This is a genomic window from Variovorax sp. DXTD-1 (assembly GCF_003984625.1).
Classification (GTDB): domain Bacteria; phylum Pseudomonadota; class Gammaproteobacteria; order Burkholderiales; family Burkholderiaceae_C; genus Variovorax.
On sequence record NZ_RWKH01000013.1, the window covers coordinates 1 to 54448 of the forward strand.

The 54448-nt window shown below is 65.1% G+C and carries 59 protein-coding genes and 2 pseudogenes (1 of these 61 cut by a window edge); 33 read left to right on the top strand and 28 right to left on the bottom strand.

What is annotated here, in order from left to right; all coding sequences use genetic code 11:
• Window positions 1-3 precede the first annotated feature (3 nt).
• The 12 genes from ppk2 to EJI00_RS13740 all read left to right on the top strand — a co-directional run bounded on the left by ppk2 (window position 4) and on the right by EJI00_RS13740 (window position 13773).
• A complete protein-coding gene (ppk2, locus tag EJI00_RS13685; protein WP_409514024.1) occupies window positions 4-921 on the top strand; it encodes a polyphosphate kinase 2 in 918 nt (305 codons plus the stop codon).
• A gap of 70 nt (window positions 922-991) precedes the next feature.
• The gene (locus EJI00_RS13690; protein ID WP_126748060.1) at window positions 992-2059 is read left to right on the top strand and encodes an alpha/beta hydrolase family esterase; all 1068 of its coding nucleotides are present in this window, start codon (window positions 992-994) and stop codon (window positions 2057-2059) included.
• Window positions 2060-2198: 139 nt separating this feature from the next.
• The gene (gene urtA, locus EJI00_RS13695) at window positions 2199-3476 is read left to right on the top strand and encodes an urea ABC transporter substrate-binding protein (RefSeq protein ID WP_126748061.1); all 1278 of its coding nucleotides are present in this window, start codon (window positions 2199-2201) and stop codon (window positions 3474-3476) included.
• A 195-nt stretch (window positions 3477-3671) separates the two neighbouring features.
• Window positions 3672-5219, top strand: coding sequence for an urea ABC transporter permease subunit UrtB (gene urtB, locus EJI00_RS13700; RefSeq protein WP_126748062.1), 1548 nt, complete (start codon window positions 3672-3674; stop codon window positions 5217-5219).
• A complete protein-coding gene (gene urtC, locus EJI00_RS13705; protein WP_126748063.1) occupies window positions 5216-6445 on the top strand; it encodes an urea ABC transporter permease subunit UrtC in 1230 nt (409 codons plus the stop codon). Before urtB ends, urtC begins: the two co-directional genes overlap by 4 nt.
• A gap of 55 nt (window positions 6446-6500) precedes the next feature.
• The gene (gene urtD / locus EJI00_RS13710) at window positions 6501-7379 is read left to right on the top strand and encodes an urea ABC transporter ATP-binding protein UrtD (RefSeq protein WP_126748064.1); all 879 of its coding nucleotides are present in this window, start codon (window positions 6501-6503) and stop codon (window positions 7377-7379) included.
• 219 nt (window positions 7380-7598) lie between these two features.
• A complete protein-coding gene (urtE, locus tag EJI00_RS13715) occupies window positions 7599-8291 on the top strand; it encodes an urea ABC transporter ATP-binding subunit UrtE (RefSeq protein ID WP_126748065.1) in 693 nt (230 codons plus the stop codon).
• An 80-nt stretch (window positions 8292-8371) separates the two neighbouring features.
• Window positions 8372-9619: an MFS transporter gene (locus EJI00_RS13720; protein ID WP_126748066.1), complete on the top strand. Its 1248-nt coding sequence runs from the start codon at window positions 8372-8374 to the stop codon at window positions 9617-9619.
• An 88-nt stretch (window positions 9620-9707) separates the two neighbouring features.
• Window positions 9708-10718 carry an aldo/keto reductase gene (locus EJI00_RS13725; protein WP_126748067.1) on the top strand — a complete coding sequence of 337 codons (1011 nt, stop codon included), beginning with the start codon at window positions 9708-9710 and terminating at the stop codon, window positions 10716-10718.
• A 37-nt stretch (window positions 10719-10755) separates the two neighbouring features.
• Complete coding sequence (locus tag EJI00_RS13730) at window positions 10756-11694, top strand: VTT domain-containing protein (protein WP_126748068.1); 939 nt, start codon at window positions 10756-10758, stop codon at window positions 11692-11694.
• Window positions 11695-11754: 60 nt separating this feature from the next.
• On the top strand, window positions 11755-13119 hold the full coding sequence (locus EJI00_RS13735) for a cache domain-containing protein (protein WP_126748069.1): 1365 nt from the start codon (window positions 11755-11757) through the stop codon (window positions 13117-13119).
• A 12-nt stretch (window positions 13120-13131) separates the two neighbouring features.
• Entirely contained in the window at window positions 13132-13773 is a 642-nt protein-coding gene (locus tag EJI00_RS13740) for a response regulator transcription factor (protein WP_126748070.1), read from the top strand.
• Between the two features lie 14 nt (window positions 13774-13787).
• On the opposite strand, the gene EJI00_RS13745 is transcribed toward EJI00_RS13740, so the two are convergent.
• The 3 genes from EJI00_RS13745 to EJI00_RS13755 all read right to left on the bottom strand — a co-directional run bounded on the left by EJI00_RS13745 (window position 13788) and on the right by EJI00_RS13755 (window position 17488).
• On the bottom strand, window positions 13788-16172 hold the full coding sequence (locus tag EJI00_RS13745; protein ID WP_126748071.1) for a DNA polymerase II: 2385 nt from the start codon (window positions 16170-16172) through the stop codon (window positions 13788-13790).
• Window positions 16173-16313: 141 nt separating this feature from the next.
• Entirely contained in the window at window positions 16314-16544 is a 231-nt protein-coding gene (locus tag EJI00_RS13750) for a hypothetical protein (protein ID WP_126748072.1), read from the bottom strand.
• Between the two features lie 47 nt (window positions 16545-16591).
• Window positions 16592-17488, bottom strand: a complete 897-nt coding sequence (locus EJI00_RS13755) for a LysR family transcriptional regulator (protein ID WP_126748194.1) — start codon at window positions 17486-17488, stop codon at window positions 16592-16594.
• Window positions 17489-17591: 103 nt separating this feature from the next.
• On the opposite strand from EJI00_RS13755, the gene EJI00_RS13760 reads away from it, so the two are divergent.
• The 3 genes from EJI00_RS13760 to EJI00_RS13770 are packed head-to-tail and all read left to right on the top strand — an operon-like array spanning window position 17592 to window position 19968.
• Window positions 17592-18758, top strand: coding sequence for a mandelate racemase/muconate lactonizing enzyme family protein (locus tag EJI00_RS13760; protein ID WP_126748073.1), 1167 nt, complete (start codon window positions 17592-17594; stop codon window positions 18756-18758).
• 30 nt (window positions 18759-18788) lie between these two features.
• The gene (locus EJI00_RS13765; RefSeq protein ID WP_126748074.1) at window positions 18789-19766 is read left to right on the top strand and encodes a tripartite tricarboxylate transporter substrate-binding protein; all 978 of its coding nucleotides are present in this window, start codon (window positions 18789-18791) and stop codon (window positions 19764-19766) included.
• Between the two features lie 19 nt (window positions 19767-19785).
• Window positions 19786-19968, top strand: coding sequence for an NAD(P)-binding domain-containing protein (locus tag EJI00_RS13770; RefSeq protein ID WP_221885040.1), 183 nt, complete (start codon window positions 19786-19788; stop codon window positions 19966-19968).
• Here the strand turns inward: EJI00_RS13770 and EJI00_RS13775 are convergent.
• The 3 genes from EJI00_RS13775 to EJI00_RS13790 are packed head-to-tail and all read right to left on the bottom strand — an operon-like array spanning window position 19965 to window position 21732.
• Window positions 19965-20462, bottom strand: coding sequence for a GFA family protein (locus EJI00_RS13775; protein ID WP_126748075.1), 498 nt, complete (start codon window positions 20460-20462; stop codon window positions 19965-19967). The genes EJI00_RS13770 and EJI00_RS13775 overlap by 4 nt on opposite strands.
• 20 nt (window positions 20463-20482) lie before the next feature.
• Window positions 20483-21361: a helix-turn-helix transcriptional regulator gene (locus EJI00_RS25090; RefSeq protein ID WP_185868132.1), complete on the bottom strand. Its 879-nt coding sequence runs from the start codon at window positions 21359-21361 to the stop codon at window positions 20483-20485.
• Entirely contained in the window at window positions 21334-21732 is a 399-nt protein-coding gene (locus tag EJI00_RS13790) for a VOC family protein (protein WP_126748078.1), read from the bottom strand. Before EJI00_RS13790 ends, EJI00_RS25090 begins: the two co-directional genes overlap by 28 nt.
• Window positions 21733-21900: 168 nt before the next feature.
• Between EJI00_RS13790 and EJI00_RS13795 the strand changes: the two genes are divergently transcribed.
• Window positions 21901-22530, top strand: coding sequence for a DUF938 domain-containing protein (locus EJI00_RS13795; protein ID WP_126748079.1), 630 nt, complete (start codon window positions 21901-21903; stop codon window positions 22528-22530).
• 54 nt (window positions 22531-22584) lie between these two features.
• The gene (locus EJI00_RS13800; RefSeq protein WP_126748080.1) at window positions 22585-23370 is read left to right on the top strand and encodes an SDR family NAD(P)-dependent oxidoreductase; all 786 of its coding nucleotides are present in this window, start codon (window positions 22585-22587) and stop codon (window positions 23368-23370) included.
• A gap of 22 nt (window positions 23371-23392) precedes the next feature.
• Here the strand turns inward: EJI00_RS13800 and EJI00_RS13805 are convergent, their stop codons facing one another.
• The 6 genes and pseudogenes from EJI00_RS13805 to EJI00_RS13830 form a co-directional block, all read right to left on the bottom strand.
• Complete coding sequence (locus tag EJI00_RS13805) at window positions 23393-24187, bottom strand: extensin family protein (RefSeq protein WP_126748081.1); 795 nt, start codon at window positions 24185-24187, stop codon at window positions 23393-23395.
• A 15-nt stretch (window positions 24188-24202) separates the two neighbouring features.
• Window positions 24203-25393, bottom strand: a complete 1191-nt coding sequence (locus EJI00_RS13810) for a PrsW family intramembrane metalloprotease (protein ID WP_126748082.1) — start codon at window positions 25391-25393, stop codon at window positions 24203-24205.
• The gene (locus tag EJI00_RS13815) at window positions 25390-25950 is read right to left on the bottom strand and encodes a hypothetical protein (protein ID WP_126748083.1); all 561 of its coding nucleotides are present in this window, start codon (window positions 25948-25950) and stop codon (window positions 25390-25392) included. Before EJI00_RS13815 ends, EJI00_RS13810 begins: the two co-directional genes overlap by 4 nt.
• Before the next feature lie 128 nt (window positions 25951-26078).
• Window positions 26079-26408: pseudogene (locus tag EJI00_RS13820) on the bottom strand (nuclear transport factor 2 family protein); the annotation flags it as partial.
• An 88-nt stretch (window positions 26409-26496) separates the two neighbouring features.
• Window positions 26497-26904: a VOC family protein gene (locus EJI00_RS13825; RefSeq protein WP_126748085.1), complete on the bottom strand. Its 408-nt coding sequence runs from the start codon at window positions 26902-26904 to the stop codon at window positions 26497-26499.
• Window positions 26901-27395, bottom strand: a complete 495-nt coding sequence (locus EJI00_RS13830) for a helix-turn-helix transcriptional regulator (RefSeq protein WP_126748086.1) — start codon at window positions 27393-27395, stop codon at window positions 26901-26903. Before EJI00_RS13830 ends, EJI00_RS13825 begins: the two co-directional genes overlap by 4 nt.
• A 147-nt stretch (window positions 27396-27542) precedes the next feature.
• Here EJI00_RS13830 and map point away from each other — a divergent pair, with 147 nt between their 5' ends.
• On the top strand, window positions 27543-28289 hold the full coding sequence (gene map, locus EJI00_RS13835; RefSeq protein ID WP_126748087.1) for a type I methionyl aminopeptidase: 747 nt from the start codon (window positions 27543-27545) through the stop codon (window positions 28287-28289).
• A 70-nt stretch (window positions 28290-28359) separates the two neighbouring features.
• Complete coding sequence (locus EJI00_RS13840; protein ID WP_126748088.1) at window positions 28360-28731, top strand: VOC family protein; 372 nt, start codon at window positions 28360-28362, stop codon at window positions 28729-28731.
• Window positions 28732-28734: 3 nt separating this feature from the next.
• On the opposite strand, the gene EJI00_RS13845 is transcribed toward EJI00_RS13840, so the two are convergent.
• From EJI00_RS13845 to EJI00_RS13855, 3 genes are read right to left on the bottom strand one after another with little or no spacing between them, the layout of a single operon-like run.
• Entirely contained in the window at window positions 28735-29373 is a 639-nt protein-coding gene (locus tag EJI00_RS13845; RefSeq protein WP_126748089.1) for a dihydrofolate reductase family protein, read from the bottom strand.
• A gap of 36 nt (window positions 29374-29409) precedes the next feature.
• On the bottom strand, window positions 29410-29658 hold the full coding sequence (locus EJI00_RS13850; RefSeq protein WP_260590721.1) for an AraC family transcriptional regulator: 249 nt from the start codon (window positions 29656-29658) through the stop codon (window positions 29410-29412).
• A 46-nt stretch (window positions 29659-29704) separates the two neighbouring features.
• Window positions 29705-30715 carry an AraC family transcriptional regulator gene (locus EJI00_RS13855; RefSeq protein WP_126748090.1) on the bottom strand — a complete coding sequence of 337 codons (1011 nt, stop codon included), beginning with the start codon at window positions 30713-30715 and terminating at the stop codon, window positions 29705-29707.
• A gap of 55 nt (window positions 30716-30770) precedes the next feature.
• Between EJI00_RS13855 and EJI00_RS13860 the strand changes: the two genes are divergently transcribed.
• The 8 genes from EJI00_RS13860 (at window position 30771) to EJI00_RS13895 (ending at window position 37479) form a co-directional block, all read left to right on the top strand.
• A complete protein-coding gene (locus EJI00_RS13860; RefSeq protein ID WP_126748091.1) occupies window positions 30771-31139 on the top strand; it encodes a DsrE family protein in 369 nt (122 codons plus the stop codon).
• A 137-nt stretch (window positions 31140-31276) separates the two neighbouring features.
• Complete coding sequence (locus EJI00_RS13865; RefSeq protein ID WP_260590722.1) at window positions 31277-31765, top strand: C40 family peptidase; 489 nt, start codon at window positions 31277-31279, stop codon at window positions 31763-31765.
• Between the two features lie 133 nt (window positions 31766-31898).
• On the top strand, window positions 31899-33965 hold the full coding sequence (locus tag EJI00_RS13870; protein WP_126748092.1) for a carbon starvation CstA family protein: 2067 nt from the start codon (window positions 31899-31901) through the stop codon (window positions 33963-33965).
• Between the two features lie 8 nt (window positions 33966-33973).
• Window positions 33974-34180 (top strand): YbdD/YjiX family protein, encoded by a 207-nt coding sequence (locus EJI00_RS13875; protein WP_126748093.1) that lies wholly within the window; start codon window positions 33974-33976, stop codon window positions 34178-34180.
• A gap of 125 nt (window positions 34181-34305) precedes the next feature.
• Complete coding sequence (locus tag EJI00_RS13880; RefSeq protein WP_126748094.1) at window positions 34306-35571, top strand: glutamate carboxypeptidase; 1266 nt, start codon at window positions 34306-34308, stop codon at window positions 35569-35571.
• 120 nt (window positions 35572-35691) lie between these two features.
• A complete protein-coding gene (locus EJI00_RS13885; protein WP_126748196.1) occupies window positions 35692-36111 on the top strand; it encodes a sel1 repeat family protein in 420 nt (139 codons plus the stop codon).
• A gap of 153 nt (window positions 36112-36264) precedes the next feature.
• Window positions 36265-36612, top strand: a complete 348-nt coding sequence (locus EJI00_RS13890; protein ID WP_126748095.1) for a DUF1161 domain-containing protein — start codon at window positions 36265-36267, stop codon at window positions 36610-36612.
• A gap of 33 nt (window positions 36613-36645) precedes the next feature.
• Window positions 36646-37479 (top strand): alpha/beta hydrolase, encoded by an 834-nt coding sequence (locus EJI00_RS13895; protein ID WP_126748096.1) that lies wholly within the window; start codon window positions 36646-36648, stop codon window positions 37477-37479.
• A gap of 4 nt (window positions 37480-37483) precedes the next feature.
• Here EJI00_RS13895 and EJI00_RS13900 read toward each other — a convergent pair whose 3' ends face one another.
• The 3 genes from EJI00_RS13900 to EJI00_RS13910 are packed head-to-tail and all read right to left on the bottom strand — an operon-like array spanning window position 37484 to window position 39906.
• On the bottom strand, window positions 37484-38314 hold the full coding sequence (locus EJI00_RS13900; protein ID WP_126748097.1) for an urease accessory protein UreD: 831 nt from the start codon (window positions 38312-38314) through the stop codon (window positions 37484-37486).
• 24 nt (window positions 38315-38338) lie between these two features.
• Complete coding sequence (locus EJI00_RS13905) at window positions 38339-38860, bottom strand: nucleoside deaminase (RefSeq protein WP_126748197.1); 522 nt, start codon at window positions 38858-38860, stop codon at window positions 38339-38341.
• Window positions 38861-38880: 20 nt separating this feature from the next.
• Window positions 38881-39906, bottom strand: a complete 1026-nt coding sequence (locus tag EJI00_RS13910; protein ID WP_126748098.1) for an ABC transporter substrate-binding protein — start codon at window positions 39904-39906, stop codon at window positions 38881-38883.
• Window positions 39907-40253: 347 nt separating this feature from the next.
• Between EJI00_RS13910 and EJI00_RS13915 the strand changes: the two genes are divergently transcribed.
• A complete protein-coding gene (locus tag EJI00_RS13915; protein ID WP_126748099.1) occupies window positions 40254-41336 on the top strand; it encodes an aromatic ring-hydroxylating oxygenase subunit alpha in 1083 nt (360 codons plus the stop codon).
• Window positions 41337-41651: 315 nt separating this feature from the next.
• Here the strand turns inward: EJI00_RS13915 and EJI00_RS13920 are convergent, their stop codons facing one another.
• The gene (locus tag EJI00_RS13920; RefSeq protein WP_126748100.1) at window positions 41652-42953 is read right to left on the bottom strand and encodes a D-amino acid dehydrogenase; all 1302 of its coding nucleotides are present in this window, start codon (window positions 42951-42953) and stop codon (window positions 41652-41654) included.
• A gap of 128 nt (window positions 42954-43081) precedes the next feature.
• Here EJI00_RS13920 and EJI00_RS13925 point away from each other — a divergent pair, with 128 nt between their 5' ends.
• Entirely contained in the window at window positions 43082-43549 is a 468-nt protein-coding gene (locus EJI00_RS13925; RefSeq protein WP_055803119.1) for a winged helix-turn-helix transcriptional regulator, read from the top strand.
• A 13-nt stretch (window positions 43550-43562) separates the two neighbouring features.
• Here the strand turns inward: EJI00_RS13925 and EJI00_RS13930 are convergent, their stop codons facing one another.
• Window positions 43563-43895, bottom strand: a complete 333-nt coding sequence (locus EJI00_RS13930; RefSeq protein WP_126748101.1) for a winged helix-turn-helix transcriptional regulator — start codon at window positions 43893-43895, stop codon at window positions 43563-43565.
• 126 nt (window positions 43896-44021) lie between these two features.
• Between EJI00_RS13930 and EJI00_RS13935 the strand changes: the two genes are divergently transcribed.
• The 4 genes and pseudogenes from EJI00_RS13935 to EJI00_RS13950 all read left to right on the top strand — a co-directional run bounded on the left by EJI00_RS13935 (window position 44022) and on the right by EJI00_RS13950 (window position 47218).
• Window positions 44022-44894, top strand: a complete 873-nt coding sequence (locus tag EJI00_RS13935) for an NAD(P)-dependent oxidoreductase (RefSeq protein WP_126748102.1) — start codon at window positions 44022-44024, stop codon at window positions 44892-44894.
• 94 nt (window positions 44895-44988) lie between these two features.
• Window positions 44989-45885, top strand: coding sequence for a lipid A hydroxylase LpxO (lpxO, locus tag EJI00_RS13940; protein ID WP_126748103.1), 897 nt, complete (start codon window positions 44989-44991; stop codon window positions 45883-45885).
• A gap of 50 nt (window positions 45886-45935) precedes the next feature.
• Window positions 45936-46167: pseudogene (locus EJI00_RS13945) on the top strand (oxidoreductase-like domain-containing protein).
• A 97-nt stretch (window positions 46168-46264) separates the two neighbouring features.
• Window positions 46265-47218 (top strand): DUF3829 domain-containing protein, encoded by a 954-nt coding sequence (locus tag EJI00_RS13950; protein ID WP_185868134.1) that lies wholly within the window; start codon window positions 46265-46267, stop codon window positions 47216-47218.
• Window positions 47219-47254: 36 nt separating this feature from the next.
• Here EJI00_RS13950 and EJI00_RS13955 read toward each other — a convergent pair whose 3' ends face one another.
• From EJI00_RS13955 to EJI00_RS13990, 8 genes are all read right to left on the bottom strand, one after another.
• A complete protein-coding gene (locus EJI00_RS13955; RefSeq protein WP_126748105.1) occupies window positions 47255-47737 on the bottom strand; it encodes a nucleoside deaminase in 483 nt (160 codons plus the stop codon).
• Window positions 47738-47747: 10 nt separating this feature from the next.
• Entirely contained in the window at window positions 47748-48518 is a 771-nt protein-coding gene (locus EJI00_RS13960) for an ABC transporter permease (protein WP_124956406.1), read from the bottom strand.
• A 9-nt stretch (window positions 48519-48527) separates the two neighbouring features.
• A complete protein-coding gene (locus EJI00_RS13965; protein WP_126748198.1) occupies window positions 48528-49388 on the bottom strand; it encodes an ABC transporter ATP-binding protein in 861 nt (286 codons plus the stop codon).
• A complete protein-coding gene (locus EJI00_RS13970; RefSeq protein ID WP_126748106.1) occupies window positions 49388-50422 on the bottom strand; it encodes an ABC transporter substrate-binding protein in 1035 nt (344 codons plus the stop codon). The genes EJI00_RS13965 and EJI00_RS13970 overlap by 1 nt, the downstream gene beginning before the upstream one ends.
• Window positions 50423-50660: 238 nt before the next feature.
• Window positions 50661-51662 (bottom strand): TRAP transporter substrate-binding protein, encoded by a 1002-nt coding sequence (locus EJI00_RS13975; protein ID WP_126748107.1) that lies wholly within the window; start codon window positions 51660-51662, stop codon window positions 50661-50663.
• A gap of 46 nt (window positions 51663-51708) precedes the next feature.
• Window positions 51709-52974, bottom strand: a complete 1266-nt coding sequence (locus EJI00_RS13980; protein WP_126748108.1) for a TRAP transporter large permease — start codon at window positions 52972-52974, stop codon at window positions 51709-51711.
• A 1-nt stretch (window position 52975) separates the two neighbouring features.
• Window positions 52976-53575, bottom strand: coding sequence for a TRAP transporter small permease (locus EJI00_RS13985; protein WP_126748109.1), 600 nt, complete (start codon window positions 53573-53575; stop codon window positions 52976-52978).
• A 240-nt stretch (window positions 53576-53815) separates the two neighbouring features.
• Window positions 53816-54448, bottom strand: the 3' portion of a protein-coding gene (locus EJI00_RS13990; protein ID WP_126748110.1) for an NADP-dependent malic enzyme. Its footprint extends 1671 nt past the window's final position; the window shows 633 of its 2304 coding nt (coding positions 1672-2304); its start codon lies beyond the right edge, outside the window — the gene reads right to left on this strand; it ends in the stop codon at window positions 53816-53818.

Below are 54448 nucleotides of genomic sequence, written 5' to 3' on the forward strand. Positions count from 1 at the left end.
ATGATGCTGACGAGCGCACTTCCAGACCACGAAGACCTGATGCAACGCATCGCCCGTGATTTGATCGACAGCTATGACGAGGAGTTGGAGCTGGAGATCGAAGACCGCAATATCGGCGACCTCGATCCCGCCGCCCGCGCCACCGACAAGGCCGCGCGGCAGGCGTACTTCAAGGAGCTGTTCCGCCTGCAGGGCGAACTGGTGAAGCTGCAGGACTGGGTGCAGCACAGCAAGCAGAAGGTGGTCATTCTTTTCGAAGGCCGCGACGCGGCGGGCAAGGGCGGCGTGATCAAGCGCATTACCCAGCGCCTGAACCCGCGCGTGGCGCGCGTGGCCGCGCTGCCGGCGCCCAACGACCGTGAACGCACCCAGTGGTACTTTCAGCGCTATGCCGCGCACCTGCCGGCAGCCGGCGAAATGGTGCTGTTCGACCGCAGCTGGTACAACCGCGCCGGCGTCGAGCGCGTGATGGGCTTTTGCACCGACGACGAGTACGAAGAGTTCTTCCGCACCGTGCCGGAGTTCGAGAAGATGCTGGTGCGCTCGGGCATCAAGCTCATCAAATACTGGTTCTCCATTACGGACGACGAGCAGCACATGCGCTTTCTCGGCCGCATTCACGATCCGCTCAAGCAATGGAAGCTGAGCCCCATGGACCTCGAAAGCCGCCGCCGCTGGGAGGAATACACCAAGGCGAAGGAAATCATGCTGGAACGCACCCACATTCCCGAGGCGCCCTGGTGGGTGGTGCAGGCGGTCGACAAGAAGAAGGCGCGGCTGAACTGCATCAGCCACCTGCTGGGCCAGCTGCCTTACCAGGAAGTGGCGCATCCGCCAGTTCAACTGCCCGCACGGGAGCGCCACGCCGACTACCTGCGCCAGCCGGTGCCGGCGAGCATGATCGTGCCGGAGATCTACTGAAGCACGGGGCGGGCTCCCGGCCTTCACCGCCCCGTTTGGACGCCCGGCGCTTTGCCTTCACACTGCGCCCATGGTTCGCCGCTCCACCACTGCTTCTCTTTTCGCCCGCGCCTACGAGCGCAACCTGAAAGCCCTCACCAAGCTCACGCTGAGCAACAGCAAGCGCGTGACGGGGCAGGTGCAGCGCGCCACCGCCAAGCGCCTCAAGCCGCCGCCGGGCCGGGGCGATTGGCTCAGCGGCATGGCGCTGGGCCCAGGCGGCGCGCGCGGCTATCACCTGTTTCGCCCGGCCGACCTGAAGCTGAAGCCCGGCGAAAGGCTGCCGCTCATGGTCATGCTGCACGGCTGCGGCCAGACCGGGCGCGACTTTGCGGCCAGCACGCGCATGAACGCGCTCGCGGTGCGGCAACGCTTCCTGGTGCTCTACCTGGAACAAGACAGGCTGGCCCATCCGCAAGGCTGCTGGAACTGGTACGAGCGGCGCTCGGGCAAGGCCGACGCCGAAGCCGCCACGCTGATGGCGGCCATCGACCAGGCCTGCGTGCTGTATCCGGTGGATCGCGAGCGCATCGCGCTGGCCGGTCTCTCGGCCGGGGCCAGCATGGCGGCGCTGCTGGCAACCCGCTACCCGCTGCGCTTTCGCGCCGTGGTCATGCATTCAGGCGTGGCGCCGGGCGCCGCAAAAAGTTCGGCCACCGCGCTGGGCGCGATGCGCGGCCAGCACACGCCGCCGATGCCCTCCACCGCGGTTGGCAAGGCGATGGGCGCCGCCGCCGTCTTCGCGACATTGCCGCCGATGCTGGTGCTGCATGGCGACGCCGATGCCGTGGTGGCGCCGAGCAACGCCGTCAACAGCGCGGCTGTGTGGGCCACGGCGGTGGGCGCAAAGCCGGGCCTCTCGCGCACGCTCCAGCGCGGCAAGCGGCACCCGATGCGGGTGACCCAGTTCCGCCGCAGGGGCCGCACGCTCGTCACGCTGTGCGAGATTGCGGGCCTGGGCCATGCCTGGAGCGGCGGGGCGGCCAGCCTGCTGTTCAGTGACCCGGCCGGGCCGGATGCGACCCGGATGGTCTGGGCTTTTGCGGCGGCGCAGTTCAAGCTGGAGGCGCCGGAGCTTGACCTGACACCCGTACGCTGAGACGGCCGGGTTGGCACCCTGAGTACCTCCGTGTACGCCACCCGGCGTATTTCTCGCGCGCGGTCGAATCCGCAGACTTCCCTCCATCGTCCGGCGAGCCCGGCGAAAAGGTTTCAACCACCCCGGAGCAGGAGTCCACATGCAACGTCGTTTCACCCTCAAGGCGCTTACCGCCGCCGTCGCGCTGGCCAGCATCGCTGCTGCGCCCGTCACATCCGCATTGGCCGCCGACACCATCAAGGTCGGCGTGCTGCACTCGCTGTCGGGCACGATGGCCATTTCTGAAACCGTGTTGAAAGACACGGTGCTGATGGCCATTGACGACATCAACAAGAAGGGCGGCGTGCTGGGCAAGCAGCTCGAGCCCGTGGTGGTCGACCCGGCTTCCAACTGGCCGCTGTTCGCAGAAAAGACCAAGCAGCTGTTGGGCCAGGATAAGGTTTCGGTGATCTTCGGCTGCTGGACCTCGGTGTCGCGCAAGTCGGTGCTGCCCGTCGTTGAAGAAATGAACGGTCTCCTGTTCTACCCCGTGCAGTACGAAGGCGAAGAGCTCTCCAAGAACGTGTTCTACACGGGCGCCGCGCCCAACCAGCAAGCCATTCCGGCCGTCGACTACCTCATGAGCAAGGAAGGCGGCGGCGCCAAGCGCTGGGTGCTGCTGGGCACCGACTACGTCTACCCCCGCACGACCAACAAGATCCTGCGCGCCTACCTGAAAAGCAAGGGCGTGAAGGACACCGACATCGACGAGAAGTACACCCCCTTCGGCCACAGCGACTACCAGACCATCGTCGCCGACATCAAGAAGTTCTCGGCTGGCGGCAAGACGGCCGTGGTGTCGACCATCAACGGCGACTCGAACGTGCCGTTCTACAAGGAACTTGGCAACGCCGGCCTGAAGGCCAAGGACGTGCCGGTGGTGGCCTTCTCGGTGGGCGAGGAAGAACTGCGCGGCGTGGACACCAAGCCGCTGGTCGGCCACCTGGCCGCATGGAATTACTTTATGTCGATCAAGAACCCGACCAACACCGCGTTCATCAAGCAGTGGAGCGACTACGCCAAGGCCAAGAACATCGCCGGCCACAAGGACAAGCCGCTCACCAACGACCCGATGGAAGCCACCTGGATCGGCATCCACATGTGGAAGCAGGCCGTTGAGAAGGCCAAGAGCACGGACACCGACAAGGTGATCGCAGCGATGGCCGGCCAGACCTTCACCGCCCCCTCGGGCATCGTCTCGAAGATGGACGAGAAGAACCACCACCTGCACAAGAGCGTGTTCATCGGCGAGATCAAGGCCGACGGCCAGTTCAGCGTGGTGTGGAAGACGCCGGGCCCGGTCAAGGCCAAGCCTTGGAGCCCGTACATCGAAGGCAACGACAAGAAGCCGGATCAGCCGGCTGGCAAGTCGCTGTAATCAGCATCGGCAAGTCCCTTGCCTTGCTCCCTCTCCCCTCGGGGAGAGGGTGGGGGTGAGGGCAGCGGCGGTCATTTGGCCGCCGTGTCTGTTGAAAGGCCGACGGCCCTCACCCCAACCCTCTCCCCTGGGGGGAGAGGGGGCAACACGAATTTCACAATGCTTCGACGAACCCTTCACTGCGCACTCGCCGCCATGCTCCTCATGGCATCGGCCGCTCACGCGTTGACCGCCGAAGAAGCCAAGGCCATCGCCTCCGGTGAATCCGAATCGCGCATCACCGCGCTCAACAAGGCCGTGCTCACGGCGGACGAAAAAACCGCCGCTTTCATCCAGGCCATGTCGGAAGACGCGGTCAAGTACACCGAAGACAAGGTCTTCGTGATGAAGGATGACAAAGGCTACGACCCCGTGACTGGCGCCGAGCTGAAGGTGCCCGATACGGCCGAGGACGTGGTCAACAACAACCTGATGCGCGGCGCGCTCGATGCCGCGCAGGCCGCGCTCAAGCTCACGAGCAAGGACGACGCGGTGCGCGCCGAAGCCGCGCAGGCGCTCTTCAAGGAGCCCGACGAATCCCGCGTGCCCATGGTCGAGAAGGCGCTGGCCGCCGAGACCAACCCAGGCATCAAGGCGCAGCTCCAGCTGGTGCGCGCTGCCAGCATGCTCAGCAGCGCCGACAAGACCAAGCGCCTGGCCGCGGCCAAGGAACTCGGCGCCAACAGCAGCCCCGACACCAAGCTGCTGCTCAACCAGCGGCTCGCCGATGAAACCGAGGCGGACGTCAAGGCCGCCATCATCGCTTCCATTGCCAGCATCGACGGCTCGCTGGTGTGGGGCGACCGCATCAACGCCGTGTTCAGCGGCATCAGCCTGGGCTCGGTGCTGCTGCTGGCCGCGCTGGGCCTGGCCATTACCTACGGCCTGATGGGCGTCATCAACATGGCGCACGGCGAGCTGATGATGATCGGCGCCTACGCCACCTACGTGATGCAGGGCATCTTCCAGCGCTACATGCCCGAGGCGGCATTCGGTTGGTACCTGGTCGCAGCCATTCCGGTTTCGTTCCTCGCATCGGCGCTGGTGGGCGCGGTGCTCGAACGCGGCGTGATCCGCTTTCTTTACGGCCGCCCGCTCGAAACGCTGCTCGCCACCTGGGGCATCAGCCTGATGCTGCAGCAGCTTGTGCGGTCGCTCTTCGGCGCACAGAACGTCGGCGTGGAAAACCCCGGCTGGATGAGCGGCGGCTTCACCATGCTGAGCAACGTCACGCTGCCGTGGAACCGCATCTGCATCATCATCTTCGCGGCGCTGGTGCTGCTGGCCATGGGCTGGCTCATCGGCCGCACGCGCCTGGGCCTGTTTGTGCGCGGCGTCACGCAGAACCGGCCCATTGCCTCGTGCATGGGCGTGAACACGGCGCGCATCGACACCTACGCCTTTGCGCTTGGCTCCGGCATCGCGGGCCTTGCGGGTTGTGCGCTGAGCCAGATCGGCAACGTGGGGCCCGACCTCGGCCAGAGCTACATCGTCGACAGCTTCATGGTGGTCGTGATGGGCGGCGTCGGCCAGCTCGCGGGCACCGTGTATGCGGCGCTGGGGCTCGGCGTTCTCAACAAGTTCATCGAAGGCTGGGCGGGCGCGGTGCTCGCGAAGATCGCGGTGCTCGTTTTCATCATCATCTTCATTCAGAAGAGACCTCAAGGCATCTTTGCCATGAAGGGCCGGAGCGCAGAAGCATGAGCAGCAAGGTCGTACTTCCAACCAAGGGCCCGCTGTTGAGCGGCAAGGGCTGGACAGCCTTCTTCGTCGCACTCATCGTCGTATGCGCGTTGGCGCCGGTGCTCAACATGTGGGTGCCCGCGGACAGCCCGCTGCACATGAGCGACTACGCGGTGGCGCTCGTCGGCAAGATCATGTGCTACGCCATCTGCGCGCTGGCCATGGACCTGATCTGGGGCTACACCGGCATCCTCTCGCTGGGCCACGGCCTGTTCTTCGCGCTGGGCGGCTACATGATGGGCATGTACCTCATGCGGCAGATCGGCCGCGACGGCAACTACAAGAGCGACCTGCCGGACTTCATGGTGTTTCTCGACTGGAAGACGCTGCCCTGGCACTGGACCTTCAGCGACAGCTTCATCGCCACGCTGGTCCTCATCGTCGCAGTGCCGGGTCTCATTGCCTTCGTGTTCGGCTTCTTCGCCTTCCGCTCGCGCATCAAGGGCGTGTACTTCTCGATCATCACGCAGGCCATGACCTTCGCGGCGATGCTGCTGTTCTTCCGCAACGAGACGGGCTTCGGCGGCAACAACGGATTTACCGACTTCAAGCGCATCCTGGGCATTCCGATTGCCACGCAAGAGATGCGCATGACGCTCTTCGCGCTCACGGGCATCACGCTGCTCGGCTTCTTCCTGTTTGCAAAATGGCTCATCGGCAGCAAGTTCGGCCGCGTGCTCCAGGCCATTCGCGATGCGGAAACGCGCGTGATGTTCTCGGGCTACAACCCGCTGCCTTACAAGCTCACCATCTGGGTCATCTCGGCCGTGATGTGCGGCGTGGCCGGTGCGCTGTACGTGCCGCAGGTCGGCATCATCAACCCTGGCGAAATGAGCGCGGCCAACTCCATCGAGATCGCGATCTGGGCGGCCGTGGGCGGACGCGCGACGCTGATCGGGCCGATCATCGGTGCCTTCATCGTCAACGGTGCGAAGAGCTGGCTCACGGTGGCGTACCCCGAGTACTGGTTGTACTTCCTGGGCGCCTTGTTCATTGCTGTCACGCTGTTCCTGCCGAACGGCATCGTGGGCCTGGTGAAGAAATGGCTGTCGCGCGAGAAGGCGGCGCCCGCTGCACCGAGTGCCGGCCGCGAGGAAGCGCAGCGCGCCATGGCTGCCGCGCAGGGCATGGAGCCCGAGGCGCTGCATGCGCCGCTCGCGCCCGAAGTGAAGGGAGCGCGCGCATGAGCCGCCGGGCCGCTCCCAAGCCGAATACCGCAGCGCGAAGCGCGGAGGTTTCTGAATGACCCCCGACCTGATGGAAGCCGGCGCCGAGCGCGCCGCCCGTGCCAAGGGCATGCACTACGTGAGTGGCAGCACCGAGTCGGGCGGGCGTTCCGCCGACTTCGGCCGCATTGCCACGCCGGGCGAGGTCGACGTGACGCACGGCCGCATCCTGTACCTTGAAGACGTGAGCGTGAGCTTCGACGGCTTCAAAGCCATCAACAAGCTGTCTCTCGACATTGCACCGGGCGAGCTGCGCTGCATCATCGGCCCCAACGGTGCGGGCAAGACGACGATGATGGACATCATCACCGGCAAGACCCGGCCCGACGAAGGCACGGTGTTCTTCGGCAGCACCATCGACCTGCTGCGCCACCGCGAAGCCGACATTGCCCAGCTGGGTATCGGCCGCAAGTTCCAGAAGCCGACGGTGTTCGAGCACCTCACCGTGTTCGAAAATCTCGAGCTCGCGCTCAAGACCAACAAGGGCGTTCGCGCGTCGATGCTGTTCAGGCTCGCCTCGGCGCAGAGCGACCGGCTCGCCGAAGTTCTGCACACCATCCACCTGGCCGAAAGCGTGTCGCGCCTGGCCGGCAACCTGAGCCACGGCCAGAAGCAGTGGCTCGAAATCGGCATGCTGCTGATGCAGGACCCGAAGCTGCTGCTGCTCGACGAACCCGTGGCCGGCATGACCGACGAAGAAACCGCGCGCACCGCCGAGCTGTTTCTCACGCTCAAGGGCAAGCACTCGCTGATGGTGGTGGAGCACGACATGAGCTTCATCCGCACCATTTCCGAGATCGTGACCGTGCTGTGCGATGGATCGGTGCTCGCTCAAGGCACGTTGGACGAAGTGCAGTCCGACGAACGCGTGATCGAGGTTTATCTTGGGCGGTGAACGGGTCGCTGTGGGTGTCCGGGGCACAGCCCCCGTAGCCGCGGTCAGAGCGGTGATGCGCTCCCTGACTTCCTCCCTCTCCCTCTGGGAGAGGGCTGGGGTGAGGGCCGACAGCCTCAGCACAGCGACCAGCGCCCGGCATGCGGTGCGGTGTGGGGCCGACCGCGCCATGGGGCATACCGGGCGCCTCCAACAAAGACAAGGGAAGGCGTCAAAAATATGCTGACAGTAAAAAACATCCACCAGTACTACGGCGGCTCCCACATCCTGCGCGACGTGAGCTTCGAGGCCACGCTGGGCAAGGTCACGGTGCTGCTGGGCCGCAACGGCGTAGGCAAGACAACGTTGCTCAAGTCGCTGATGGGCCTGGTCCCCATCAAGAGCGGCAGCATCGAGCTCGAAGGCAAGCCGATCCACAAGGCCACGCCATACGAGCGGGCAAGAGCCGGCATCGGCTTCGTCCCCCAGGGCCGCGAAATCTTCGCGCGTCTCACCGTCGAAGAAAACCTGCGCATGGGCCTGGCCTACAAGAGCGGCAGCACGCCCATTCCCGCGGAACTGTTCGAGCTGTTCCCCGTGCTCAAGCAGATGATCAACAGAAGAGGCGGCGATCTGTCGGGCGGGCAGCAGCAGCAGCTGGCCATCGCCCGCGCCCTCGCGCCCAAGCCCAAGCTCCTGATCCTCGACGAGCCGACCGAAGGCATCCAGCCCAGCATCATCAAGGACATCGGCCGCGTCATCCGCATGCTCGCCGACCGCGGCGACATGGCCATCGTGCTGTGCGAGCAGTACTACGACTTTGCAGAGGAGTTGGCCGACGACTACCTCGTGATGGAGCGCGGCGAGGTGATCGCGCGCGGCCTGGGCAAGGACATGGAAGCGCAGGGCGTGCGCCAGCTGGTGGCAATCTGAGGCGGCCGGCAGAAATTCAGGGTTTACCCTAGAATTTGGCTTCTGCCCGCACCGCCGGGCACCCTCCCAGGAGCCTGGTCTTGAACGTCTCCCCAGCCGCGCCCGACAGCAGCGCGGACACCGCTGATTCTTCTTCCGCATCGCCGCCCGTCAACTTCTTGCGGGCCGTCCTCGCGCTCGGCGTCGGCGGCTTCGCCATCGGCACCGGCGAGTTCGTGATCATGGGCCTGCTGCCTGAAGTGGCGAGCGACATCGCCGTCAGCATTCCGCAGGCCGGCCATGTCATCAGCGCCTATGCGCTGGGCGTGGTCATCGGCGCGCCCGTGCTCGCGGTGCTTGCCGCGGGTTGGCGCCGGCGCGCGCTGCTGATTGCGCTCATGGCCATTTTTGCCGCCGGCAACTTTGCCAGCGCCATGGCGCCGGGCTACATGTCGCTCAACCTGCTGCGCTTTGCGACCGGCTTGCCGCACGGCACCTACTTCGGCGTTGCCGCTCTGGTGGCGGCCACGCTCGCGCCACCCGGGCGGCGCGCGCGGGCCGTGGGCCTTGTCATGCTGGGGCTCACCGGCGCCACGCTCGTCGGCGTGCCGATTGCCGCCTGGCTCGGCCAGCTGTTCGGCTGGCGCGCGGCCTTCGTGTTCGTCGGCGTCATCGCGCTCATCGCCGTGGCGCTGCTGCGCCGCGACATTCCCGATCTTGCGGCGCCAGCAGGCGCCAGCCCCTGGCGCGAGCTTGGCGCGCTCAAGCGCAAGCAGGTGTGGTTCACGCTCGGCATCGGCGCCATCGGCTTCGGCGGCATGTTCTCGGTGTTCAGCTACATCAAGCCCACGCTCATCGAAGTGGCCGGCCTGCCGCTGGGCGGCGTGCCCTTCGTGCTTGCGCTGTTCGGCCTGGGCATGGTCACGGGGAACCTCGTCGGCTCGCGGCTGGCCGACAAGTCGCTCATGCGCACCATCGGCGGCCTGCTCGTCTATGCGGCGCTGGTGCTCGCGATCTTCACGTTTGCGGCGCACAACGTGTTCACCGCAGCGTTCAACGTCTTTCTCATCGGCACCACCGTCGCCATCGGCCCGGCGTTGCAGATCCGCCTGATGGACGTGGCCGGCGATGCGCAAACGCTTGCCGCCGCGCTCAACCACTCGGCCTTCAACATGGCCAATGCGCTCGGCGCCTGGCTCGGCGGCGTGGCCATTGCGGCGGGCCTGGGCTGGACCTCGACCGGCTGGGTCGGCGCCTTGCTCGCGCTGGCGGGCATGGGCATCTTCGGCTGGGCGGTGATGAGCGCACGTGCCAGTGCAAGGTCGGGCAGGCATCTCGAAGCCACCTGAAATAGCTGGTGGCTGCAGGGTTGCCCGGCCGTGTCTATGATGGCCGGCGCCTTCCCTACCTCTCTCATCGCTTCGGATCGAGACCACCATGAGCATTCCCACCACCCGGCTCGGCCGCACGGGCCTGACCGTGTCGCGCCTTGCACTCGGCACCATGACCTTCGGCCTGCAGACCGACGAGGCCGTGTCGCACCGCATTCTCGATAAGGCCGCGGAAGGCGGCATCAACTTTCTGGATACGGCCGACGTGTACCCGCTTGGCGGCACTGTCGAAACCACCGGCTGCACCGAAGAAATCATCGGCCGCTGGCTGCAGAAGCAGGGCCCCACGGGCCGCCGCCGCTTCGTGGTGGCCACCAAGGCTGTGGGCAAGGTCGGCCCCCACAGCTGGGACCAGGGCGCCTCGCGCAAGCACCTGCTCGACGCCATCGATGCCTCGCTCAAGCGGCTGCAGACCGACCACGTCGACCTGTACCAGCTGCACAGCGACGACCGCGAGACACCGCTCGAAGAGAGCCTGGAGGCGCTCGACGTGATCGTCAAGTCGGGCCGCGCGCGCTACATCGGCGTGTCCAACTTTCTGGCCTACCGGCTGGCCCGCGCCCTCGGCAAGGCCGAGCTGCACAAGCTCACGCGCTACGTGTCGGTGCAGCCGCGCTACAGCCTGCTGTTCCGCGAAATCGAACGCGAGCTGCTGCCGCTGGCAGGCGAAGAGGGCCTGGGCGTGATTCCGTACAACCCGCTGGCCGGCGGCCTGCTCACCGGCAAGTACAAGCCCGGTGCCAAGCCCGAGGAAAACACGCGCTTCACGCTGGGCACCGCGGGCGGCATGTACCAGGACCGCTACTGGAACGAGCGCAGCTTCAACACGGTGACGCAGCTGCACAAGCTCGCCGAAGAAGCCGGTGTGCCGCTGGCCACGCTGGCGGTCGCGTGGGTCATGGCCAATCCGCTCATCACCGCGCCGCTGCTCGGCGCCAGCCGGCCCGAACAGCTCGACGCGACGCTGGCCGCCGCGGAATACAAGCTCGACCCGGCACTGAAGCAGAAGCTCGACGAGCTCACGGCCGAATACCGCAAGGGCGACGCGCCCCGCTAGGCCCTGAACGAGTGAACCCCCACCTCGCGCTGCCGCCATGGCACAGCTGATGTCGCTGCTGGTGCAGAACGCGATCGCGATCGTCTTCGCGGCGAGCTTTGCCGCGCGCCTCGGCTTGCCGGTGCCCGCCGCTGCCGTGCTGGTGGTTTCGGGTGCGCTGCTGGCGGCCGGCAATGTCTCGGTGGTGGGCGTGGTGCTGGCTGCGGTGCTGGCCAACCTGCTGGGCGACGGCGCGTGGTTCTATGCCGGGCGGCGTTTTGGCTACCGCTTCATGCGCCTTCTGTGCCGCATCTCGCTGTCGCCCGACTCATGCGTGCGGCGCGGCGAATCGCTCATCGGCCGATGGGGCGGCCTCTCGCTGTTGGCCGCCAAGTTCGTGCCCGGCGTCTCGGTGGTGGCACCGCCGATGGCCGGCGCGCTGGGCATGTCGGTGTGGCGCTTCATCGGGTTCGACATTGGTGCCGCGCTCATCTGGACCGGCGTTTTCCTGGGGCTCGGCTGGGCTTTTCGCGAGCAGATCCAGGAGGTCCTGGCCATGCTCGCGCAAGCCGGCGGCATTGCAACGCTGGCGCTGGTCGTGGTGCTGGCCGTGATGGTGGTGGTGCGCTGCTGGCGCCGCCGCGCATTCATGCGGCTCACCGGCATGCCGCGCATTACCGTGGAAGAGTTGCACGACTTGCTGGCCGGCGAGGCACCGCCGCTGATCATCGACGTGCGCGGCGAGGCCGGCCTGCAGGTCGACCCGCGCCGCATTCCGGGTGCGCTGTCGTACACGCTCAAGGCGCTGCAGCAGCGGCATGGAGAGCTGCCGCTTGTCGGCGGGCGCGACGTGGTGCTTTACTGCAATTGCCCCAACGAGGTGTCGGCCGCCCAGGCCGCGCGCTTGCTGCTGGCCCGCGGCGCGCGCCGTGCGCTGCCGCTCACCGGTGGGCTCGACGCATGGGTGGCATCGGGCCGGCCCACCAGCCTGCATTGATCAGTCCGGCCGCGCCTTAGGGCAGGACCGACCTCGCCCCGGTGGTAGTCTTGCCCTCCGATGAACCTCCGCACCAAGATCGTCGCGCTGGCCGTTGCACCGCTGCTCATCGCGCTGGTGCTGGTTGCGCTGGCGGTGCGCCACCAGGAGCATGACCTGGCGCGGCGCGAGCGTGCGCTCATCGAGAAAAGCTACATGGACCAGCGGCGCAGCGAACTGCGCAGCTACGTCGACCTGGCCGTGAGCATCGTGCGGCCGCTGTACGACGCGGGCCTGGACGACGAAGAAACCCGCAACGAAGCGCTGCGCCGCCTCGCCGCGCTCGACTACGGCGACGACGGCTACTTCTTCGTCTACGACATGCAGGGCCGCTCCCTCATGCATTCGCGCCAGCCCGACCTCGTGGGCAAGAACCTCTGGGACCTGCGCGACTCCCGCGGCCGCTTCACCATACAAGACCTGATTGCGGGCGCACGCACGGGCGGCGGCTATGTCGAATACGAATGGCGCAAACCCTCCAGCGAGCAGATGGCGCCCAAGCTCGGCTACGTCACCGCGCTGCCGCGCTGGAACTGGATGGTCGGCACCGGCCTGTACCTCGACGACATCGAAACCACCATGCAGGCGCTCGACCGGCAGATGAGCGCCAATGTCACCACCACGCTGCTCTGGATTGCCGGTATTGCCGCGCTGTGCCTGGGCGTGGTGAGCGCCACCGGCCTGCTGCTCAACCTCAGCGAACACCGCGTGGCCGAGGCAAAGCTGCGGTTGCTCGCACGGCGCGTGGTTCAGTCGCAGGAAGAAGAGCGCGGCCATCTGGCGCGCGAACTGCACGATGGCACCAGCCAGACGCTGGTGTCCGCCAAGCTGCTCATCGAATCCGCCGTGGACGCGCTCGACCGTGAAAGCCACACCGCACCGCCCGCACTGACCAAGGCGCTGCAAAGGCTCAATGATTCGCTGCTCGAAGTGCGCCGCATTTCGCACCGCCTGCGCCCGGCGCTGCTCGACACCCTTGGCCTGCCGGCCGCGCTGCAACGCCTGGGCGACGAGTTTGCGGAAGAGGGCGCCATCGATGCGTCCATCATGATCGAAGGCGAGGCCTTCGAACTCTCGCAAGAAGCCAAGACCGCGCTCTTTCGCGTCACGCAAGAGGCGCTGACCAACGTGCGCAAACATGCAAAGGCGAACCGCGTGCACATTGCCCTCGGCTTCTCGGACGAAGACGGCGTGCGGCTCGAAATTGGCGACGACGGCGAGGGCTTCGATGTGGACGCCATGCAGCTCGACCCGCGCCGCGGCATCGGCCTGCGCAACATGCGCGAGCGCATGGAGTCGATCGGCGGGCGCCTCAGCGTGCGGTCCGGCGAAGGCGGAACGACCATCGTGGCCGAAGTGCCGAGCCAGAGCGCCAAGCCTGAATAGCCGGATCACGCGATGAAAGACGCCGCCCGAAGCATCCGCCTCTTTCTGGTCGACGATCACCCGCTGGTGCGCGACGGCCTGCGCGCGCGGCTCGGCTCCATGCCAAACCTCGAGATCGTCGGCGAGGCGGGCAGCGCAGCCGAGGCGCTTGCGCTTGTCGAAGAACTGCGCCCCGACCTGCTGCTGATGGATGTCGGCATGAAAGACATGAACGGCATCGACCTGGCCGCGCTCGTGCTGCAACGCCAGCCCGCGCCGCACGTGGTGATGCTCAGCATGTACGACAACCCCGAGTACGTGCAGAAGGCCTTGCAGGTGGGCGCGCGCGGCTACGTGCTGAAAGACGCGCCCGCCGCCGAGATCGTCGCCGCCATAGAGGCCGTGTCGGCCGGCGGCACCTTCCTGAGCCCGGCCGTTTCAAAAAAGCTGTTCCGCAACCAGGCGCCCAAGCCGCTGCTCACGCCGCGCGAGAGCGAAATACTTACGGCGCTGGGCAGGGGTGAATCGAGCAAGCAGATTGCGCGCGACCTCGGGCTCAGCGTTCGCACCGTGGAGGCGCACCGGCAGAGCATCAAGAGGCGGCTGGGCATCGAAGGCCAGGCGGAGTTGATCAAGTATGCGGTGGAGCATGCGCGGGAGTTCGGGGGCGGGTGAGCCGCTGGGATCGGCTAGAAAAGCCCGCGCTGAGAAGTCGTCAAAGCCAGGAAGCTCTCTCCGATGGGCTGGAGAATGGCGTCGGCAATCGGCTGGAGCTGCCTGGTCAGATAGTGTTCGTAGTCGATGTGCGAATGGCGGGTTTCCAGCGGCTCCGGCCCGTTCCTGGTCATGACGTACTGAATCCAGCCGCCTTTCTGGTATTGCTTGGGCCGGCCGATCCGGCCATTGTGTTCGTCGGCGATGCGGGCGGCCCGCACCTGCGGCGGCACGTTGACCAGATAGGCGTCGAGCCGATGGCGCAGGCGCTTGCGGTAGATGAGCAGGTCGTCCTTGGCTCCGGCCAGTGTCGAGCTCGCATAGTCGGTCACGAATTCCCTGTAGGGCTCGCCCTGAAAAATGCGTGAAAGCAGGCCCTCCTGGAACTGCCGCGCCAACGGGGTCCAGTCGCTGCGCGCCATCTCCAGGCCGCGGTACACCATCTCTTCCCTGCCCGCGGCATCGACACTGAGACCCGCGTAGCGCTTCTTGCTGCCGACCTCCGAGCCGCGAATGGTGGGCATGAAGAACTTCTTGTAGTGCGTGTCCACCTCGATCTCGAGAAAGCTCTCCAGGCCCTGCTCGTCGCGCAGGGTATGCGTCCACCAGCTGTTGATGTCGGCCGCCAGGCTTGCCGCGACGGCGTGCGCCTCCTCGTTGGTATGGGTGCGCTTGAGCCAGATGAAGATGGAGTCGGTGTCGCCATAGATGGCCTCATAGCCCCGCTTCTCCACGAACTCGCGCGTGAGCTTCATCATCTCGTGCCCGCGCAGGGTGACGGCGGACACCAGCTCGGGGTTGAAGAAGCGGCACTCGGCCGCGCCCAGCACGCCGGCGAAGGAGTTCATGAGCAGCTTCAGCGCTTGCGACAGCGGCTCGTTCCTGGCTCGCTTGGCTTCGTCCCGGGCGTGCCAGAGCGTGGTCACGATGGCGGGCAGGCAGTGCCTGTCACGCGAAAAGACGGTACCCTTCGGGCCCCTGACGCACATGGCCGGGTCGCTGGCGTTCGAGCCCTCGACGAGGCCCACCGGATCGACCAGGAAGGTCCGGATGATGGAGGGATAGAGGCTCTTGTAGTCCAGCACCACGACGGAGTCGTAGAAGCCCGGCTTCGAGTCCATCACGTACCCGCCCGGATAGGCCTTGCTCGCAATTTCGCCCACATTCGGCGCCACGTAGCCCAGGCGGTGCATCCGCGGCATGTAGTGGTGGCTGAACGCGGCAATGGAGCCGCCGAAGTGATCGGCCTGCAGGCCGGTGGTCTGGGCCCGCTCCATGACGAATTGCAGCAGCTTGGCCTTGTCGAAGATCCGCAGGACCAGTTCGCAATCGCGGATGTTGTAGAGCGCGAGCGCGGGTTTGTCTTCCTGGTACCGCCGCTCGATCTCCGCCATCTTGTCGTATTCATCGCCGATGGCTTTGCCTTCACCGAGCATTGCTTGCGAGACGGTCTCCAGGCTGAAGGACGGAAAGCTCCATACCGCGGCCTTGAGCGCGTCGATGCCGTCGATGATGACCCGGCCCGGCGTAGGCGCGAACAGGTAGCCCTGCTTGCCCGGATGGGTCCGCCATTCGATCGGGCGGCCCTCCCGCCCCAGCAGGAGCTGCACGCCGCAGTCGTTGGCCGTCTTCTGCAGCACGCGCAGGTCGAACTGGATGACGTTCCAGCCGATGATGACGTCAGGGTCATTCCGCTCGAACCAGTCGTTGAGCTTTTCGATCATGGCCTTGCGGGAAGCGCAATAGATCAGCGAGAAGGCCGTGGGCTCGGTCGATTCGGCCGAAAGCTCTGGCGGCGGCTCGCCCAGCATGAAGACGGCGCGCTCCGGTGTGCCGTCCAGCGCAATGGAATAGAGCGCTTCGTTCTGGCTCGTCTCGATGTCCAGCGACACCACTGTCAGCACGGGACGGTACTCGGGCGCGGGCTTCAGTTTGCAGTCGACGATGGTGACGCTCTCTGCCCGCCCGCCTTCCACCCGCACGCCGGCGGTGATGAAGCGTTCCATCAGGTAGCGGTCGTGCGGGCGCACGTCGGCCTCGAGCAAGGAAATGCCCTGGGCCTGCAGGGCGCGGGCCAAACGGCCGAGCTGGCGGAAGTGCTTCGCATACACACCGAGGACAGGTTCCTGATGGAACGTCTTCAATTCAAGCTCACGCAACTGCACGTCCGGCATGGCCGTGAGGTGGGCTTCCACCGCAGCCCGATGCCGGTTGGCGACGAACGCGACGCTGCGGCGCGAGGTCAGCAACACTTTCCTCGGTCCCGCATCGGTTGCCAGCCAGTACTCGATCTCTGTACCGGCGGGCGCGTCACGCCAGTGGCGGGTGAGGATGAAGCCCTTGAGTTCGGTGGATGTCACGGGAGTCTGGATAACCGGAGAAAACAGGGGAGAGCGGAAGATTGGACTTGTGGCACAGGAGATTTTCGCCCGGCACCGTCCGAAAGCGGTCGCTCGCAAGAGCGCTTCCGCCCATGCGCTCGATCGGTCACGGGACGATGGCTATGCGTCCTGGCTGGGCACAATCTCAAAGACATCGCCGTTCGTGGGCGTCGCAGACTCGTGGTAAATGTCGTAGAGATACTGCGCCAGCTCGGCGTGAGGCACATCGGACGGAATCGCGAGTCCTGCCGGGCGACGCTTGCCGTCGTCTCCTGCGAGGTGAGCGGCCCATGCGTCACCGACTCGCTCGATGGCAATGATTCGCCCGAAAACGTTGAAGCGGTATCGCATGGAGCATCCATTCTCAAAAATCTCGGTCAACGACTGCCACTGGCTGCTCACCTGATCGAAGCACTCCAGAATTCATTCGCCGCCTTCCCCAGGAGCTCGCTGTCTCGATAGAGCCTGATCTCCAGCGGAACGGCCCACTCGCTGCTCGCTGCGGCGACAAGGCGCCCTTGGCCGATGTCTTCTTCCACAAGGGTCTGCGGCAGCCATGCGATACCCCTGCCGTCCAGCGCCATCGTCCGGAGCACCGAGGCCAAGTGGGCCGTGAAAACGACTTGGACATCGAGCGACTCCAGCCGCGGGCTCACCAAGGCGCGCATGATGCGCCCCAGCCCCGATTCCTCGCTGTACAAGAGCACCGGCACGGCCGACGCGCCCTTGCGCGCAAGTTGATGCAGCGGCTTGCCGGAGCCATCGGGTGCGGACACTGCAATCAGCATGTCCCCACCGATCCGGGCTGATTGGTATGTGTCTACATCGAGCGCGCCATGCGCATCAGGATGTGCATGGCTCAGGACGAACTGAACCTTGCTTTGCAGCATCAAAGATTCACAGCGCTGAAGCACGTCGGACATGAGCTGCACCGGCCCAAGCGTGATGCTTGACTCGAGGCTGCGAATCCATCGCGGCAGGAAGGTCATGGAAAGCGCATGCGTGCACGCAATGCGCAGGGTGACCGAACTCGCCTCCGCAACCTTCCTCGCGTCGCCCGGCACGCGGGCCACCCTTGCGGTCAATTCCTGCGCCACGCCGGCAAACCATTCGCCAACTTCGGTGAGCGTGGCGGGCTGCGTGCTGCGGTCGAACAGGTCGGCGCCGATCCACTCTTCCAGCGCGCGAATGCGGCGGCTGAATGCGGGCTGGGAGCTATGGCGTTCATCGGCCGCACGCGAGAAGTTGCCTGTTGCCGCCAACGCTAGGAAGTCGTCAAGCCAGATCAGGTTCATGTCCGGTTCGTCCAGCGCATAGAAGTTGAGAAATTGAACATTGGCCGAAAAAGACGGCCCGGCCGACCATTCAGTCTCCCACTCACCCGTTCTGGAGACAACCGTGAAGATCGTCGAAATCCGCGAGAAGACCATCCCCATCAGCTCGCCCATTCGCAACGCCTACATCGACTTTAGCAAGATGACGCTGAGCCTTGTCGCAGTGATCACCGACGTGATCCGCGATGGCAAGCCGGTCGTCGGCTACGGCTTCAACTCCAACGGCCGCTACGGCCAGGGCAAGCTGATGCGCGAGCGGTTCATCCCGCGCATCATGGAAGCGAACCCGTCGTCCCTCGTCGACGACAGCGGCGACAACCTCGATCCGCACAAGATCTGGAACACCATGTTCACCAATGAGAAGCCTGGCGGCCATGGCGAGCGCTCGGTAGCCATCGGCACCATCGACATGGCGGTGTGGGACGCGGTGGCCAAGATCGAAGGCAAGCCGCTGTTTCAGTTGCTGGCCGACCGCTACGGGGATGGCAAGCCCAACCGCAAGATCTTCGTCTACGCGGCGGGCGGCTACTACTACCCGGGGCAAGACCATGGAAAGCTGAAGGACGAGATGCGCAGCTACATCGACCGCGGCTACACGGTAGTGAAGAAGAAGATCGGCGGAGCCTCTCTCGACGAAGACCTGCGCCGCATCGACTCGATCATGGAAGTGCTGCAGGACGGCCAGAAGCTCTGCGTCGACGCCAACGGCCGCTTCGACCTGGAAACCGCGATCGCCTATGCGAAGGCCCTGTCGCAGTACGACCTGTTCTGGTACGAGGAGCCGGGTGATCCGTTGGACTTCGAACTGCAAGCGGCCCTCCGCAATTTCTACAAGAATCCGATGGCCACGGGGGAAGATCTTTTCTCGATGCAGGATGCGCGCAACCTGATCCGCTACGGCGGCATGCGCCCGGACCGCGACTGGCTGCAGTTCGACTGCGCGCTCAGCTACGGCCTGGTCGAGTACCTGCGCACGCTGGAGATGTTGAAGGAACATGGCTGGTCGGCAAGCCGCTGCATCCCGCACGGCGGTCACCAGATGTCGCTGAACATTGCGGCCGGCCTTGGCCTTGGCGGTAATGAGTCGTATCCTGACCTGTTTCAGCCGTTCGGCGGGTTCCCGGATGGCGTGAAGGTCGAAAACAGCTTCGTGACCCTGCCTGACTTGCCGGGGATCGGCTTCGAGGGCAAGGCCGATCTGTACCGGGAAATGCAAGCGCTTTCAGCCTGAAGCAAACAACCCACCCAAGGAGACAACACCATGAAGAGCATTTGGCGCTACGCCGCCGGCATCGGCCTGTTCGCTTCGGCTGCGTTGGCCTCCGCAGAGTTCCCGGACAAACCCGTCACGCTGGTTGTCCCGTTCGCTGCCGGCGGCCCGAGCGACAAGATTGCCCGCGATCTGGCCGAGGCACTGCGCAAGCCGCTCGGCCAGACCGTGGTCGTCGAAAACGCGGCCGGTGCGGGCGGCACCATCGGTTCGGCCAAGGTGGCGCGCGCCACGCCCGACGGCTACACGCTACTGGTGCATCACATCGGCATGGCAACCGCGCCCGCGTTGTACCGCAAGCTTGCTTACAAGGTGCCCGATGATTTCGAGATGCTGGGTGTGATCAACGAAGCGCCTTCAGTGGTGATCGGCAAGCCCTCCCTGGAAGCCAACAGCTTCGCGGACTTGCGCAAGTGGATTGCCGCGAACGGCGGAAAGGTCAACCTGGCCCATGCAGGCTTGGGCTCTGCATCGCACCTCTGCGGCTTGATGTTCCAAAGCGCCTTGAAGACCACCATGACGGCCGTGCCCTACAAGGGAACCGCGCCAGCCATGACGGACCTCATCGGCGGGCAGGTCGATCTCATGTGCGAGCAGGCCACCAACGCTGTTCCGCAGATCGAGGGCAAGAAGGTCAAGGTCTACGGCGTAACCAGCCTCAAGCGCCTGCCGCTGCCATCGCTCAAGGACACCGCCACGCTGTCGGAGTCCGGCCTCAAGGACTTCGACGTGCAGGTCTGGCATGGCTTGTATGCGCCCAAGGGAACGCCGCCCGCGGTGCTGGACAAGCTGAACGCGGCCCTTCGCGTCGCCTTGAAGGACCCGGAACTCATCAAGCGTGAAGAGGCGCTGGGCCTCACCGTGGTGAATGACGACCGCCTGACCCCGGCCGGCCACAGGAAGTTCGTGGAAGCCGAGAAGGCCCGCTGGGCGAAGGTCATCAAGGACGCCGGCGAATACGCCGACTGAGTGCGAGGAGAGAAAGAGCATGAAGATCGGAATCATCGGCGCCGGCAATATCGGCGCGTGCCTCGCCCGCAAGCTCGCAGCCAGCGCCCATGACGTCAGGCTTGCCAACTCGAAGGGGCTGCAAACCATCCGGAACCTCGCCGCCGGAGGGAAAGCCAGCAGGTACGCCCGGTCGTCTCGCGATTCCCGTGCCTGGAGTTAAGGCAAGGGATCTGCGGCGTCGGTGCGCGCCATCTGTGGCGCATCGAAGCGCGCAGCAGCCTGAGGCGAGCCTGCCAGGTCCGCGCGGGCAAACTCGAAGCAGTCTGTTCCCGCAGGAAGCACCACGCCCGTTTGCGCGGAGCTGGTCCAGATATGCGAGCTGATCGAAACCGAGTTCGGCTCATCGAAAGCCCCACGAGAGATTGCTCGGTACTCGGGCCAACGCTCGAACGTGAGAGTGATCGTGGTGCCGCACCTGGGGCAGAAGTGCACATGCACCTGCCTTGAACTGCTTTCCGACCGATGCGAATACCGCGACATCGGCTCGCCCGAGAACTCGACCGCGTCCACCGCATACATCGACTCTGCGTACGACGTGGAGCCCGTCATTCGCTGGCAGAACCTGCAGTGGCATTGCAAGGTGCGCATCGGCTCGCCCAGGGCGACAAAGCGCACCGAGCCGCACAGGCATCCTCCATTGCGTTGAGCGCTCATGCCGATCTTCTCCTTCGTGTTCACGTTCGGGTCCTGCGATGGCCGCGAATCGCCGTCGGGGCAAATCCAAACCGTGCGCGGAACCTTACCGAAAATCGCGACGCCGAATCGTAGCCGACGCTCGATGCGATCCGGGTGACCGCATGGTCCGTCGATTGAAGCAAAGTCATCGCGAACGACATGCGCGCATCGGTCAACACCGACGCGAAGGTCGCTCCCTCCGCATTCAGTCTTCGCCTGAGCGTTGCTTCGCTCATGGCAAGCCGCGCGGCCACCGAGGCCATCGTCCACGGCTCTGAAAGCGAGCCCGCGAACAAGCTGCGCAGCCTTGCCACCATCGTTGTTGCGCCTTGCGGGGCCGCAAGCGCAATGTCGAACAAGGACAGCCACACCAGCACCTCCGCCATCCGGTGCCTTGCAATCTCGGCGGGAACTTGCGGAGCGTTGGAAGAGACCGCTTCGATGGCGCGGTCGACGGAATCGTGGAACTCCCGCCCGGCGCCCCGGAGCACGGCCGCCTGGCGCAGGGGCCGCGCTTCGCGGCAACCCTGCTCGAAAGCTTCGATGATCGACTTGTCCCAAAGGAGCCAGCGTGCTTCGAAAAGACCTTGCGCCGACAGTTGGTTGAACACGTCGAAGGTCTGGCCGCCGGCCAGCACAATGGCTTCGCCGCCTTGCAGGCTCCAGCGGCGCTGGCCGGACTGGAGCGTCTTCTTGCCGTGCCGCAGCAGTATGAGCGCCGGGCTGTCGAGCACCAGCTGGCTGATTCGGAGCGTGCTGTGCTGAACGACATTGGCCGTCGTGCCGATCTCCGGGCGCGAGACCAGGGACCTTGCCGAGACGTGCTTCGTCACGAGCAGCGGTGATGAGGCTAGGAACGCACCCGGTGAATGGCGCACAGCTTGTTGCCATCGGGGTCGCGCACGTAGGCGAGGTAATAGCGGCCCAACGCCTCGTCACGCAAACCCGGCGGATCTTCGATCGATACGCCGCCATGCACCACCGCCGTGTCATGAAACTCTTTCACCAGCTCGGGGCTCGCGCATTTGAACGCGATGGTGCCTCCGTTCGCGCACGTGGCAGGCTGGTTGTCGATGGGCTCGCTGATCCCCAGCGTACTTCCGTCGTGCCGGTAGAACAGGCGAACATGGCCCGTCGCCGCAACGTTGCGGACAGGCCCGTTCTCCGCGCCGATCACGCGAAGAACCGCATCGTAGAAGCGTTGAGAGCGCTCGATGTCGTTGCTGCCGATCATGATGTGATTGAACATTGGTATCTCCTTTTCTGCTTTTTGGACAATGACAAGGAAGTGAGTTTAGGCACGCATTCAGGGCGCGCAAAGCGCCGAGTCGCTCAAATTCGGTGCCGATCCGCTCACATCGTCGAGCGAACCTCGTCCTGATACCCTCCAGATCATTCCATCCGCACCGATTCCAGAATGCCCGATTTACCTCACAGTCCAGCCGCCGACCGCAACAAGCAGCCCATCCTCGAAGCATTGACACGCATCCTCGGCGAGCGCGGCGCCGCGTTGGAAATCGCATCCGGCACAGGCCAGCACGCTGCCTGGTTTGCAACGGCAATGCCCCGATGGATATGGCAGCCTACCGACGCGGATGCCCGCATGCTCCCCGCTCTTGAGGCGCGCGTCGAAAAAGCCGCACTGCCCAATCTCCGTCCGCCGCTCCTGCTCGACGTGATGGCGCCGCAATGGCTACCGCAAGGCGCTGCGTTCGGCCAAGGCGACGAAGAAACGAAGTTCGACGCGATCTACTGCGCCAACATGCTGCACATCGCACCCTGGGCCGCATGCGCGGGGCTGATGCAAGGGGCCGCGCGGCATCTGCTTCCCGGCGGGTCGTTGATCACTTACGGGCCTTACTTCGAAGAAGACGCCGCGCCCGCACCAAGCAACCTCGCCTTCGATGAAGACCTGCGTTCACGCAATCCTGCCTGGGGCATTCGCCGCCTGAAAGACGTGGCGGCCGAAGCGCGCGCAGCGGGCCTCGCGTTGCGTGAGCGCCATGCGATGCCTGCGAACAACCTGCTGTTGGTGTTCGGTCGCTGACTCCCTCGGGCGCACAATTCCGCCTGCACTACTCCGCTCACGGTAGAAACTTCCATGACTGATCTCTCCGCTCCGTCTCGCGTCGCTGTCGTCACCGGAGGTGCGCGCGGCATCGGCCTGGCCATCGGCCGCTGGTTCCTCGCGCATGGCTACAACGTCGCGCTGCTCGACATCGATGTCTCCACGCTCGATCAGGCGGTGGCCGATCTGGCTCAACCCGAGAGGGTGCTCGGCTTGCACTGCGACATCTCGAATCCGCCGCAGGTCGCCAGCGCCGCCAAGGCCGTGGTCGAGCGCTTCGGCCATGTCGATGCGCTGGTCAACAACGCGGGCGTGGCGGTGTTCAAGCCGGTACTGCAGACTTCGTTCGAAGAGTGGCGCATGGTGCTCGACACCAACCTCGACGGCGCTTTTCTGTGCACGCAGGCGTTCGGTGCGCTGATGGTGGCGCGCGGGCGCGGCGCGGTGGTCAACGTCGCTTCCATTTCCGGCCTGCGCGCGAGCACGCTGCGCGTGGCGTATGGCACCAGCAAGGCGGCGCTCATTCATCTGACCAAGCAGCATGCGGTCGAACTCGGCAATGCCGGCGTGCGCGTGAACGTGATCGCGCCGGGGCCGGTCGAGACCGAAATGGCCAAGCTCGTGCACACCGTGGCAATCCGCTCCGACTACTACGACACCATTCCGCTGGGCCGCTACGGCACGACGGAAGAGATGGCCAACACGGTGGGCTTTCTGTGCAGCGACGAGGCCAGCTTCATCAACGGCCAGGTGCTCGCGGTAGACGGCGGCTTCGATGCCGCCGGCGTGGGCTTGCCAACGTTGCGCAAGTCCGGCTGATCAGCTTTGGGTGACGTCGCCGTCAGCGGCACACCTCGTACCCGCCGGTTTCCAGATGAAGATGATCCCGGTGTGCCGCGTTGTAGTCGGGGCCGAGTACGCCGTTGAAGAACCGGCAGGCGCCGCGGTGCGCGTCGCGCAGCAGCAGGGCGGCCGGATCGCTGGTGCTTGCCGCGTCGGCGGAGCCGCCGCGAGGCCATGCCTGCAGCACCGTGATGCGGCGGCCGTTGGCAAGCGTCAGGCCGGCAACGTCGAGCGCATCGGCTGTCGCATGGCGGCTGCGCGACGCACCCGGCACGGCGCCTTCACCGCGGTTCACGTTGCGGCAGGCGTAGCTGCCCAGGTGGTCGATGGCCGCCACCGGTTGGCCGAAGCGCTGCATGGCCGCGGGTTGCAGTGCGTGCCTCTCCCACATGAAGAAGGACAGCGCCATGGGGCAACTCAGCGAAGGCGCCGTGCCCAGCCGCACGCCGGCGGAGCGCAGCCTCACCGCGTTCTTGAAGCCGCAGCCGGGGGCGGTGGTTCGGTCGGGCAGCAGGTCGTACTGCATGCCGGTTTGCGCCAGCGCGGCCAGGCAGCGCGCTGGCTCGGTGCGGGCGCGCGAAAGCTTGTAGCCGGTCAGCCAGTCGGGCGGCGCACTAACGTCGAGCGGCGCCCACGGATTGAAGCGCTCCGGAATGTTCAGCCTGCCCGTTGCGACGGCCCACGCGCCCAGCAAGAGTGCAGCGATCACGGCGCACACAAACGCCGTGCCGAGCCAGCGCTTGCGGCGCGAGGGCTCCGGTTTTTCTGGGCCATCAGAAGGATACAAGGCCATGGTTCACTGCCAGCTTCAGGGCCGTGCTTCGACGAGCGGATCGAGCATGGCGCGCAGCCGCCGTATCGCCACCTCGTGCCGCAGCGTCTGCGCTCCGCGCCCGTAGGTCATGGCCTTGCGGATGAGCCGCAGTTGCTCGCGCTGCAGTTGGGTTTTCAGGCGCCGCGCGCGCAGGCCGAAGGTCCAGCCCATTTCAATGCGAACCCTGTAGCGTGACAGCGGCGCGCCCAGGCGAACCCATTCGTCGTCGCGGATCAGATCGCGCTCGGGCACGAAGTAGGCTGCAAGGGCGTGCAGGTAAGCGCCGTTCTCACGGGCGGCCACGCGCCAGAAGAGACCGGCGGCAATCATCGCGGGGATGCCCTTGACGACAAGCAGCACCGCCATTTCGCCGTAGCCGCCGTCGAAAAGATCTTCGAGCCATGGCGAGTTCCAGATGAAATGCATGGCCCAGGCCAGCGCAAAGCACAGAAGGGCGCAGCCGATTCTTGCCGCCATGCGGCGTTCGGGGTGCAGCAGGAACCAGGCGACGCCGAAAGACGCGATCGTGGTGTAGGCCGCGTGGCTCCACAGCCCGCTCAGCAGCCCGCGCGTCAGCAGGTTCAGCAGCACGGGGTACACCTGGTTCTCGAGCGGAAAGTGCATGGAGGCGTTGACGGTGTAGGTGAGGTTTTCGACCACCTGGAAGCCCAGCCCCGTCATGGCCCCGACGATGAGCACCGAAAGGTAGGTCTGGAACTGGTTGCGCGCCACAAGAATCAGCAGCACCACGCCCGCCAGCTTCAAAAACTCTTCGGTGATCGGGCCCGCAATGGCCGGCCCCCAGACCGCCACGAAATCAGGCGACACCAGCTTGGCGCACAGGCTTTGAATGGCGATGTTCGCCGGTGCGGCAAAGTAGACCGCACCCAGGCCGCCCCACGCAAACGCGAGCACAAAAGCTTCCGGCGGATGCTGCTCGAGCAGGTCCAGCGTGCGAAACACCAGCAGAAAAACCAGCGTGTAGATGCCCCACACCAGGAGCCCCAGCAACGCAGTGATGGGAACGACCCGGAACCCCACCGAGAACATGTTGAAGGTGTAGAACAACCCGTTGACGATCAGCGCCGCCAGCAGCCAGAAGGCCGCGCGGCGCGGCTGGAAGAACGAGTCGGTGCCCACCGGCCATTCGGCGCGATCCTGTTGGTCGGCGAGTTCGAGGTTCACTGCGGAGCCTCCAGGTCCATCGACTCGAGCATGCTGCGCGCGTCGGCCATTGCCTCGTTCAAGCCGTCGCTCGCGCCGTAGACGTCGATCTGCACCAGCGAGCGGCGCTGCAGGTCGACCACCTGCCAGAACCGCCCCGCCAGCTTCGACCCGTAGTAGGCAAAGGTCTTGCCCTGCAGGCCCCACGGCGTGACAAAGCCGGACACGTCGCCGTCGATCTGCAGGCCCTGGCCGCGCTCCATCAACCTTTGCTGCCGCGTCATCGGCCCGTCGGGCCCGCCCGCCCACGGTCCGGTCGTCACCAAAAACTTGTGGCCGCCCTTGAACAGCATCAGGGACCTGCCCGCCCTGGAGCGGGACACGTCCATTTCCCACCCTTCGGCAGGAACGAACCGCGCATGCCCGACAGCGGCCGTTTCGCCCGCGGGCAGCGGCCGGCTGCCCGGCGTGCGGCTGTCCCACATTTTCAGCCCGCCGACATACCCCGCAATGGCAAGCAGAACGGCAAGCGCGCCTGGCCAGGTGCGGTATGGAATGCGGCGTGAGGGCTCGAGCATGCTTTTATCGTGCCACACGGCGGGCTGCTCTTGCATCGCCCCTGGCGCACGACGATCATCCGCTGGCGCTGGAAATGCCGGTGAGGAGGAGCCCCGCGCGCATCTCCGGCGGCAGCGCGTGCGGCCGTTTACTTGCCCGCAACGGCCTCGGGCATTGCCGACGAGTGATGATGGGCGATGAGCCACTGGCCGTTCACCAGCTCATACACGTAGGTGTAGCGCGCGTGCACCGATGTGCCGTCCTTGAACTTGAAGGTATAGGTCCCCACGTCTTGCGCCACGTTGCAACCGATGCGGATGATGCGCTTGTCGATCGTGCCCCGCGGGTTGTTCGACACGGTGGGCAGCAGCACGCCGTCGGGTGCGTAGTTGGCGGTGACCTTGTCCGGGTCCAGCGTGCGCAGCGAATCGTTCCAGCGGTCGAACAGCGCGCCGACCTGCGCTTGCGTCACAGGGGAGTGCGGCGAACGCCAGTGAAAGCCTTGATCTGAACATGCGCGGACTTTAGCAAGCCCGCGCGGCCATGCGATGGCATGCCGTGGGCCCTCAGCCGCGGCCCTGGATCATCTTCCACCCGTTTCCGGACGGATCGCGAAAGCCGGCGTCCACGGTGCCGTAACGCTCCACCGGCTCTTGCGTGAACTCCACCCCCAGGGCAAGCATCCGGGCATAGGCCGCGCGGCAGTCGGCCACCGTGAGAACCAGCGGGGGCATCGCACCCTTGGCCACGATGGCGCGCAGCGCCTGGCCCGTTGCCTCATCGTGCACCGGCGGGCCGGGCAGAAAAAGCCCAAGCTGGAACGACGGCTGCTCCGGGTGCTGCACCGTGAGCCAGCGATAGCCGCCGTTGCCCACGTCCGTGTGAACACGAAACCCCAGCTTGTCTACATAGAACGCAAGCGCTTCATCCTGATCGCGCACATACAAACCGACGACATCAATGCCCTGCTTCATGAACTCTCCTGTGTTTGTTCGGGCGTGTTTTTACCGTTTGCCGCCTGGCGCCGCTTCTCCGAAACTGCGGTCGTGAGTCCGGGCCGGCGCGCGGCGCTCACGATGCACTCGGGCACCGGGCCGAGCTCGCGCACCGCCTGCTTGCCTTGCGAGCGCACCGCGCTCGGGCTGTGGCCGGTAATGTCGCGAAAGGTGCGCCCGAAGGTGCCCAGGCTCGCCCAGCCGGTGTCGAAGGCGATGTCGGTGATGGGCCGGTCGGTTTCGCGCAGCAAGGCCATCGCGCGCTCGATGCGCCGGGTGAGCAGATAGCGGTGCGGCGGAATGCCGAAGGCCTGCTTGAACGATCGCGCGAAGTGGGCTTCGGACACGCCGCTTACCTCCGCGAGCCGGCCCACGGGCCATTCTTCGTGCGATGCGGCGTCCATACGGTCTTTTGCGCGCAGCAGGCGGCGCAGCAGACCGGGGTCTTGAAGGGCAGGGGCTTCGCTCACGCGCCCCCCTGAAGATGCAGATTCACGCTCAAGGCTCTCCCTGGTTTGTTTGGCGCGCAACGGCGCCACAGGTACCGGATAATGCCCTCCAAGGCCCATGCGCCAGCCAAAAAGACCTTCCAACCGAATCTTCCATAAATACCTCAGATGACCATCGAAACCCAGGACGACGTCGCAGCATTGAAACGGATCGGCAGAATCGTCTCGTTCGTGCTGCACCAGATGCTCGATGCCGCAGAACCTGGCATGACCACGCGTGAACTCGACTCGCTGGGCGAGCAGCTGCTGGAAGAACAGGGCGCGCGGTCCGCACCGAGGCTGACATACAAATTTCCTGGAGCGACGTGCATCAGCATCAATGAAGAGGCGGCGCACGGAATACCCGGGGACCGGATCATCAAGGCAGGGGATGTCCTGAACATCGATGTGTCGGCGGAGCTCAACGGCTACTTTGCCGATACCGGCGGAACCAGAGTGGTGCCGCCGACCAACCCGCAGAAGACCCGCCTCTGCCACGCAACGCGCACGGCCCTTGCCGAAGCAATGAAGAGCGCCAGGGCAGGGCAACCGATCAACGCCATTGGCGCGGCCATCGAGCGCACTGCAAAGGCCTACGGTTTCAAGGTCATCGAAAACCTCGGAAGCCACGGCGTCGGCCGTGCGCTGCATGAAGAGCCGGAACACATCGCCGGCTACTTCGACCCCTCGGACAAACGCATTCTGCAAGAAGGAATGGTCATCACCATTGAACCGTTTCTTTCGACCAAGAGCCGCATCGTGACGGAAGCGCCTGACGGCTGGACGCTCGCAGGCGCAAGCGAAAACTTGTCGGCGCAGTATGAACACACGATGATCATCACCAAGGGTGCTCCCATCGTCGTGACGCTGCACTGATTGCAAGCAAGGATTCGCCCTCCGTTTCTCGTATGACTTAGCCATCCACCAACGCTCGCCAGGAGAGACCATGCAGCTTCGCACCGCACGCATTTTTGTTCGAGACCTGCCAGGCGCGTCCCGCGTCTACGAAGAGCTGCTTGGCTTGCAGCTCAAGTCGCCGCGAAGCGAAGAGGGCTTTCGCGTGTTCGACGCAGGACCGATGAGCCTGGTCGTCGAGCGTGTCGATGCGGATGCCCCCGCGGAAGACCAGGCCCTTATCGGGCGCTTCACTGGTCTGTCGTTCGACGTTACGGACGTTCAGTCGAAGTACGACGAGCTCGCCTCGCTCGGCGTTGCATTTTCCGGTCTTCCGGAGCAGCAAGCATGGGGCGGCATTCTTGCGACGCTGCGCGACCCTTCCGGCAACGAGCTGCAGCTTGTGCAGCAGCCATTGCGGTAGCTTCTACTTTCTCGCGAATTTCAGGTGGGTCACGTTCGGCGCCGCGACCGTCTTCACCAGGGCAAGGGAATGCAGGGTGTCGACGCCGTCGAACAGGCGTTCCCCACCGCCGAGCAAGATCGACGCAAGGTGCAGCTGCATTTCATCGACGAGGCCGGCTTTCAGGTACTGCTGCGCGGCGTTGGCCCCGCCCGCCAGTGCCACGTCCTTTCCGCCTGCGCGCCGGGCCTGGTCCAGTGCACTTTCGATGCCGTCGGTCACGAAGGTGAAGCTCGTGCCGCCTTCCATCATCAAGGGTTCGCGCGCGTGGTGGGTCAGCACAAACACCGGGTGACGAAACGGCGGATTGCGGCCCCACCAGCCGTTCCAGGGATTGCTGTCGTCCCACGGCCCCGGGCCGCCGCCGAACATGTTGCGGCCCATGATGGTCGCACCGATGTTGACGAGTTCATCTTCCATCACCGCCGTGCTCTCGTTCACCACGCCGCCATCCAGGCCGTGCGGCCGGCGCCAGGCCTCGAGCTGGACCACCCATTCATGCAATTTCTCGCCGCCAACCCCGAGCGGCTCCTGCAAGCTTTGGTGCGGACCGGCGACAAACCCGTCCAGCGAAATCGAGATCCTGAAGCGAAGCTTTGACATGCCCTTGCCCCCTTGCTGTGCGTTGGAGCGGCGAGTCTAGGGGCTGTGCATTGACTCGGCAATGACAATAAAACCTCGTTTTCTGCCAAGGACTCGGGCCAAGGCCACCCACATGCGCGAATAGGCCGCGGCCGAAATGCGGGCGCGCGGAGCGTTCAGCAGATCGCGATCCAGCTTTGCGCTTTCAAGCACGCAGCTGATGTCCATGTTCCTGAGCGCCGCGGCGTGTATTGCCTCGTGCACGAGCTCGATGGAGACGGTGCCCTTCAACCCTGCTGATTTCATGCAGACTCTTTGCAAACAGATGCCATGGCGCCGTTCACTGTTCCGATCAGCCCGCCGCCTGCCTTCGCCGCCAGTCGCCCGGCGGCACGCCGAAGCGCCGCTTGAACGCTCGGCTGAAGGCTGCCTCCGACTCGTACTTCGCGTGGTCGGCAATGATCTTGATCGGCAGTTCGCTGCTCTTCAAGTGCTTGGCGGCCAGCTGCAGGCGCCAGTGCGCCAGGTATTGCATCGGCGGCTGGTCGAGAAAGTGATTGAACCGTTCGCTCAGCACGGTGCGCGACACGCCCACGCCGCGCGCCAGGCTTTCGAGGCTCCAGTCCTCCATCGGCGCCGCGTGCAGCAGCTTCAGGGCAGAGCCGACCACGGCGTCGTTGTACGCCGCGAACCAGCCCACCTCGTCAGCCGAGAGGCCCTGCATGTGCTTGCGCAGGATTTCCACGAACATCAGTTCGGTGAGGCGCGGCAGCATGCTGCGCCATCCGGGCTGGGGCTTGCTGGCCTCGGTCACGGTATGGCGGATGGTGGTGGCCAGCCAGTGGTCGGCCGGCGTGGTGTCCGGCGTGATGTGCAGCACGTCGGGCAGGTGCCGCAGCACGGGGTGGAACAGCAGTTCGTCGCAGCGTATGAATCCGCAGATGACGCTGGTGGCCCCGCCGGCCCCGCCATGCTCCACCAGCGGCATGCCGGCCCACGGAAGCTGCGGCAGCAGCTGGCCGATGTGCACCGGCGCCGTGGCGTCGCCGCCGCTCAGGCGGTGAACGCCCCCATACGGCAGCAGCACGGCATCGCCGCTGTTCAGCCGCATGGGTTCGCGCTCGGGCAGCTCGATCCGGCAACTGCCGGAGCCGATGATGTGAAAGGGAATCACGCGGCTCGAACCGAGCGCGAGCATCGCGGCCATCTGGTCCGAATCGACGCTCGTCACGCACCAGGGCTCACGGAACTCGGCGCGGAACAGCACCATGCCGGTGACATGCATGCTCTCGAGCAGGTCCGACAGCATGTCCCCCGACCGACCCGGCGATGTTTGGGTCAAGACTTCCGGCATTTTGGTCATGGCCTGCCTCCGGCATGAAGCGTACGCTGACTCCACTCATTCGATGGAGACCCCTATGAACACCGAGACACGCGATCTGGTCGTTGTAATCACGCATGGCATCGACCATGAATTGTCCTCCGTCGGACTGGTCATTGCCCTTGGCGGCATGACGTCGGGGCTGAAGGTTTCCATTTTTCTCACCAGCGCGGGTGTCGATCTCGTGCGGCGCGGCGCGTCCGACATGACGCACGTCAAGCCCTTGGACCCGCTGGCGGACATGCTGCGCGACTTTCTTTCGCGAGGCGGCACGCTCTGGGCCTGCACGCCCTGCGTGAAGAGCCGCGGCTACACGCAGGAGAACCTGCTGGAGGGCGTGGTCATCGCCGGCTCCAGCGTGATGCACGAGCTGATCAAGCGGGGGGCGGCGACGTTGAGCTTCTAGGCAAAGCGGCGCAGAGGGAGGCCGCCGGTGTCCGCGGTCAGTGGGCTGGGCGCGTTAGAGTCTGGCCACGTCCACAAGACCCGCCATTCCACATGCAAGACTTGCAAGACGCACCCGCACCTACGCCACGTTCCCGCATGCCTTTGCCGCTCCGGCTGCTTCGTCTGCTCCCCATTGGCGCCTGCCTCCTGGCGCTGGGCTGCGCAAGCCCTCGCCTGCCGCCTTCGACAGGCACCTACAGCACCTCACCCCTGACGGCCGAGCAATCGAACGGCGTGGCGATCCATGCGCTCGGCCTGGTCGGCACGCCGTACCGCTATGGTGGCAACACGCCCGAGGGCGGGTTCGATTGCAGCGGCCTCATCGGTTACGTGTACAAGAACAGTGCCGGCCAGGCCATGCCGCGCACGGTGGCCCGTTTGGCCGGGTTCGGCCGGCCGGTGCCGGCGTCCGACATCCGATCGGGCGACCTGGTGCTCTTTGGCGCGTCCACGCCTTCGCATGCCGGCATCTATGTGGGCGCGGGGCAGTTCGTGCATGCGCCGTCCACCGGCGGCGAGGTTCGGCTCGACCGGCTCGACGGGGTGTACTGGTCGCGCCAGCCGGTGCAGGTGCGCCGGCTCTGAATTCGGGCGGCCTCCGGGGTTTTCTCCGGGTTTTCCATTACGCAAAGCCACGCACGCGGGCCGCGCGGTGCGACGGATGCGGGCTCGGGGCTGACGCGGAACACTCCCGGGTTCAATTCCAGGAGACATTCCCATGCACAGCATCCGCCGCCACCTGGTGTGGCTCGCCGTGGCCGTGCTCGGCGCTTTTGCGCTGGGCACCGTCGCCCTCACGCGCGGCGAAAGCGTCAACGCCCTCTGGGTGGTGACCGCCGCGATCTGCACCTACCTGATCGCCTACCGCTACTACAGCCTGTTCATCGCCGAGAAGGTGCTGGTGCTGGACGGCAACCGCAAGACGCCGGCGCACCGCCACAACGACGGGCTCGACTACGTGCCCACCGACAAGAACGTGCTGTTCGGCCACCACTTCGCGGCCATTGCCGGTGCCGGCCCGCTGGTGGGCCCGGTACTCGCGGCGCAGATGGGCTACCTGCCCGGCCTCTTGTGGGTGCTGGCGGGCGTGGTGTTCGCGGGCGCGGTGCAAGACTTCATCATCCTGTTCATCTCCACGCGGCGCGACGGCCGCTCGCTCGGCGACCTGGTCAAGCAGGAGATGGGCGTGGTGCCCGGGATGATCGCGCTCTTCGGCACCTTCATGATCATGATCATCATCCTTGCGGTGCTGGCGCTGATCGTGGTGAAGGCACTGGCCGAATCGCCGTGGGGCACCTTCACGGTGGCGGCCACCGTTCCGGTGGCGCTCTTCATGGGCGTGTACCTGCGCTTCATTCGTCCGGGGCGCATCGGCGAGGTGTCGCTGATCGGCTTCGTGCTGCTGATGCTCGCCATCTTCGGCGGCCAGGCCGTGAGCCAGAACCCCGAGTGGGCGCCGCTCTTCACCTTCGACGGCAAGGCGCTCACCTGGATGCTCGTGGGCTACGGCTTCATTGCCGCGAGCTTGCCGGTGTGGCTGCTGCTGGCGCCGCGCGACTACCTTTCGACCTTCCTGAAGATCGGCACGATCATCGCGTTGGCCATCGGCATCGTGTTTGTCATGCCCACGCTGCAGATGCCGGCCGTCACGCAGTTTGCGCAAGGCAACGGCCCGGTGTGGTCGGGCAGCCTGTTCCCGTTCCTGTTCATCACCATCGCCTGCGGCGCGGTGTCGGGCTTTCATGCGCTGATCTCTTCGGGCACCACGCCCAAGATGCTCGACAACGAGCGCCACGCGCGCTTCATCGGCTACGGCGGCATGCTGGCCGAATCGTTCGTTGCGGTCATGGCGCTGGTGGCGGCGTCGTGCATCGAGCCGGGCATCTACTTTGCAATGAACAGCCCGGCCGCGCTGGTGGGCAGCACCGCGCAACAGGCGGCGCAAGCCATCTCGAACTGGGGCTTCGTGGTCACGCCCGAGATGCTGGTGCAAACGGCCAAGGACGTGGGCGAAACCACCATCCTCGGCCGTGCGGGCGGCGCGCCGACACTGGCCGTGGGCATGGCCCACATCCTTCACCAGGTGATCGGCGGGCAGGCCATGATGGCCTTCTGGTACCACTTCGCGATTCTGTTCGAGGCGCTGTTCATCCTCACGGCCGTGGACGCCGGCACTCGCGCAGGCCGCTTCATGCTGCAAGACCTGCTGGGCAGCTTCGTGCCCGCACTCAAGCGCACCGATTCGCTGCCCGCCAACCTGTTTGCCACGGCGCTGTGCGTGGCCGCGTGGGGCTACTTTCTCTACCAGGGTGTGGTCGATCCGCTGGGCGGCATCAACACGCTGTGGCCGCTCTTCGGCATCTCCAACCAGATGCTGGCCGCGGTGGCGCTGCTGCTCGGCGTGGTGGTGCTGTTCCGCATGAAGCGCGAGCGCTATGCGTGGGTGGCCATTGCGCCGGCCGCATGGCTGCTGGCTTGCACGCTCACGGCCGGCTGGCAGAAGATCTTCTCGCCCGACCCGAAGATCGGCTTTCTCTCGCACGCGGCCAAGTACACCGAAGGCCTTGCCAACGGCGTGCTGGTGGCGCCTGCGAAGACCACCGAAGCCATGTCGCGCATCGTCTTCAACGACCGGCTCGACGCGGCGCTGTGCGCACTTTTCATGTTCGTGGTGCTGAGCGTGCTGGTGTACAGCGTGAAGGCATGCCTTGCGGCGCGCGCGGCCAACCGGCCGACCGCGCAAGAAACGCCGTTCGAACCGATGGCCGCATCGGCCGCGCGCTGAGCACGGCCATGGCCCTCGCATTGCCGGAAGCCGGGCGCTACTTTGCCCGCTCGCTCAAGCAGTCGCTGCGGCTCATGGTCGGGCTGCCCGATTACGACGCCTACCTGAGCCACATGGCGGCCACGCATCCGGGCCAGCCGCCGATGAGCTACGAGGCTTTCTTCCGGGAGCGCCTCGAAGCGCGCTACGGCGCGGGCAAAGGGCGCTGCTGCTAGGCCGACGGCGCCCGTCCGTCCGTTCTGTTCGCTTGACCCGCGCGGAATGCGGGTGATAGCCTGAGGGAGCCCGCGTAAGCGGGCTTTCTTTCGTCCAAGCTCGAACGAACAACAGAACGGAATCCATGACTCTTCTTCACAAGCGCCATCACTTCACCACACCCGCGCCATTGCGCGCCGCCTGCCAGAGCGCAGTACTGGCTTGCGTGCTGTTCGCTGGCGCCGCCATGGCGCAGAAGCCGCACCAGGGTGCGCTGGACGCGGCCACGCAGCAGAAGGAAGAAGCGCTGAAGCTGCTGGAGCAAATGGTCAACATCGACTCCGGCTCGGCCAACACCGAGGGGCTCGACAAGGTGCGCGAAATCGTGGTTGCAGAGCTGCGCAAGCTCGACGCGCGCATCGAGACTTTTCCGGCGGAGCCGCATCCCGGCACCAACGTGGTCGCCACGATCACCGGCCAGGGCAAGAAGAAGATCCTGATCCTCGCCCACATCGACACCGTGTTCAAGGACGGCACGGCCGCGGCCAAGCCGTTCTACATCAAGGATGGGCGTGCGTATGGCCCCGGCGTCATGGACAACAAGGGCGGCGTGGTCGCCGGGCTACAGGCGTTGAAGATCCTGCAGAAGATCGGCTTCAAGGACTATGGGCAGATCACCTTCCTCATCGACACGAACGAAGAGGTGGGGTCGATGGGCACCAGCGCGCTCATCGAGCGTATTGCCAAGCAGCACGATGTGGCATTGAACCTGGAGCCGGGCCGTCCCGCCGACGGGCTCGTGGTGGAGCGCAAGGGCTCGGCCACGGCGCTCATCGAAGTGAAGGGGCTCGCCTCGCACGCGGGCGTTGCGCCCGAGGCGGGCCGCAATGCGGCCATGGAGGTGGCGCACCAGGTGCTGCAGCTGGCGAAGACGGGCGATGCGGCGAAGAAGACCACGGTCAACTTCACGGTGCTCAATGCCAACGGGCCGACCAACGTGATTCCCGCCACGGCAAGCGCAAAGGCAGATGTGCGCGCCGCCACGCCCGAAGAGCTCGACCGCGTCGAGAAGGACCTGGTCCGCATCTCGCAGAACAAGCTGATTCCCGAGACCGAGGTGCGCGTGCGGCTGGTCCGCGGCCTGCCGCCGATGCCGCGCTCGCCTGCGTCGGACAAGCTCGTGGCCATGGCCGAGGGCATCTACGCCGAGATCGGCAAGAAGCTCACCATTGAAAGCAGCGGCGGCGCGGCCGATGCCAGCCTGGTGGCCGGAGTGGGCGTGCCGGTGCTCGACGGCTTCGGCATCGTGGGTGGCGGCATCCACACGCCGGACGAATACGCCGAAGTCGAAAGCGTGGTGCCGCGGCTCTACTTGCTGTCGCGCATGCTCATGGACCTGAGCGCCAACTGAGGCGAGATGAAGCGCGGCCTCAGGCGCGGCCTGAGGCCGCCTGTGTGAATTCCAGTTTCTTTTTGCAAGCGCTTGCTGCCACGATGCCCTCCACCGAAACAACTGGTGGAGAACATCGACATGGCATCCGAATTGAATCAAATCGCAAGCTGGTCGCTGCGCTGGCGCATCGTGCTGGCCGGCGGCCTTTGCCTGACGGCGGCGCTCTCCGCGGCGCAGCCGGCGGAACCGAAGATCGTCTTGCATGCCGAGCAGCGGTTTCAGCTGGCGCTCGAAGCACAGACCGCCCGTGACTACCGCACCATGCTCGATGAGCTCAGGCAAGCCGCCGGTGAGGGCAGTGCCGAGGCGCAGGAGATGCTCGGCATGGTGCTTCTGGCGGGGCCCACGCTTTACGGATCGGCTGTCAAGGCAGACCGCTGCGAGGCCCGCGGCTGGATGATGAAGGCAGCGTCGCAAGGCAGCGATACGGCGAAGACCCAGCTCATTTTTCTGAACAGGCTGCGCCAGTCTCCGGCGGGCAGAAGCGCTTGCGAATAGGCTTTGAACAAGTTGATTGACGGATGAGTCTGCATCCTGGCGACCGTGACCTGCGGTTACCAGAGCGTGTGCGAGGATGCTTCTTCCGGAAATGCGGGGCTAGACTCTTGGCTCGCAAACCCCTCGGTACCCACGGTACGAGACAGACTTATCATGAAACCCTGGTTGATTTACATCGCGCTTGCTTCGGCGGGCACCGCCAACGCCGCCGCTGAAAACTGCGAAGCGCTGCGTACCCAGATCGAATCGAAGATTGCCGCCGCCGGCGTCACGCGGTTCACCGTAGCCACCGTCGACGCCAACGCCGAGGCGAGCGGCCAGGTGGTGGGCAGCTGCGAGCTCGGCAGCAAGAAGATCGTTTACCAGCGCGAAGGCGCACCACCTGCACCACCCGCACCGGATGCAGCCTTGAACGGCGCGCCTCCGCGCGCGGGCGACGAACGCATCCTGACCGAATGCAAGGACGGCACGGTTTCCGTCGGCGGCGACTGCAAGAAGTAGCCGCCCGGCGCAAAGCCTCTTCCGGAGAAAACCTTGTCATCCAAAGCCTTCCGCATCGCACTCTCGGCTTCGGCCGCCGCCGTTGGCGGCATCGCGGCGTACTGGACGCTGCTGGCAACCCGCCAGGGGCACATTCTGTTCAACGCCCGCAAGCTTCCCGTCGTTCATCTGTCCGACGACTTTTCCACCTACTCGCACACGGTGCCGGGCGGCATGGTGCGCGGGTATGTCTATCACCCGCATGGCGAAGAGGCGCTGCAAGACCTCTTCATCTACTTTGCCGGCCGGGGCGAGGACGTGCGGGCCACCGCGCAGGCATTGCACTGGCTACCGGAAGGCTTCGGCTTTGCCGCTGTCAATTACCGCGGCGTGGCCGATTCGCAGGGCCATCCCTCCGAGATTGCCTCCGTGGCAGACGCCATCCAGTTTGCGCGGCACTTGCGCAAGGCCTTTCCGCAGGCGCGCCTGCATGTGGTCGGCCGCAGCCTGGGCACGGGCGTGGCCATCCAGCTGGTGGCGCAGCAGGAGTTCTCGAGCCTGCAACTGGTCACACCCTACGACTCGATGCTGGAAGTGGCCAAGCGGCGCTTTCCGCTCGTGCCGCTTTCATTGCTGCTGCGGCATCGCTTCGATTCGCTGACGCACTGCAAGGAGGTGGCCGCCAAGACGCAGGTGCTGCTGGCCGAGCATGACGATGTGGTGCTGCCCGAACGCTCGCAGAAGCTCATCGCCGCATGGCCGACACCTATCTCCGTGCAGACCGTTCCAGCCTCCGACCATCACAGCATCATGGGCCTGGAAGCGACCTGGCTCCACCTCGTCGACTTTGCGCTGACGGCCATCCTTCCGGAGCCGAAGGCCGCTTGACGGCCTAGGTGGACCAGATGCGCGGCGAGCTTGCAGGCAACTGCCACAGCTCCGCGCGCCATGCCTGCCACACTTGCCGCAGCAGCTGCATGGCGGGCTCCACCACCGGCGCGAGCACGCGCAGCACGACGATCTCCGCATGCGGGCTGGTTGCGCCCGCGCTCTCTTGCAGGCCGTGCGCATCGATGGCCGAGCGTGCGAGCGCCAGCAGTGCCTCGCGCCGCGCACGCGCGGCCGGCGTACCCGACACGAAGAACAGCGATGCAATGCAGCGATGCCCTCCGAAGCCCAGCGGGCTTTGCAGCAACCGCTCGTCGGCCGCGTCGATGCGCCCGCGCTCCAGCCAGATGCCCGGCACTTCGATGTGCTGCAGATACGTACCGCGTTCAAAGGGCTGGTTCGCGTTGGGCAAGCCCAAAGCGGTCACGTCCCAGCCGATCATCTCGGCGCCGGGCTCGGCCTCGATGGTGAGGCGGTTCTCGGCCTTGCAGCCGCTGTAGCAGATGGCCTCGAGCGGCAGCCATTCGAGCCGCGCACCCTGGGCGAGCCGGATGCGCGTGTGCTGCAGCGCCAGTTCGCCTTCGGAACGATAGAAGCGCGAAGCACCCGGTGTGGTGATGAGCCCGTGGCTGCCGTCCGCCGCTTCGATGTCGATGTCCAGTGTGTCGCCGCCTACCAGCCCGCCCGGTGGATGCACCAGCACGTTGTGGCAGATCGCATCGCCTTCGGGATAGAGGCTCTGCAGGATGCGCAGCGGCCCGTCATGGCGAAAGCGCGCAACGCTGCGAGCGGATTCCTGTCGGTAGTCGAGATGTAGGTGGGCGTGCCAGGGCATCCCTGGAGTCTAGTCGGGCGTCCTTTACTTCCATGCTCCGTCATGCGCGGCGCTCGCCTCGTCGAGCAACGCAGGCCCGATGCACTCGATAGGATGCGGCGATGCGCGAAACACATCGCGGCACGACAGCTCCGCGTCGCGCTGGTCTTGCCGCTCGCCGCGGAACACGCGCAGCCGCTCGGCGTCGATGCCGAACACCACGCGGCCGATGTTTGACCAGAAGATGGCGCCCGCGCACATCACGCAGGGCTCGCCCGATGCATAGATGGTGGCGCCCGCAAGCTCTTCGCGCGTGAGGCCTTTCCCGGCCAGCGCGCGTAGCGCATTCACCTCCGCATGCGCGGTGCAGTCGCCGGTTTCGGTGTTGCTGTTGCCGGCCTCGGCCAGCACTTCGCCGGCGGCCGAGACGATGACCGATCCGAAGGGTCGGTTGCCGCGCCTGCGTGCCGCGTGCGACCAGACGATGGCCTTGCGCAGGTAGCGTTCGTCGCGCTCGTCGAGTGTGTTTTCTTCAGGGGGTACGGTGTGGCTGTTGCTGATGTTCATGCCTTGGGTAATGTCTTGGCTCATGTCCTGGAAAGGGTGCGTTCGCTGCGCGATGGCAGCATCGATGTGTTGAAGATGGCGTCGGACGCGGGCTTGACCTTGAGGCCGAATACGTCGACGACTTCGTCGACCTGCTGCTCCAGTGTGAGCTTCTTGATGTCGCCCAGGCCGTGGCCCCGCGTGTCCGCCGCGCCCACGTATTGCGCGGTGACGCCCCAGCGTTCGAGCTCCATCTTTTCGTCGAGGATGGGTTCGCGCTGGCGCATGGCCGCGATGCTGGGCGCCGGGTTGGCAAAGGTCTCGACGATGGCGCGGTTGGTGGCGCGCAGAAAGGCCGCAACCAGCCTGGGGTTCTGCGCGATGAGGTTGCTGCTCGCAAGAATGGCGTTGCCGTACAGGTCGACGCCCGCGTCCGAATACTTGAGCACCGACAGCTCCCCGGGCTTCATGCGCGCGAAGAGCGATATGGCGGAGTCATGGAAGTAAGTGGCTGCATCGACGTCGCCGCGCACCATCACGTTGTCGCGCGCGCTGAAGTCGGTGGTCTGCCACTGGAAGGCATCGCTGCGCATGCCTTGCTTGCGCGCCACCATCGGCCAGGCGCGGCGGGTCGATTCGACGGCTGCCGCGGCCACCTTCTTGCCCGCAAGGCTCTTGAAGTCGCCGGTCACGCCGCGGTCCTTGCGGCCGATGATCACGAAGGGTGCGCGGTTGTAGTACTGGTACACGGCCTGCACCATCGGGGTGCCCGGGTTCTGCGCATTGAACTCGACCAGGGAGCTGATGTCGCCCAGGCCCAGCTGGTAGACGCCGCTCGCGATGCGCGTGATCGACGCGACAGAGCCGGCGCCGGTGTCGATGGTGACGTCCAGGCCTTCGTCCCTGTAGTAGCCCTTGCTGTGCGCAAGAAAGAACGGCGCGGTCTGGCCGTTGATGCGGAAGTCGAGCGTGAACTTGAGCGAGGTCAGCTTGCCGCCGCCCTGGGCGAACACAGCAGGAGCGGCAAGGGTGGCGGCACTGGCCGCAAGAAAGAATCGACGTTGCATGTGGGGCCTCGGAATTCTCGGGTCTTGAACCCTCCCGCCCAAGGCAGGAGGCACTTCAAGAGCAATTTCCGGGCGGGCGCACAACGGTGGTGCGTGCGCTGCTGAACGCTTCTACTCTTGCGCAAGTTCATGCACGAGCCATGCCAAGCCGCATGCCACGGTCTTTTGCTCGGGCATTGCAATCAGGGGCTGGGCAGGGGCTTGGAAGATGCGCCGTCGCGCGCCACAATGCGGGCGCGCAATTTGCATGGCAAGTGGCGCAGAGTAGAAGCGTTCAGCCCCCGCGGCAGGAAATTGCTCTTTCACGTTCGTTCGTACCCACGCGCAACAACAGAAGGAGTTCACGCATGCTCGTTACCCAACAACCCGTCTTCCGCAAGTTCTGGCATGCCGTCATGCCGCTTGCCGACCTGGCCCACGGCCCCAAGCCCTTCACGCTGCTGGGCGAAGACATCGTTCTCTTCATCGATGCCGACGGCCAGCCCGCTGCGCTGCGCGACCGCTGCTGCCATCGCACGGCCAAGCTTTCGAAGGGCTGGTGCGTCGACGGCGAAGGCAGGGCCTGCGGGCAGGGCGCCATCCAATGCGGTTATCACGGCTGGACCTACGACCGCAGCGGGCAGGTGATCCGCATTCCGCAGTACGAGCCCGACCGCAAGATTTCGCCGGAGTACAAGACGACCGCCTACCGCTGCACCGCCCGCTACGGCTATGCATGGGTGGCGCTGGAAGAACCGCTTGCGGACATTCCGGCGATTCCGGAATTCACCGACCCGGGCTACCGCACCATCTTCCAGTTCCATGAAGAGTGGCAGACCAGCCCGATGCGCGCGCTGGAAAATTCGTTCGACAACTCGCACTTCAGCTTTGTGCACCGCGCGACTTTCGGCGTGGCGGCGAGCCCGAAGCCGAGCAAGTACGTACTGGTAGAAAACGAGGGCGGCTTCTACGCAGAGACGGTGATCGAGGCGGCCAACCCGGTCAAGTTTCACGCCATCAGCGGCGTGACTGACCCGATCACCACGCGCCACATGCGCAACGCTTACTTCTTGCCGTTCTCGCGCCGGCTCGACATCGAATACCCGAGCGGCGTGCGGCACATCATCATCAACTGCTTCACACCCATCGACGATGGCCGCATGCAGCTGTGCCAATGGCTGTTCCGCAACGACACCGAGGCCGATTGCGCGGCGCAGATGCTGATCGACTTCGACGAGGAGATCACGCGCGAGGACAAGGACATCCTCGAATCAACCGATCCCGATGCGCTGGTCGACACGCGGCGGCGCGGTGTCGAATATTCGATGGAGTCCGATCGGCCGGGGATGCTGATACGCAAGCACCTGATGCAGTTGCTTGCGAAGCATGGCGAGGCGGAGGTTTATCGCGGAATGAACGCTGTGGCCATTCCGATTGCGAAGGCTGCCTGAGTTTTTTTGGCGCTGTTGGTGTTGTTCAGGGCGGCGCACCCGCCGACGGGGTACCTTTCTCCGCGAATGTCCCCCGGCCTGCGGCCTCCTCCTTTATTTCGCTGCGCAAGGCACCCCATCGACGTGTGCGTGATGAACGGTGGTCGTTGATCGGCCGCCCACCAGCAGCGTGCCCCGGTGCACAGGGCATCGGGTGCTCCGCGCAGCGAAATAAAGGAGGAGGGGCGCAGCCCCGGGGGACATTCGCGGAGGGGAGTACCCGGTGGCCTTTGCACAAGCCCCGAACAGCAGCCCCAAAACCGCAGGCCTCAGGCCTCAGACCGCAGCAGTCGCAGGATTCGGACGCGCCGCGCGCGACGTCCCTTGCGTATAGCGGTCTATCGCCAGCCCGTCCGTGCGAATCTCCGGCCGCTGACCCGTCACGAGGTCGGAGATCAGCTTGCCCGAGCCGCATGCCATCGTCCACCCCAGCGTGCCGTGGCCCGTGTTCAAAAACAGGTTCGGGTAGCGCGTGGTGCCGACGATGGGTGTGCTGTCGGGCGTCATCGGGCGCAGGCCAGTCCAGAAGGTGGCGCGCGGTAGATCGCCGCCGGGGAACAGGTCGCTCACCACCTTCTCTAGCGTGGCGCGGCGATGCGGGTTCAGCCGCAGGTCGAAACCGCCGAGCTCGGCCATGCCGCCCACGCGAATGCGGTTGTCGAAACGCGTGACCGCCACCTTGTAGGTCTCGTCGAGCACGGTCGATTGCGGCGCCAGCGACTCGTCAACGAGCGGCACGGTGAGCGAATAGCCCTTGACGGGATACACCGGAATGTCCAGCCCCAGCGATGCGATGGCCGCACGCGAATAGCTGCCGAAGGCCATCACGTAGCGGTCGGCCGTAAGAATTTTGCCTGCCTTGGTGCGCACGCCGGTGATGCGGCCGCCGTCGGTCTCCAGTCCGTCGATGGTTTGGCCGAAGCGGAAGTCCACGCCCAGGCCGCGCGCGATGTCGGCAAGGCCGCGAGTGAACAGGTGGCAGTCGCCGGTTTCGTCGTTCGGCAGGCGCAGGCCGCCCGAGAGCCGGTCGCGCGCACCGGCCAGCGCCGGCTCAACACGCGCGAGCGCATCGCGGTCGAGCAGTTCGTAGGGCACGCCGCATTCCTCGAGCACCGCAATGTCGCGCTGCACTGCATCGAGCTGCGCCTGAGTGCGGAACAGCTGCAGCGTGCCGCCGGTGCGTTGTTCGTATTGAAGGCCCGTTTCGGCGCGCAGTTGCTGCAGGCAGCCGCGGCTGTATTCGGCCACGCGCATCATGCGTTCCTTGTTCACCGCGTAGCGCTCCGGCGAGCAGTTGCGCAGCATCGCCGCCATCCAGCGCAGCTGGAACAGCGTGCCGTCCGGGCGGATCGACAGCGGCGCGTGCTTCTGGAACATCCACTTGATCGCCTTCAGCGGAATGCCCGGCGCGGCCCATGGCGTCGAGTAGCCGGGCGACACCTGCCCGGCGTTGCCGAAGCTGGTTTCTTCGGCCGGGCCGGCCTGCCGGTCGAGCAGCGTCACGTCGGCGCCGGAGCGCGCGAGGTAGTAGGCCGTCGTGGTGCCGATCACGCCGCCGCCAAGAACGATGACTTTCATGGATATTTACCAGATTGAAGGTGAATACACGAAATCTAAGGCGCACAATGCGGTGGATTTCATCGTTTTCAAGCGGCTTTCAGTGAAAGTCACTGAAAACTTTTGCCCAATGCCCTGCGAGGAGTGAAATGCCCGAACTCGACCGCATCGACCGCAAGATCCTCGACCTGCTGCAGCGCCAGGGCCGCATTTCCATGACCGAACTGGCCGAGCGCATCGGCCTGTCGGCATCGCCTTGCGCCGAACGCGTGAAGCGCATGGAGCGCGAAGGCGTCATCAGCGGCTACCACGCGCATGTGTCGCCCGAGGCGCTGGGCAAGACGCTGCTGGTGTTCGTCGAAATCAAGCTTTCCGCCAAGTCGGGCGACGTGTTCGACAAGGTCCGCAAGGAACTGCTCCACATGCCCGAGGTGCTCGAGTGCCACCTGGTCTCGGGCAGCTTCGACTACCTGGTGAAGGCGCGCCTGAGCGGCATGAGCGAGTACCGGCACCTCTTGGGCGACATTCTCAAGAAGCTGCCCGTGGCGGCCGAGTCGCACAGCTACGTGGTGATGGAAGAAATCAAGGAAACGCTGATGCTCGCGGTCGACCGTTGAGTACTGCCGCCGTTCAGCGCGCCGCGCTCGCGCGCTTGGCGTAGCGGTCGCCCCAATCGGCCAGCGGCCCAAGCGCGGCATTGAGCGATGCGCCGAGCTTCGTCTCCGAATACTCCACCCGCGGCGGCACTTCGTGGAACACCTCGCGGTGCACGATGCCGTCCGCCTCCAGTTCGCGCAGTTGCTGGATCAGCATCTTCTCGCTGATGTCCGGCAAGAGCCGCTTCAGCTCGCCGAAGCGGCGCGGCTGCGCATGAAGCTCCCAAAGGATCACGGCTTTCCACTTGCCGCCGATGACCTCGAACGCGGGGCCGATGCCGCAGTTGTAGGGTTTTTTGGCTTTCATCCGTTCTTGCCCTTGCTGGTTCAATACATATGTTTTGGTAAGTACCTCACTTTATTGTAGGTACTTGACCGTTGGAGAGTGCAATTCCTACGATGCAGGCCTCTTCACAACTTGCGGACGACTGGCATGAGCAACAAGGACATTACCGTCTTGGGCCTGGGATCGATGGGCGTGACCATCGCACGGCTCTACCTCGACAAGGGCTACAAGGTCACGGTGTGGAACCGCACGGCCGACAAGGCAGCGGCGCTGGTGGGCCGCGGTGCCGTGCTCGCGCGCAGTGCCGCCGAAGCCTTGCGCGCAAGCCCGGTGGCACTGATGTGCGTGTATGACTACCGCGCGGCCGACGCGATTCTTGGCGCCGAGGGCGTGGCCGCGGCAATGGACGGCCGCCTGCTGGTGCAGCTCACCACCGGCAGTCCGCAGGACGCGCGCAATGCCGAAGCCTGGGCACACCGCCAGGGCGCGATCTACCTCGACGGCGCCATACAGGCCGCGCCCGACCAGATGGGGCAGCCCGACACGCCCATTCTCATGTCGGGTGCACAACATGTGTTTCGCGCGGCCGAGCCGTTGCTCGGCGTGCTGGGCGGCGGCATCGTGTACCTGGGCGAAAAGGCGAGCGCCGCCGCGGCCATGGACCTGGCCACGCTCTCAACCATCTACGGCACCATGCTCGGCTTCTTGCACGGCGCGCGCGTGGCCGAGCACGAGGGCTTCGACGTGGCGGAATACGGCCGCATCGTGGCGGGCATCATGCCCACCTTCGCCGGGTTCCTGCAGCACGAAGGCAGCGTCATCCAGTCGGGCAATTTCGCGATATCGCAAAGCCCCATGCGCATTTCGGTGGAAGCGACCCAGCGCATCCTGCAGACCGCGCAGCAGGCCGGCATCAACACAGAGTTTCCGGCGTTCGCGGCAGGGTTGTTCCAGCGGGCCGATGCAGCGGGGCTGGATGGCGAGGAGCTCGCCGCGCTGATCAAGCTGCTGCGCAGCTGAAGGGCCTGTTTGGGGCTAAAAAGGGCATGAAATCCTGCGGCAGCCGGAAAAAGTGTGAACAATTACACTACGCCCCGCTTTACAGGACACTTTAATGAAGTGGGTTATTCTCGCCATCTTCGCGCTCAGCGCACTCTACGTTCACTTCCGCGGCCAGGTCCGGCATCGTTTTTTCAGGCAGCTTTCTGATCATTCGACCTTCCTGGCGCCGTTGAACGCTTTCATGTACATCTTCTCGAAGGTGCCGAGCACGCCGTACCTTTCGCCCGCGCAGTTTCCGGAGATGCGCGTGCTCGAAGAGAACTGGCAGGTCATTCGCGAGGAAGCGCTGGCCATGCGCAATGGCGGCAGCATCAAGGCCTCGAGCCAGTTCAATGACGTGGGTTTCAACTCCTTCTTCAAGAGCGGCTGGAAGCGCTTCTACCTGAAGTGGTACGACGATGCGCACCCCTCCGCAGCCGTGCTGTGCCCCCGCACCACCGAATTGCTCAAGGGCATCGGCACCATCAAGGCCGCCATGTTTGCCGAGCTCCCGCCGGGCAGCCGCCTGGTGCGCCACCGCGATCCGTTTGCGGGCTCGCTGCGCTACCACCTCGGCTTGTGGACGCCGGGCGTCGAGGGCTGCTACATCGACGTGGACGGCCAGCGCTACCACTGGCGCGACGGCGAGGCCGTGGTGTTCGACGAAACCTACATCCACTACGCCGAGAACACGACCGACAAGGACCGCGTGATCCTGTTCTGCGACATCGAGCGCCCGCTGAAGTACCGCTGGGCCAGCGCCGTGAACCGCTGGTTTGCAAAGAACCTGCTGGCGGCGGCCGCTTCGCCCAACGATGTTGGCGACAAGACCGGCGGCATCAACCGCGCGTTCAAGTACATCTACCAGATCCGCGTCATCGGCAAGCGTCTCAAGGCCTGGGACAAGCGCGCGTACTACCTTGTGAAGTGGTCGATCTTCGGCGGCCTTGCACTCTGGATCTTCTGGTAAGGCGCTATCCTGTCCTTTGCCGCGCGGTGCCTGGCCACCGCTGCCAGCACATGTCCTTCGCAGACAAAGACCTGCCCATTCCAGTCGACCTTGCCAGCGCCCAGGCGCTGATCGAGGCGGTTCAGAGCGAGGCCGGCGCGCAGCAAATCGCCCTGCGGGTGCCGCCGCCCGAGCCCACCACCTGCTGCCGGGCGCGGCTGCAACGGCTGCGTGTGGGAAGGCTGGCTGGCAGCCATCGCGTATTGGCGCGATGAGGCGTCGCTGCTGCTCAGTTCACCGTAAAGTGCCGCTGCAGCGGCAGTAGCTCACAGATATCTGAATGCCCGGGCGGTTGTCGCCATATAGAGTCTCCGGAACAGAAAATTCAGGAGGAACCCATATGACAGCGATTCGCCCGCGCAACGCCGCGCGCCTCGTTTCCGTTCTGGCTTTGCCGCTGGTCATTGCGCTTGCCGGATGCAAACCGCAACCGATGGAGGCGCCATCCGCCGCGTCTGGCCTGGTGGTGCCCGAGAAGCAGCAAGCCGAAAAGCTCAATGCCTACGTCGTGGCTTATAACAAGCTGCTGCAGTGGCACAGCTTCGGAAAGATCCTGCGGGAGTACCGGCGCTCCAACCCGAAGATCGCCAAGGCCGGTGTACCGCTCGATAGCTACAGCGTTGGGGTCATCCGTGACGTCGATCGTCCCCTCAGCGCTTTCGAAGAGGCGATAGTCATGACGCAGCAGTTACCGGAACTGGATGCCCCGGGAAGGGCGCTCAAGGCAGCGCTCGAAGCGCTCAATCCGCTGCTCAAGGAAGCTATTGCCTACGAGACCACCAAGGAATATCTGAGTGACAAGGGCGCCAAGGCGCGCCAGATGGATGCGCCGCTGTTGGCCGCGCTCGATGCCGCCGACAAAGCCACCCACGCGTTCGGCACCGCTTTGTCGGCGCAGACGCTCAAGCGCGACGAAGCGGCGCTGGCAATGCTCAAGCCGGGCACCGTAGCCTTTCACAAGCTGAAGGTGTCGCTTGAAATCCGTAAGCTCGCCATCGCAGTCAAGGGGGCGCTCGACGACAAGGAGAACGTATCCGCCATCGATCCCGCGCTGCAGGCCGTGAGTGCCGCAAACTCCGAGCTTGGCACCCTACGCAAAGATCCGAATGCGGCATCTGCATGGGACCCGGTGTGCGCGATGTACAAGGACAAGATCGACAGCCTGATCGGGGTCACGCGGACCTTGATGAGTGCCATGAAGGGCGGTTCGGGCAAAGGGGTCGCCGATGCCGCCAATCAGTGGTTCGACGTGCGCAACGAGGCGGTCGATGCGTCGAACAACTGCGGCGGTTGAGAGCATGGCACGTACCGGAGGGCGCGTGCCAAACAGTCACTGGCCGCGCGCTTCCCAGAAGCCGCGGTGCGTGGCGATCATTTCGTCGGCGACTTCAGGCACCGGCCCGATCACCTCGATCTTCTTCTGTCCGCGCGCGAACACTTCGCGACAGGGCAGGCTCAGCGTGGGGTTCTCGGGATGGTCGCCCGTGAGCGCGAGCAATGCGGTTTCTTCCGCCCCGTAAATAACGCGGCCAATGTTGGCCCAGTAGCTGGTGCCCGCACACATGGCGCAGGGCTCGAAGGTGGTGACCAGCGTGCATCGCCACAGGTAGTCCGCCGGCCAGTTCTGCGCGGCATGGCGCGCGAGCGTGGCTTCGGCGTGATTCACCGTGTCGATGTTGCCCTGCTCGGCGAGGATGGTCTCGCCGTCGGGCGCGACGAGCACGGCGCCGAAGGGGTGCCGGCCCATCGCCATCGCGCGGCGGGCGACCTCGTCGGCCCGGCGCAGCGCACGGATGATCTGGTCGCGCGTCATCCGTGGTGCCTTATTGGTTTTGCGAACCGCGGTGCGCCCAGCCGGTCGTGTGCTTCTCGATCACGCTGAAGAGCTCATACATCAGCATGGCCATGGCGCCCACCACCATCAGGCCCGCGAAGGCCAAGCCCATCTGCATGGCCGAGCCGGCAGAAATCAGCAGGTAGCCGATGCCTTCGTTGGCGGCCGTCATCTCGCTCACCGTGGTGCCGACAAAAGCCAGCGTGATCGCGACCTTGAGCGAGCCGAAGAAGTAGGGCATGGAGCGCGGCAGGCCGATCTTCATGAGCACGTCCCAGCGCTTGGCGCCGAGCACGCGCAGCACGTCTTCCAGTTCGGGCTCGAGCGTGGCAAGGCCGGTGGCAATGTTGACCATGATCGGGAAGAAGCTGATCAAAAAGGCCGTGAGAATGGCCGGGCCGACGCCGATGCCGAACCACACCACCAGGATGGGCACGAAGGCCGCCTTCGGCAGCGCGTTGAAGGCCGTCATGAGCGGATAGATCGCCGCGTACGCGATGCGCGAACTGCCGATCACAAAACCCAGCAGCACGCCCACCACAATGGCCAGGCCGAAGCCCGCCATCGTGACCCAGAAGGTGCGCCACGCATGGCCCGCGATGATTTCCTTGAATTCCCAGAACTGGTTCCAGATGCGCAGCGGGCTCGGAAAGATGAAGTCCGAAACGCCGAAGCCTGCGCAGATCACCTGCCACAGCAGGATCACCGCAACCAGCAGCAGCCAGGGCGACCAGCGTTCGATTTGCTTGGTGTTCTTCATGGCGCGCCTTCAGTGGGACACCGCGGCCGCTGTCTGCGCCGCGCTGATGCCCGTGTTTCGAATGGCGCCGATGTGCCCGCGCAGTTCCAGCACGATGTCGGTGAACTCCTTGGTGTAGGTGAGCTCCAGCTCGCGCGGACGCGGCAGCTCGATTTCGCGCTTGACCACGAATCGGCCCGGGCTCTTGCTCATCACGTACACCGTGTCGGCCAGAAATACGCTTTCGCGCAGGTCGTGCGTCACCAGGATGACGTTGAACTGCTGCTCGGTCCAGAGGTCGCGCAGGATGCACCAGAGCTCCTCGCGCGTGAAGGCGTCGAGCGCGCCGAAGGGCTCGTCGAGCAGCAGCATCTTGGGCTCGTGGATGAGCGCGCGGCAAATGCTTGCGCGCTGCTGCATGCCGCCCGAAAGCTGCCACGGAAACTTGTCTTCGTAGCCCGCGAGGCCCACCTTCTGCAGCAGCTTGCGCGCGCGCTCGACGTATTCCTTGCGCTTGGCCTTGAAGCTGGAGCGATAGGGCTCGACGATTTCGAGCGGCAGCAGCACGTTGTCGACCGTGGTGCGCCACGGCAGCAGCGAAGGCGCCTGAAACGCCATGCCCGAGATCTTGAGCGGCCCGGTCACGGGCTGGCCGTCGATGCGGATCTTGCCCATCGAAGGCATCTTGAGGCCCGTGGTGAGCTTCATGAAGGTCGACTTGCCGCAGCCCGAGGGCCCGACGATGGCAATGAACTCTCCGCGCTTCACCTTCAGGTCGATGGCCTCGACCGCGAAGTGGTTGGCGCGCAGAAGCTCCTCGTTGTAGGCGAGCCAGACGTCCTGAAAGTCGACGAAGGGTGCGGCGGCCTCGCTCGATGCGTCCGCCTGCATCACTTGCGCAGCACGCCGTTGAGTTCGGCCGCGGGCGGCAGCAGCGCGGCAGTCCACACGGCGTCGGGGCTCACGCGCGTCTTGGTGTTGAACGCGTCCGACACTTGCGAGGCCATCAGCGACATGCGGCCCGCATTGACCACGCCGAAGCCTTCGCTGCGCGCGTCGGCGCTGTTGATCACGGTGTCGATGGCCAGCTGCAGGCGGCGGGTTTCGAGCTTGCTGTCGATGATGCCGTCGCGCGCCTTCACCGACTCGATGCCCATCGCCGGATTGGCAATGACTTCCTTCGCTCCCTTGGCAAAGGCCGAGAGGAATTTCTTCACTGCCTGGGGGTTCTCCTTGATGAGCTTGGGCGACGCGATGATCACGTTGCCATAGAGCTTCACGCCGTAGTCGGGGTAGGGCAGCACGACAATGTCGGCAGCCTTGGCGCCGCGCGCCTCCAGGTTCAGCAGCGAGGTAAACGTGAAGCCCGTGATCGCGTCGATGTCGCCGCGGATCAGCATGGTTTCGCGCAGCGTCGGATCCATGGCGGTCCAGTTGACTGCGCCGATGTTGTTGGCCTTGGCAAAGATCGGGAATGCGCGGCGGCCCGCGTCGAACACCGGCGCGCCGAGCTTCTTGCCGGCCAGGTCGGCCGGCTTGGCGATGCCGCTCTTCTTCAGCGTCATGACCGAGGCCGGCGTGTTGTTGTAGACCATCATCACCGCGACCGGCTTGTTGGGGCTGTCGGGGTTGTTGGCGTGGAATTCCATCAGCGCGGCAAGGTCGGCAAAGCCCATTTCGTAGGCGCCGGAGGCCACGCGCGTCACCGTGCCGCCCGAGCCGTTGCCCGCGTCGATGGTCACGTCCAGGCCGGCGGCCTTGAAGTAGCCCTTGGCGGCCGGGTGCAGGAACAGCGCGGCCGGACCTTCGAAGCGCCAGTCGAGCTGGAACTTGATCGGCGTCGTGGTCTGGGCAAGGGCCGAAGAAAGGCCGAAGCTGAGGGCCGAGGCGGCGAGGAAGGACTGGAGCAGTTGGCGCTTGTTCATGCGAAATCCGTTGGAGGTGAATGCTTCTGCATTCAAGCAAAAACGGTGCCCGCACGCGATTGGTGCGAACCCTCCCGATGAACTGCCGCGGTGCAGAGTTGGGGCGCCAGCGTGGCTATGGCGCACCCGTTTTGTGAGTTCTCGCGAATTTCAGCCGAAAGAAGCTTGAAGCTTGAACCAATTTGGGGCGCCGGCTTGCCGGCCGGCGCCACAGGTGTCGGCGTCGTCGCGCGCAGGCTCAGAGGGCGGCGCCGATCTTGCGCAGCTCGGCGATCTGCGGCGCCTTGGGCAGCCAGATCTTGTCGAACTCCGCAATGATCGGCGCGGGGTTGTAGCCGGCGTCGCTCTTGATGGCGATGCCGCTCGTCTTGAACTTGTCGATCAGGCCGAGTTCGGTGGTCACGATGTCCCTGATCTGCGCGTCGAGCGACTGCTTCACCAGGTCGGTGATGAGCGACTTGTCCTTGGCGTCGAGCGTCTGCCAGATGCGGCCCGAGACCAGCGGCGCAAAGGGCATGAACAGCGCATTCATCGGCAGCATGGTCTTCGCGACCCTGTCGAAGCGCTGGTTCCATGAAAACTCGATGTCCGCCTCCAGCCCGTCGACCTGGCCGTTCGACATGGCGTCGAAAACGGCGGGCGTGGGAATCGGCGTGGGGGCGGCGCCGAGCAATTGATAGAAGTCGCGGTACACCGGCGTCGGGTTGATGCGCAGCTTCATGCCCTTGAGGTCGGTGGGCGTGGAAATGGGCTTGGTCGAAAACACCACCCGCATGCCGGTGATGCCCCAGCCCAGGCCGATGCAGCCCGTTTCGCGCGGCAGCACGTCGAGCAGCTTGAGCGCGGCGGGCGTGCGCACCAGCGAGGCAACGTTAGTGGTCGAGCGCACGAGGTACGGCGCATTGATGGCCGCCACGCTGGACACGCGCGAACCGAGTTCGGCCGCCTGGATCCAGCCCATGTCCAGCGCGCCGGACTGCAGCTGCTGCATCATGGCCGACTCGTTGCCGAGCTGGCCCGAATGGAACACCGTGGCGCTCAGGCGGCCGTCGGTGGCCTTCTTGAGCGCTTCGCCGAAGCTCACCGCGGCACGGTTCCACGAGTGCCCGGCCGGCGTGATGAGGCCGAGGCGGAATTCCTTGGCGGCCGCTGCACGCGACACGGTGCTGAACAGAGCGGACGACGCGGCGGCGGTACCGGCGGCGGCCTGGACGACGAATTTGCGGCGGGAGAGGGACATGCGAGGCTCCGGTTGAGTGAAGAATAAAATCGGGCGCTTGCTGGGCTTACTTGAGCAAGGCCAGCGACAGGCTCGGAAAGAGCGACAGCAGCACCAGCGCCGCGCAGCAGATCAGGAAGAACGGCAGGGTGACGATGAACATCTTTCCCGGCTTGGCACCGGTAACGGCCGAAGCCACGAAGAAGCTCAGGCCCACGGGCGGCGTCATGAGCCCGAGCACGAGGTTGATCACCACCACCACGCCGAAGTGGCGCGGATCGATGCCGTAGATCTCCGTTGCAATGGGCAGCAGGATCGGCACGGTCATGATCAACCCCGGAATGCCGTCGATCACGGTGCCGATCACCAGCAGGATCAGGTTCACCAGCAGCAGGAAGGCGATAGGGTCCTTCGCCACGGTCTGGATCCATGCGGCCGTGGCCTGCGGCACCTTGCCGTAGATCAGCAGCCACGAGAACACCGCGGCCGCAGCCACCAGGAAGAGCACCACCGCCGAGTAGATTGCCGATTTCAGCAGGATCTGCGGAATCATCGCAAAGCGAAATTCCTTGGTGACGTAGCGGCCGATCAGCACCGCGGCCACCGCGCCCACTGCGGCGGCCTCGGTCGGGTTGGCAAAGCCGCCGAGGATGGAGCCGACGATCACGATGGGAATCAGCAGCGTGGGGCAGGCCGTGAGCATGGTGTGCAGCCGCTCCCTGACGGTGCGCTTTGCGGTGCGCGGGTAGTTGTAGATCAGGCCCATGCAAGCGATCACGATGAAGAACGCCGCCGTGAGAATCACGCCGGGAATGATGCCGGCAATGAGCATGTCGCCCACCGCCACCTGCGCGAGCACGCTGTACACCACGAACATCACCGAGGGCGGAATGATCGGCCCCAGCATGCCGCCGTACACCGTGATGCCGGCGGCAAAGGTCTTGTCGTAGCCCTGCTTCTCCATCTCAGGCACCATGATCTGGCTCATGATGGCCACCTGTGCCGTGGCCGAGCCGATGATCGACGACACCAGCATGTTGGCCAGGATGTTCACGTAGGCGAGGCCGCCCTTTACCGAGCCGATGAAGGCCAGCGCCAGGTCGACCAGCCGCCTGGTGATGCCGCCGCCGTTCATGACCTCGCCGATCAGGATGAACAGCGGAATCGCAATGAGGCTGTAGCTGTCGACACCGCCGAATATCTGCACCGGGAACGACTGGAACAGCACCGTGTCGCCCGAGTTGAGGATGTACACGATGCCCGCAAGGCACAGGCAGGCGCCGATCGGCACGCCGACCAGCATGATCAACAGGAAGAATGCGGAGGTCAGCATGTCAGTTCACCGCGTCTGCGTTGGTCACATGGAACTCGGCGTGCGTGCGCCGGGGCTGCAGTCCAAGGTCTTCGAGCAGGTTGGAGAGTGCATGCAGGCTGAGCGTGGCCGAGAAGACCGGCAGGATCAGCTGGACGGCCCAGGCCGGCCAGTTCAGTGTCTGCGTGCGCTCGGTATAAAGAAAGTTGAAGGATTCGGCGGCGTATTCCTTCGCATCGAAGCCATGGCGCACGATGCCCACCGGATCCATGTAGAGCCAGCACATCGCCAGCAGCGCCAGGCCCAGCAGCAGCACGCCGCCCGACGCAGCGGCCTTGGCAACGCGCACCGCTTTTTCGCCGAGCTTGTCGGTGAGCAGCGTCACTGCAAAGTCCAGCCGCAGCCGCGTCATTGCCGAGGCGCCGATGAAGGTGAGCCACACCACGCAGTACACCGAAGCCTCGTCGACCCAGTAGAGCGGCACGCCGCCGTAGCGCGTGACCACGTTCAGCAGCACCAGCACCATGAGCAGGCCCATCAGCCCGGAAAGCAGGCGGCGCTCCCAGCGCAGGACGAAGTCGGACGCATCGAGCACCCGGCGGGAAAAGCCCCCGCGTTCCAAGGCGTGTTCTTCCATGTGAGAAAGAGAAAAGAGGTGAAGGTTGACGAAGGGCAGGAGGGCCGGGTTTTATAAATATATTAATAAGATATTTGAGATATCCGCTCAGGGTATTAGCAGATTGCATGCCAGCCCAAAAAGTGATGAGCGGGCGGAAACGGTGCATGCCCGTAGCGCGCCGCAATGAAAAACGCCCCGCTGCATGCGGCAGCGGGGCGTCGGTCCGGTGAAGGCGGGGTCTTGCTACTTCAGCGCGGTCGTCGCATTCGCCACCGCCAGTGCCGTCATGTTGACCACGCGCCGCACGGTCGAAGAAGGCGTGAGCACATGGGCCGAGCCCGAGGCGCCCAGCAGGATGGGTCCCACCGTGATGCCGTTGGCGCCCGTCATCTTCAGCACGTTGTAGAGGATGTGGGCGGAGTCCAGGTTCGGGCACACCAGCAGGTTGGCCTCGCCGGTAAGCGTGGTTTCGGGCAGCGCGACGCGGCGCACTTCTTCGGACAGCGCGGAGTCGCCGTGCATTTCGCCGTCGCATTCGATGTCGGGCGCCATCTGCGCGAACAGGTCGCGCGCCAGCCGCATCTTGCGCGCCGAGCCGCGGCTCGAAGTGCCGTAGTTCGAGTGCGAAAGAAAGGCGACCTTCGGCGGCAGCCCGAAGCGGCGCACCTCTTCGGCCGCCATCATCGCAATGCTGGCGAGCAGCTCGGCGCTCGGGTCCTCGTTCACGTTGGTGTCGGTAATGAACACTGTGCGCTTCTCGAGCGTGAGCGCGTTCAGCGTGGCAAAGCCCGGCGCGCCGCGCTTCAGGCCGATGAGGTTGCGGATGTGTTCCAGGTGCACGTCGAAGCGCCCCACCAGCCCGCAGATCATGGCGTC

What these genes read in the sequence shown, in the direction of transcription:
- lpxO (WP_126748103.1), top strand. Translation starts at nt 44,989, where the DNA reads ATGAAGTGGGTTATTCTCGCCATCTTCGCGCTCAGCGCACTCTACGTT.
- urtB (WP_126748062.1), top strand. Translation starts at nt 3,672, where the DNA reads ATGCTCCTCATGGCATCGGCCGCTCACGCGTTGACCGCCGAAGAAGCC.
- EJI00_RS13955 (WP_126748105.1), bottom strand. Translation starts at nt 47,737, where the DNA reads ATGACGCGCGACCAGATCATCCGTGCGCTGCGCCGGGCCGACGAGGTC.
- urtD (WP_126748064.1), top strand. Translation starts at nt 6,501, where the DNA reads ATGACCCCCGACCTGATGGAAGCCGGCGCCGAGCGCGCCGCCCGTGCC.
- ppk2 (WP_409514024.1), top strand. Translation starts at nt 4, where the DNA reads ATGCTGACGAGCGCACTTCCAGACCACGAAGACCTGATGCAACGCATC.
- EJI00_RS13910 (WP_126748098.1), bottom strand. Translation starts at nt 39,906, where the DNA reads ATGCAACGTCGATTCTTTCTTGCGGCCAGTGCCGCCACCCTTGCCGCT.
- EJI00_RS13975 (WP_126748107.1), bottom strand. Translation starts at nt 51,662, where the DNA reads ATGTCCCTCTCCCGCCGCAAATTCGTCGTCCAGGCCGCCGCCGGTACC.
- EJI00_RS13900 (WP_126748097.1), bottom strand. Translation starts at nt 38,314, where the DNA reads ATGCCCTGGCACGCCCACCTACATCTCGACTACCGACAGGAATCCGCT.
- map (WP_126748087.1), top strand. Translation starts at nt 27,543, where the DNA reads ATGACCATCGAAACCCAGGACGACGTCGCAGCATTGAAACGGATCGGC.
- EJI00_RS13965 (WP_126748198.1), bottom strand. Translation starts at nt 49,388, where the DNA reads ATGCAGGCGGACGCATCGAGCGAGGCCGCCGCACCCTTCGTCGACTTT.
- EJI00_RS13915 (WP_126748099.1), top strand. Translation starts at nt 40,254, where the DNA reads ATGCTCGTTACCCAACAACCCGTCTTCCGCAAGTTCTGGCATGCCGTC.
- EJI00_RS13825 (WP_126748085.1), bottom strand. Translation starts at nt 26,904, where the DNA reads ATGAAGCAGGGCATTGATGTCGTCGGTTTGTATGTGCGCGATCAGGAT.
- urtE (WP_126748065.1), top strand. Translation starts at nt 7,599, where the DNA reads ATGCTGACAGTAAAAAACATCCACCAGTACTACGGCGGCTCCCACATC.
- EJI00_RS13800 (WP_126748080.1), top strand. Translation starts at nt 22,585, where the DNA reads ATGACTGATCTCTCCGCTCCGTCTCGCGTCGCTGTCGTCACCGGAGGT.
- EJI00_RS13770 (WP_221885040.1), top strand. Translation starts at nt 19,786, where the DNA reads ATGAAGATCGGAATCATCGGCGCCGGCAATATCGGCGCGTGCCTCGCC.
- urtC (WP_126748063.1), top strand. Translation starts at nt 5,216, where the DNA reads ATGAGCAGCAAGGTCGTACTTCCAACCAAGGGCCCGCTGTTGAGCGGC.
- EJI00_RS13755 (WP_126748194.1), bottom strand. Translation starts at nt 17,488, where the DNA reads ATGAACCTGATCTGGCTTGACGACTTCCTAGCGTTGGCGGCAACAGGC.
- EJI00_RS13870 (WP_126748092.1), top strand. Translation starts at nt 31,899, where the DNA reads ATGCACAGCATCCGCCGCCACCTGGTGTGGCTCGCCGTGGCCGTGCTC.
- EJI00_RS13935 (WP_126748102.1), top strand. Translation starts at nt 44,022, where the DNA reads ATGAGCAACAAGGACATTACCGTCTTGGGCCTGGGATCGATGGGCGTG.
- EJI00_RS13765 (WP_126748074.1), top strand. Translation starts at nt 18,789, where the DNA reads ATGAAGAGCATTTGGCGCTACGCCGCCGGCATCGGCCTGTTCGCTTCG.
- EJI00_RS13970 (WP_126748106.1), bottom strand. Translation starts at nt 50,422, where the DNA reads ATGAACAAGCGCCAACTGCTCCAGTCCTTCCTCGCCGCCTCGGCCCTC.
- EJI00_RS13890 (WP_126748095.1), top strand. Translation starts at nt 36,265, where the DNA reads ATGAAACCCTGGTTGATTTACATCGCGCTTGCTTCGGCGGGCACCGCC.
- EJI00_RS13790 (WP_126748078.1), bottom strand. Translation starts at nt 21,732, where the DNA reads ATGTTCAATCACATCATGATCGGCAGCAACGACATCGAGCGCTCTCAA.
- EJI00_RS13880 (WP_126748094.1), top strand. Translation starts at nt 34,306, where the DNA reads ATGACTCTTCTTCACAAGCGCCATCACTTCACCACACCCGCGCCATTG.
- EJI00_RS13815 (WP_126748083.1), bottom strand. Translation starts at nt 25,950, where the DNA reads ATGCTCGAGCCCTCACGCCGCATTCCATACCGCACCTGGCCAGGCGCG.
- EJI00_RS13875 (WP_126748093.1), top strand. Translation starts at nt 33,974, where the DNA reads ATGGCCCTCGCATTGCCGGAAGCCGGGCGCTACTTTGCCCGCTCGCTC.
- EJI00_RS13840 (WP_126748088.1), top strand. Translation starts at nt 28,360, where the DNA reads ATGCAGCTTCGCACCGCACGCATTTTTGTTCGAGACCTGCCAGGCGCG.
- EJI00_RS13980 (WP_126748108.1), bottom strand. Translation starts at nt 52,974, where the DNA reads ATGCTGACCTCCGCATTCTTCCTGTTGATCATGCTGGTCGGCGTGCCG.
- EJI00_RS13925 (WP_055803119.1), top strand. Translation starts at nt 43,082, where the DNA reads ATGCCCGAACTCGACCGCATCGACCGCAAGATCCTCGACCTGCTGCAG.
- EJI00_RS13960 (WP_124956406.1), bottom strand. Translation starts at nt 48,518, where the DNA reads ATGAAGAACACCAAGCAAATCGAACGCTGGTCGCCCTGGCTGCTGCTG.
- EJI00_RS13725 (WP_126748067.1), top strand. Translation starts at nt 9,708, where the DNA reads ATGAGCATTCCCACCACCCGGCTCGGCCGCACGGGCCTGACCGTGTCG.
- EJI00_RS13845 (WP_126748089.1), bottom strand. Translation starts at nt 29,373, where the DNA reads ATGTCAAAGCTTCGCTTCAGGATCTCGATTTCGCTGGACGGGTTTGTC.
- EJI00_RS13850 (WP_260590721.1), bottom strand. Translation starts at nt 29,658, where the DNA reads ATGAAATCAGCAGGGTTGAAGGGCACCGTCTCCATCGAGCTCGTGCAC.
- EJI00_RS13690 (WP_126748060.1), top strand. Translation starts at nt 992, where the DNA reads ATGGTTCGCCGCTCCACCACTGCTTCTCTTTTCGCCCGCGCCTACGAG.
- EJI00_RS13805 (WP_126748081.1), bottom strand. Translation starts at nt 24,187, where the DNA reads ATGGCCTTGTATCCTTCTGATGGCCCAGAAAAACCGGAGCCCTCGCGC.
- EJI00_RS13865 (WP_260590722.1), top strand. Translation starts at nt 31,277, where the DNA reads ATGCCTTTGCCGCTCCGGCTGCTTCGTCTGCTCCCCATTGGCGCCTGC.
- EJI00_RS13730 (WP_126748068.1), top strand. Translation starts at nt 10,756, where the DNA reads ATGGCACAGCTGATGTCGCTGCTGGTGCAGAACGCGATCGCGATCGTC.
- EJI00_RS13950 (WP_185868134.1), top strand. Translation starts at nt 46,265, where the DNA reads ATGACAGCGATTCGCCCGCGCAACGCCGCGCGCCTCGTTTCCGTTCTG.
- EJI00_RS13930 (WP_126748101.1), bottom strand. Translation starts at nt 43,895, where the DNA reads ATGAAAGCCAAAAAACCCTACAACTGCGGCATCGGCCCCGCGTTCGAG.
- EJI00_RS13860 (WP_126748091.1), top strand. Translation starts at nt 30,771, where the DNA reads ATGAACACCGAGACACGCGATCTGGTCGTTGTAATCACGCATGGCATC.
- urtA (WP_126748061.1), top strand. Translation starts at nt 2,199, where the DNA reads ATGCAACGTCGTTTCACCCTCAAGGCGCTTACCGCCGCCGTCGCGCTG.
- EJI00_RS13795 (WP_126748079.1), top strand. Translation starts at nt 21,901, where the DNA reads ATGCCCGATTTACCTCACAGTCCAGCCGCCGACCGCAACAAGCAGCCC.
- EJI00_RS13885 (WP_126748196.1), top strand. Translation starts at nt 35,692, where the DNA reads ATGGCATCCGAATTGAATCAAATCGCAAGCTGGTCGCTGCGCTGGCGC.
- EJI00_RS13750 (WP_126748072.1), bottom strand. Translation starts at nt 16,544, where the DNA reads ATGCGATACCGCTTCAACGTTTTCGGGCGAATCATTGCCATCGAGCGA.
- EJI00_RS13905 (WP_126748197.1), bottom strand. Translation starts at nt 38,860, where the DNA reads ATGAACATCAGCAACAGCCACACCGTACCCCCTGAAGAAAACACACTC.
- EJI00_RS13740 (WP_126748070.1), top strand. Translation starts at nt 13,132, where the DNA reads ATGAAAGACGCCGCCCGAAGCATCCGCCTCTTTCTGGTCGACGATCAC.
- EJI00_RS13775 (WP_126748075.1), bottom strand. Translation starts at nt 20,462, where the DNA reads ATGAGCGCTCAACGCAATGGAGGATGCCTGTGCGGCTCGGTGCGCTTT.
- EJI00_RS13920 (WP_126748100.1), bottom strand. Translation starts at nt 42,953, where the DNA reads ATGAAAGTCATCGTTCTTGGCGGCGGCGTGATCGGCACCACGACGGCC.
- EJI00_RS13855 (WP_126748090.1), bottom strand. Translation starts at nt 30,715, where the DNA reads ATGACCAAAATGCCGGAAGTCTTGACCCAAACATCGCCGGGTCGGTCG.
- EJI00_RS13735 (WP_126748069.1), top strand. Translation starts at nt 11,755, where the DNA reads ATGAACCTCCGCACCAAGATCGTCGCGCTGGCCGTTGCACCGCTGCTC.